Origin of the sequence: Winogradskyella eximia (assembly GCF_003386165.1) — a bacterium.
Taxonomy (GTDB): Bacteria; Bacteroidota; Bacteroidia; order Flavobacteriales; family Flavobacteriaceae; genus Winogradskyella; species Winogradskyella eximia.
Window position 1 is genome coordinate 4,431 of record NZ_QRDV01000011.1, and the last position, 57,671, is coordinate 62,101.

At 30.9% G+C, this 57,671-nt stretch carries 51 protein-coding genes (1 of these 51 only partly in view); 39 read left to right on the plus strand and 12 right to left on the minus strand.

Annotated elements, in window-relative coordinates:
• Positions 1–358: 358 nt before the first annotated feature.
• From secA to DFQ10_RS17790, 7 genes are all read right to left on the minus strand, one after another.
• Complete coding sequence (gene secA, locus DFQ10_RS17760) at positions 359–3,715, minus strand: preprotein translocase subunit SecA (protein ID WP_115818798.1); 3,357 nt, start codon at positions 3,713–3,715, stop codon at positions 359–361.
• A 182-nt stretch (positions 3,716–3,897) separates the two neighbouring features.
• Positions 3,898–4,119: a DUF2795 domain-containing protein gene (locus tag DFQ10_RS17765; protein WP_008272287.1), complete on the minus strand. Its 222-nt coding sequence runs from the start codon at positions 4,117–4,119 to the stop codon at positions 3,898–3,900.
• A 247-nt stretch (positions 4,120–4,366) separates the two neighbouring features.
• Positions 4,367–4,939, minus strand: a complete 573-nt coding sequence (locus DFQ10_RS17770) for a cob(I)yrinic acid a,c-diamide adenosyltransferase (protein WP_115818799.1) — start codon at positions 4,937–4,939, stop codon at positions 4,367–4,369.
• A gap of 131 nt (positions 4,940–5,070) precedes the next feature.
• A complete protein-coding gene (locus DFQ10_RS17775) occupies positions 5,071–5,268 on the minus strand; it encodes a hypothetical protein (protein ID WP_115818800.1) in 198 nt (65 codons plus the stop codon).
• Positions 5,269–5,305: 37 nt separating this feature from the next.
• On the minus strand, positions 5,306–5,995 hold the full coding sequence (locus tag DFQ10_RS17780; protein WP_115818801.1) for an ABC transporter ATP-binding protein: 690 nt from the start codon (positions 5,993–5,995) through the stop codon (positions 5,306–5,308).
• An 89-nt stretch (positions 5,996–6,084) separates the two neighbouring features.
• Positions 6,085–6,855, minus strand: coding sequence for an O-methyltransferase (locus DFQ10_RS17785; protein WP_115818802.1), 771 nt, complete (start codon positions 6,853–6,855; stop codon positions 6,085–6,087).
• Positions 6,856–6,925: 70 nt separating this feature from the next.
• Positions 6,926–8,788, minus strand: coding sequence for an ABC-F family ATP-binding cassette domain-containing protein (locus DFQ10_RS17790; protein WP_115818803.1), 1,863 nt, complete (start codon positions 8,786–8,788; stop codon positions 6,926–6,928).
• A 100-nt stretch (positions 8,789–8,888) separates the two neighbouring features.
• Here DFQ10_RS17790 and DFQ10_RS17795 point away from each other — a divergent pair, with 100 nt between their 5' ends.
• From DFQ10_RS17795 to DFQ10_RS17965, 35 genes are all read left to right on the plus strand, one after another.
• Positions 8,889–9,692 carry a polysaccharide biosynthesis/export family protein gene (locus DFQ10_RS17795; protein WP_115818804.1) on the plus strand — a complete coding sequence of 268 codons (804 nt, stop codon included), beginning with the start codon at positions 8,889–8,891 and terminating at the stop codon, positions 9,690–9,692.
• The gene (locus DFQ10_RS17800; protein ID WP_115818805.1) at positions 9,693–12,167 is read left to right on the plus strand and encodes a polysaccharide biosynthesis tyrosine autokinase; all 2,475 of its coding nucleotides are present in this window, start codon (positions 9,693–9,695) and stop codon (positions 12,165–12,167) included.
• Between the two features lie 20 nt (positions 12,168–12,187).
• Positions 12,188–12,778: a sugar transferase gene (locus tag DFQ10_RS17805; RefSeq protein ID WP_245940770.1), complete on the plus strand. Its 591-nt coding sequence runs from the start codon at positions 12,188–12,190 to the stop codon at positions 12,776–12,778.
• Positions 12,775–14,070 (plus strand): nucleotide sugar dehydrogenase, encoded by a 1,296-nt coding sequence (locus tag DFQ10_RS17810; protein WP_115818806.1) that lies wholly within the window; start codon positions 12,775–12,777, stop codon positions 14,068–14,070. Before DFQ10_RS17805 ends, DFQ10_RS17810 begins: the two co-directional genes overlap by 4 nt.
• Positions 14,070–15,047, plus strand: a complete 978-nt coding sequence (locus DFQ10_RS17815; protein WP_115818807.1) for an SDR family oxidoreductase — start codon at positions 14,070–14,072, stop codon at positions 15,045–15,047. The genes DFQ10_RS17810 and DFQ10_RS17815 overlap by 1 nt, the downstream gene beginning before the upstream one ends.
• Before the next feature lie 94 nt (positions 15,048–15,141).
• Positions 15,142–16,083, plus strand: a complete 942-nt coding sequence (locus DFQ10_RS17820; protein ID WP_115818808.1) for a glycosyltransferase family 2 protein — start codon at positions 15,142–15,144, stop codon at positions 16,081–16,083.
• Complete coding sequence (locus DFQ10_RS17825; protein ID WP_147299247.1) at positions 16,073–16,870, plus strand: acyltransferase; 798 nt, start codon at positions 16,073–16,075, stop codon at positions 16,868–16,870. Before DFQ10_RS17820 ends, DFQ10_RS17825 begins: the two co-directional genes overlap by 11 nt.
• Positions 16,863–18,002, plus strand: coding sequence for a dTDP-4-amino-4,6-dideoxygalactose transaminase (gene rffA, locus DFQ10_RS17830; protein WP_115818810.1), 1,140 nt, complete (start codon positions 16,863–16,865; stop codon positions 18,000–18,002). The genes DFQ10_RS17825 and rffA overlap by 8 nt, the downstream gene beginning before the upstream one ends.
• On the plus strand, positions 17,992–19,611 hold the full coding sequence (locus DFQ10_RS17835) for a hypothetical protein (RefSeq protein WP_115818811.1): 1,620 nt from the start codon (positions 17,992–17,994) through the stop codon (positions 19,609–19,611). The genes rffA and DFQ10_RS17835 overlap by 11 nt, the downstream gene beginning before the upstream one ends.
• 100 nt (positions 19,612–19,711) lie before the next feature.
• On the plus strand, positions 19,712–20,584 hold the full coding sequence (locus DFQ10_RS17840) for an ABC transporter permease (RefSeq protein WP_115818812.1): 873 nt from the start codon (positions 19,712–19,714) through the stop codon (positions 20,582–20,584).
• A complete protein-coding gene (locus DFQ10_RS17845; protein ID WP_115818813.1) occupies positions 20,584–21,873 on the plus strand; it encodes an ABC transporter ATP-binding protein in 1,290 nt (429 codons plus the stop codon). The genes DFQ10_RS17840 and DFQ10_RS17845 overlap by 1 nt, the downstream gene beginning before the upstream one ends.
• A 2-nt stretch (positions 21,874–21,875) precedes the next feature.
• On the plus strand, positions 21,876–22,658 hold the full coding sequence (locus DFQ10_RS17850; protein WP_115818814.1) for a sulfotransferase domain-containing protein: 783 nt from the start codon (positions 21,876–21,878) through the stop codon (positions 22,656–22,658).
• A 73-nt stretch (positions 22,659–22,731) separates the two neighbouring features.
• Positions 22,732–23,955 (plus strand): TDP-N-acetylfucosamine:lipid II N-acetylfucosaminyltransferase, encoded by a 1,224-nt coding sequence (locus tag DFQ10_RS17855; protein ID WP_115818815.1) that lies wholly within the window; start codon positions 22,732–22,734, stop codon positions 23,953–23,955.
• A gap of 191 nt (positions 23,956–24,146) precedes the next feature.
• Entirely contained in the window at positions 24,147–25,220 is a 1,074-nt protein-coding gene (locus DFQ10_RS17860) for a DegT/DnrJ/EryC1/StrS family aminotransferase (protein ID WP_115818816.1), read from the plus strand.
• Positions 25,217–25,867 carry an acetyltransferase gene (locus DFQ10_RS17865; RefSeq protein ID WP_115818817.1) on the plus strand — a complete coding sequence of 217 codons (651 nt, stop codon included), beginning with the start codon at positions 25,217–25,219 and terminating at the stop codon, positions 25,865–25,867. The genes DFQ10_RS17860 and DFQ10_RS17865 overlap by 4 nt, the downstream gene beginning before the upstream one ends.
• A 23-nt stretch (positions 25,868–25,890) precedes the next feature.
• Positions 25,891–26,610 carry a DUF1796 family putative cysteine peptidase gene (locus tag DFQ10_RS17870; RefSeq protein ID WP_181897666.1) on the plus strand — a complete coding sequence of 240 codons (720 nt, stop codon included), beginning with the start codon at positions 25,891–25,893 and terminating at the stop codon, positions 26,608–26,610.
• 178 nt (positions 26,611–26,788) lie between these two features.
• The gene (locus DFQ10_RS17875; protein ID WP_115818819.1) at positions 26,789–27,769 is read left to right on the plus strand and encodes a glycosyltransferase family 2 protein; all 981 of its coding nucleotides are present in this window, start codon (positions 26,789–26,791) and stop codon (positions 27,767–27,769) included.
• Between the two features lie 4 nt (positions 27,770–27,773).
• Positions 27,774–28,856, plus strand: a complete 1,083-nt coding sequence (locus DFQ10_RS17880; RefSeq protein WP_115818820.1) for a glycosyltransferase family 2 protein — start codon at positions 27,774–27,776, stop codon at positions 28,854–28,856.
• Positions 28,857–29,813: a glycosyltransferase family 2 protein gene (locus DFQ10_RS17885; protein ID WP_115818821.1), complete on the plus strand. Its 957-nt coding sequence runs from the start codon at positions 28,857–28,859 to the stop codon at positions 29,811–29,813.
• 149 nt (positions 29,814–29,962) lie between these two features.
• Entirely contained in the window at positions 29,963–30,940 is a 978-nt protein-coding gene (locus DFQ10_RS17890) for a glycosyltransferase family 2 protein (protein WP_115818822.1), read from the plus strand.
• A gap of 152 nt (positions 30,941–31,092) precedes the next feature.
• On the plus strand, positions 31,093–32,004 hold the full coding sequence (locus DFQ10_RS17895) for a glycosyltransferase (protein ID WP_147299248.1): 912 nt from the start codon (positions 31,093–31,095) through the stop codon (positions 32,002–32,004).
• Between the two features lie 163 nt (positions 32,005–32,167).
• Positions 32,168–33,556, plus strand: coding sequence for an asparagine synthase-related protein (locus tag DFQ10_RS17900; protein ID WP_115818824.1), 1,389 nt, complete (start codon positions 32,168–32,170; stop codon positions 33,554–33,556).
• Between the two features lie 135 nt (positions 33,557–33,691).
• Positions 33,692–35,521, plus strand: coding sequence for an asparagine synthase (glutamine-hydrolyzing) (asnB, locus tag DFQ10_RS17905; protein WP_115818825.1), 1,830 nt, complete (start codon positions 33,692–33,694; stop codon positions 35,519–35,521).
• Entirely contained in the window at positions 35,518–36,633 is a 1,116-nt protein-coding gene (locus DFQ10_RS17910; RefSeq protein ID WP_115818826.1) for a glycosyltransferase, read from the plus strand. The genes asnB and DFQ10_RS17910 overlap by 4 nt, the downstream gene beginning before the upstream one ends.
• 9 nt (positions 36,634–36,642) lie before the next feature.
• On the plus strand, positions 36,643–38,079 hold the full coding sequence (locus DFQ10_RS17915) for an MBOAT family O-acyltransferase (protein WP_115818827.1): 1,437 nt from the start codon (positions 36,643–36,645) through the stop codon (positions 38,077–38,079).
• Complete coding sequence (locus DFQ10_RS17920; protein WP_115818828.1) at positions 38,079–39,005, plus strand: hypothetical protein; 927 nt, start codon at positions 38,079–38,081, stop codon at positions 39,003–39,005. Before DFQ10_RS17915 ends, DFQ10_RS17920 begins: the two co-directional genes overlap by 1 nt.
• Before the next feature lie 11 nt (positions 39,006–39,016).
• Positions 39,017–40,201, plus strand: coding sequence for a glycosyltransferase family 4 protein (locus DFQ10_RS17925; protein ID WP_115818829.1), 1,185 nt, complete (start codon positions 39,017–39,019; stop codon positions 40,199–40,201).
• Positions 40,202–40,294: 93 nt separating this feature from the next.
• Positions 40,295–41,359, plus strand: a complete 1,065-nt coding sequence (locus DFQ10_RS17930; RefSeq protein ID WP_115818830.1) for an exostosin domain-containing protein — start codon at positions 40,295–40,297, stop codon at positions 41,357–41,359.
• Positions 41,360–41,368: 9 nt separating this feature from the next.
• Complete coding sequence (locus DFQ10_RS17935) at positions 41,369–42,700, plus strand: glycosyltransferase family 2 protein (protein ID WP_115818831.1); 1,332 nt, start codon at positions 41,369–41,371, stop codon at positions 42,698–42,700.
• The gene (locus DFQ10_RS17940) at positions 42,700–43,764 is read left to right on the plus strand and encodes a glycosyltransferase (protein WP_115818832.1); all 1,065 of its coding nucleotides are present in this window, start codon (positions 42,700–42,702) and stop codon (positions 43,762–43,764) included. Before DFQ10_RS17935 ends, DFQ10_RS17940 begins: the two co-directional genes overlap by 1 nt.
• A 2-nt stretch (positions 43,765–43,766) precedes the next feature.
• On the plus strand, positions 43,767–44,894 hold the full coding sequence (locus DFQ10_RS17945; RefSeq protein ID WP_115818862.1) for a glycosyltransferase: 1,128 nt from the start codon (positions 43,767–43,769) through the stop codon (positions 44,892–44,894).
• 167 nt (positions 44,895–45,061) lie between these two features.
• A complete protein-coding gene (locus DFQ10_RS17950; protein ID WP_220352512.1) occupies positions 45,062–45,826 on the plus strand; it encodes a transglutaminase-like domain-containing protein in 765 nt (254 codons plus the stop codon).
• A 30-nt stretch (positions 45,827–45,856) separates the two neighbouring features.
• A complete protein-coding gene (locus DFQ10_RS17955) occupies positions 45,857–47,206 on the plus strand; it encodes an O-antigen ligase family protein (RefSeq protein WP_245940772.1) in 1,350 nt (449 codons plus the stop codon).
• Positions 47,163–48,170, plus strand: a complete 1,008-nt coding sequence (locus tag DFQ10_RS17960; protein ID WP_115818834.1) for a glycosyltransferase family 4 protein — start codon at positions 47,163–47,165, stop codon at positions 48,168–48,170. The genes DFQ10_RS17955 and DFQ10_RS17960 overlap by 44 nt, the downstream gene beginning before the upstream one ends.
• Positions 48,171–48,226: 56 nt before the next feature.
• Positions 48,227–49,621 (plus strand): exopolysaccharide biosynthesis polyprenyl glycosylphosphotransferase, encoded by a 1,395-nt coding sequence (locus DFQ10_RS17965; protein ID WP_115818835.1) that lies wholly within the window; start codon positions 48,227–48,229, stop codon positions 49,619–49,621.
• A gap of 12 nt (positions 49,622–49,633) precedes the next feature.
• Here the strand turns inward: DFQ10_RS17965 and DFQ10_RS17970 are convergent, their stop codons facing one another.
• Both DFQ10_RS17970 and DFQ10_RS17975 read right to left on the minus strand, forming a co-directional pair.
• Positions 49,634–50,806, minus strand: coding sequence for a lipoprotein N-acyltransferase Lnb domain-containing protein (locus DFQ10_RS17970; RefSeq protein WP_115818836.1), 1,173 nt, complete (start codon positions 50,804–50,806; stop codon positions 49,634–49,636).
• Positions 50,807–50,814: 8 nt separating this feature from the next.
• The gene (locus DFQ10_RS17975; protein WP_115818837.1) at positions 50,815–51,885 is read right to left on the minus strand and encodes a putative type IX sorting system protein PorV2; all 1,071 of its coding nucleotides are present in this window, start codon (positions 51,883–51,885) and stop codon (positions 50,815–50,817) included.
• 146 nt (positions 51,886–52,031) lie between these two features.
• On the opposite strand from DFQ10_RS17975, the gene DFQ10_RS17980 reads away from it, so the two are divergent.
• The 3 genes from DFQ10_RS17980 to DFQ10_RS17990 all read left to right on the plus strand — a co-directional run bounded on the left by DFQ10_RS17980 (position 52,032) and on the right by DFQ10_RS17990 (position 54,133).
• Positions 52,032–52,787, plus strand: coding sequence for a CDP-alcohol phosphatidyltransferase family protein (locus DFQ10_RS17980; RefSeq protein WP_115818838.1), 756 nt, complete (start codon positions 52,032–52,034; stop codon positions 52,785–52,787).
• Positions 52,788–52,840: 53 nt separating this feature from the next.
• Complete coding sequence (locus tag DFQ10_RS17985) at positions 52,841–53,722, plus strand: DUF808 domain-containing protein (protein WP_115818839.1); 882 nt, start codon at positions 52,841–52,843, stop codon at positions 53,720–53,722.
• A 114-nt stretch (positions 53,723–53,836) separates the two neighbouring features.
• On the plus strand, positions 53,837–54,133 hold the full coding sequence (locus tag DFQ10_RS17990) for a hypothetical protein (RefSeq protein WP_115818840.1): 297 nt from the start codon (positions 53,837–53,839) through the stop codon (positions 54,131–54,133).
• Between the two features lie 5 nt (positions 54,134–54,138).
• Here the strand turns inward: DFQ10_RS17990 and lptB are convergent, their stop codons facing one another.
• The 3 genes from lptB to DFQ10_RS18005 all read right to left on the minus strand — a co-directional run bounded on the left by lptB (position 54,139) and on the right by DFQ10_RS18005 (position 56,771).
• Positions 54,139–54,879 (minus strand): LPS export ABC transporter ATP-binding protein, encoded by a 741-nt coding sequence (gene lptB / locus DFQ10_RS17995; RefSeq protein ID WP_115818841.1) that lies wholly within the window; start codon positions 54,877–54,879, stop codon positions 54,139–54,141.
• 105 nt (positions 54,880–54,984) lie between these two features.
• On the minus strand, positions 54,985–55,806 hold the full coding sequence (tatC, locus tag DFQ10_RS18000) for a twin-arginine translocase subunit TatC (protein ID WP_115818842.1): 822 nt from the start codon (positions 55,804–55,806) through the stop codon (positions 54,985–54,987).
• A complete protein-coding gene (locus tag DFQ10_RS18005; RefSeq protein WP_115818843.1) occupies positions 55,806–56,771 on the minus strand; it encodes a KpsF/GutQ family sugar-phosphate isomerase in 966 nt (321 codons plus the stop codon). The genes tatC and DFQ10_RS18005 overlap by 1 nt, the downstream gene beginning before the upstream one ends.
• 88 nt (positions 56,772–56,859) lie before the next feature.
• Between DFQ10_RS18005 and DFQ10_RS18010 the strand changes: the two genes are divergently transcribed.
• Positions 56,860–57,671 carry the beginning of a RecQ family ATP-dependent DNA helicase gene (locus DFQ10_RS18010; protein ID WP_115818844.1) on the plus strand. 1,390 nt of this gene lie beyond the right edge of the window, so only the first 812 of its 2,202 coding nucleotides appear in the window; it begins with the start codon at positions 56,860–56,862; the stop codon falls past the right edge of the window.

Consider the following 57,671-nt stretch of genomic DNA (forward strand, 5'->3'; position numbering starts at 1 on the left):
GAAGCATGAGCAAATAGTATCGAGAACCTTGTTTACTCTTAAATCTTCTCGATACAAAATTTCAGAAAAAAGAAATTTCACTCGAAGTGACGTTGTGGGTTCAATTTATGTTTTGTGGATTATTTTAATATTAAGGTTTACGTCAGTTTGAGTGATTTGTAAAGCATGGGTAAATTGTATCGAGAACCTTGGTTGTTGTTAAAGCTTCTCGATACAAAATTTCAGAAAAAAGAAATTTCACTCGACCTGACGTTGTGGGTTTGGTTTATGTTGAAGTAGATCACAAAAAAAATCCTGATGCGTTAACATCAGGATTTTTAGATTTTATTAATGAGATGACTGCTTTTGCAGACATTTATTACTCAACAAGTACCCATTCGCCTTTAGCAATTAAAGGAATGGCTTGTTTGTATTTTACATCTTTAGTTTCACCACTCATCACATGTTTAATGGTCACTTTATCGTTACGTCCAATTTTTGGTTGGTCTCTCACAATAGTTTCAACAACTTGTTGCTGTTGTTGTGATGCTCCTTGTCCAGCTTGTCTGTTTTGAGAAGAACGTTCATCTAAATTAGGAATCTCATCTTTTTGAGTTTCTAATTTTTCTTGCTTACGTTGTTTTGCTTCTTGAATCGTATTTGCTGTTTCTTGTGGAATTTCCCCTTTAAATAAGAATGAGATAACATCTTTATTCACTTGGTCAATCATCGCTTTAAACAATTCAAAAGACTCAAACTTATAAATTAATAATGGATCTTTCTGCTCGTGAACCGCTAACTGAACAGACTGCTTTAATTCATCCATTTTACGTAAATGTACTTTCCAAGCATCATCTACAATGGCTAATGTAATGTTCTTTTCAAAATCATTAATTAACTGCGTTCCTTTAGTTTCGTAAGCTTTCTCTAAATCGGTAACGACTTGTAAATTCTTTACACCATCTGTAAATGGCACCACAATACGTTTAAAACGATCGCGTTGCGTGTTATACACGTTTTCAATCACCGGAAATGCTAAATCAGCATTACGTTGCATCTTTTCGCGATAGTGCTTAAAGGCTGCTTTGTAAATTGTACCAGCAATATCAGTAGCATTCATTTTTCCGAATTCTGCTTCAGAAAGGGGAGAGGCCATTGAGAAGTAACGGATCAATTCAAACTCAAAGTTTTTAAAATCGTTAGCATCTTTATTGTTATTTGCAATACCTTCAGAGGTATCAAAAATCATATTTGCTAAATCTACTCTAAGACGTTCACCATGTAAGGCGTTACGACGACGTTTGTAAATCACTTCACGTTGTGCGTTCATCACATCATCATATTCTAATAAACGCTTACGCACACCAAAGTTATTCTCTTCCACTTTTTTCTGTGCACGTTCAATAGACTTAGAAATCATGCCGTGTTGTATCACTTCACCTTCTTTTAAGCCCATTCTATCCATCATCTTAGCAATACGCTCAGAACCGAATAGACGCATTAGGTTATCTTCTAAAGACACATAGAACTGTGAACTTCCTGGATCTCCTTGACGACCAGCTCTACCACGTAACTGTCTGTCTACACGACGCGAATCGTGACGCTCAGTACCTACAATGGCTAAACCACCTGCGGCTTTAACTTCTTCGCTTAACTTAATATCGGTACCACGACCAGCCATGTTAGTAGCAATAGTTACTTGGCCAGCATTACCAGCTTGTGCAACAATTTCTGCTTCTTTTTTGTGCTGTTTTGCGTTTAAGACGTTATGGTCTATTTTTCTGATGCTTAACATTTTTCCTAAAAGCTCAGAAATCTCAACGTTAGTGGTACCAATTAATACAGGACGACCTGCATTAGATAGGTTGACCACTTCATCAATAACAGCATTGTATTTTTCACGTTTCGTTTTGTAAACTAAATCGTCTCTATCATCTCTAGCGATTGGTCTGTTGGTTGGAATTTCTACCACATCTAATTTGTAGATTTCCCAAAGTTCGCCAGCTTCTGTAACCGCAGTACCTGTCATACCAGACAGTTTACGGTACATTCTAAAGTAATTTTGAAGGGTTACCGTTGCAAAAGTTTGCGTAGCCGCCTCAATTTTTACATTTTCTTTAGCTTCAATCGCTTGGTGTAAACCGTCTGAATAACGACGACCATCCATAATACGACCCGTTTGCTCATCAACGATCATTACTTTATTATCCATTACCACATACTGATTGTCTTTTTCGAACAAAGCGTATGCTTTAAGTAATTGGTTAAGGGTATGAATACGTTCTGATTTAATACCGAAGTCTCTAAATAATTCTTCTTTAAGATTGGCTTCTTCTTCAGAAGATAATCCCATAGCTTCAATCTTAGCGATTTCAAGTCCTATTTCTGGCATTACGAAGAAATTAGGATCGTCTTCACCAGATAAGAATTCAACACCTTTATCAGATAACTCTACCTGATTATTTTTTTCATCAATAACATAATAGAGTTCCTCATCTACTTTAGGCATTTCTCTATTGTTATCTTGCATGTAGTAGTTTTCCGTTTTTTGAAGCAATTGTTTTACACCTTCTTCAGATAAAAACTTAATTAATGCTTTATTTTTAGGAATACCTCTGTAAGCTCTTAATAATTGGAAACCACCTTCTTTAGTATCACCAGCAGCAATCAACTTTTTAGCTTCTGCTAAAACACCTATTAAGTATTTACGTTGTACTTCTTCAATGGCATTTACTTTAGGTTTTAAAGCATCAAACTCGTGCTCGTCTCCTCTTGGTACAGGACCAGAAATAATTAATGGTGTACGTGCATCATCGACTAATACAGAATCGACCTCATCGACAATAGCGTAGTGATGTGGACGTTGTACTAAATCGTCTGGGGAATGTGCCATGTTATCACGTAAGTAATCGAAACCAAATTCGTTATTTGTTCCGTATGTAATATCTGCGTTGTAGGCTTTACGACGTGCGTCTGAGTTTGGTGTGTGGTAATCAATACAATCAATACTCATACCATGAAACTGAAATATTGGTGCCATCCACGCACTATCACGTTTTGCTAAGTAATCGTTTACCGTTACTAAGTGTACACCTTTACCAGCTAATGCATTTAAATATACAGGAAGCGTTGCTACCAACGTTTTACCTTCACCAGTTTGCATCTCTGCGATTTTTCCTTGGTGCATGGCAATACCACCAATTAACTGAACGTCATAGTGAATCATGTCCCAAGTAATTGGTTTACCAGCAGCATCCCAAGAGTTAGCCCAAATGGCTTGGTCTCCTTCTAAAGTTACATAATCATGCGCACCAGAAATTTCACGGTCAAAAGCGTTTGCTGTTACCGGAATCTGAGTATTGTGTACAAAACGTTTAGCTGTTTCTTTAACCACAGCGAATGCTTCTGGTAAAATATCATTTAAGACACCTTCAGTAACATCGTAGATTTCGTCATCGATTTTATCGACTTCAAGATACATGTCTTCGCGTTCGTCAATATCTTCAGTAACTTGAGCTTTAGCTAAAAGATCTTCTTTTTTAGTTTGAAGTGGTTGCCTGGCTTCAGCAATTTTAGCTTTAAATTCGGCTGTTTTTGCCCTAAGTTCGTCGTGAGATAAAGCCTCTAAAGCTTTTTCGAACGTTTTTATTTTTTCAACGATAGGTTTAATTGAACTTACATCTTGTTTAGATTTATCTCCAACAAAGACTTTAAGTACTTTATCTAAAAATGTCATATTTTAATATTTGTAACGGATTGATTGGTGTCAATCTTTTTTTTGTTAATTTCAGTTAGTTGTTCTAAAACGTGTTTTTTAATTTTAGAGCATATGTTATGTTTCGGTAAAAACTTCCGAAAACTAAAAAAAGTCTCTCAGTTATAATAACGCAAGAGACTTTTTTGTGATAATTTTATATGTTAATATTCATCCTCATTCCAGAGGTAATCTTCATCAGTAGGATAATCTGGCCAAATTTCTTCAATAGAATCGTAAGAATCACCTTCATCTTCTATTGCTTGTAAATTTTCAACTACTTCTAAAGGAGCTCCTGTTCTAATTGCGTAGTCAATAAGCTCATCTTTTGTTGCCGGCCAAGGTGCATCACTTAAATAAGATGCTAATTCTAATGTCCAATACATAATTGCGTGTGTAATTTAATTTTTGCAAAAATAATTTTTTAGTTGAACAATTCAAGAAAAAATCAAATTAATTAGCTCATAGGATAAATATTTTAATTTATTCGTCGCGCTGAACATTTATATTTGCGAATTTTGAATCAATCAAAGTTCACTTATAAATGTTTAATCATTAATAAAAAGAACGTATAATTTTCAACATATTTAGACGGAATATTGCATTATTCACAATCTAAAGGCTTCAAGCTTATTAATTCTTTTCAGGAATCCATTTAATCTCTTCAGCGTGTAAGTCATGTGACAACTTCCGTGCCAATACAAAAAGGTAGTCAGAAAGTCGATTGATATACATTAAAGTTTCAGGTTGAAACGGTTCTAAGTCATTAAGATGAGACGCCAAACGTTCGGCTCTACGGCAAACGGTGCGTGCAATGTGACAGAATGACACGGTTTGATGTCCACCTGGTAACACAAAGTGTGTCATTGGAGGTAAGCTATCTTCCATGAGGTCCATTTCCTTTTCTAATTTCTCAATGTCTTCGCTAGCTATCTTAGGAATGTTTAGTCGTGCTTTTCCATTTTTTAGAGTCGCCTTTTCTGGGTCAGTCGCTAAAATAGCACCAACCGTAAATAAACGATCTTGAATATGCATCAATGTATTTTTATATAACTGATCTATATCTTGATCTCTAATTAACCCAATATGTGAGTTAAGCTCGTCAATAGTACCGTAACTTTCTATTCTTATATGATGTTTAGGAACTCTTGTGCCACCAAAGAGTGCAGTTGTGCCTTTGTCTCCTGTTTTTGTGTATACTTTCATGTAAACAAAGTTAAGAGTTATGAGTTAAAAGTTATAAGTGAAAAGAGAAAAGTTTGAATATGAATTTTGCATAAAACTGCCAATACTAGAATGAAGGGTGCAGAACTAGGTCTAAATGATGGATGAATGCATTACGATTGCTTTTTAAGACGTATGCCATGTCTTAAAATTAAGCCTCCGATGATTAATACAATAGAAGGCATAAGAAGAAAATAATATACGATGTCAATATCTTGTTTAATAGCATAATACGAAATTAGAATGATAAGTATTATTGCAAATAGACTCAGTAAAAGACCTAAAACAATAAAACCAATAGCTTTTCGCATGTCTTAAATATTAAAATAAAATTGAGTTAAAAACTGACTATCGGTTAAAAGTGTCACTTTCAATAACACCATCTCGTAAACGGATAACACGTTTGGCGTGTGCAGCAATATCTTCTTCGTGTGTAACCATAATAACTGTGTTTCCGTTGGCATGAATTTGATCAAAAAGACCCATAATTTCAGTACCTGTTTTAGAATCTAAGTTACCCGTTGGCTCATCTGCCAGAATAATAGAAGGTTTGTTTACCAAAGCACGACCAACAGCCACACGTTGTCTTTGTCCACCAGAAAGTTGATTGGGTTTGTGATCCATTCGGTCAGCCAAGCCTACATCTTTTAAAACTTCTGTAGCACGTTCTTGACGTTCTTTTTTAGATGCGCCAGCGTATACCATAGGTAAGGCTACATTATCTAAAGCTGTTGTTCTTGGTAATAAATTAAAGGTTTGAAAAACGAAACCTATTTCTGTATTTCTAATTTCGGCAAGTTCATCATCAGTCATCTCGCTAACATCATTTCCGTTTAAGTTGTAAGAACCTGCTGTTGGTGTGTCTAAACAACCTAATAAATTCATTAGTGTAGATTTACCTGAGCCTGATGGTCCCATAATAGCAACATATTCACCACGTTTAATATCTAAATCAATACCTTTTAAAACATGAACAACCTCTTGTCCTAATTTAAAATCTCTAATGATGTTTCTAATTTCAATGACGTTGTCACTCATATTTAAATGGTGTTATGGCTTAAATCTTTTGCAAGATAAGGGAATTTAAAAATCGGTTCAATAGATAAGACGTTAAAATTGATGACTTGTTACAATCTAATTTTAAAATGTTCTTTGGCTTGTTCTTTTCTGAAAAAAACAACACCCAAAAGGAAAACATCTACGGTTACAGTGACGGCATTGTGATTTTTAATGTATTCCCAAGCTTCTGTCATGCCTTCAGACCAATAAATATCATCAAAAACAAAAACGGTTTCATTATGAATTTTAGGCAATAACGCCTCAAAATATTGAATGGTCGCTTCTTTGTTGTGATGTCCATCAAAGAAGATGAAATCGAAGTTGTTATTTTGTAAAGTAAGAATGGTGTTGCTGAAATTTCCTATTAGGAATTCAACATTACCAATGTGATGGTTTTTAAGTTGCGATTGGGCAAAATTTGAAGTGTTTGGGCAACCTTCAATAGTTATAATTTTTGATGTTGGGTTTGCTAAGGATAGCGCATAAGTTCCCATACCTAAAGAGGTGCCTAATTCTAATACCGTTTTAAATTTAAAGTAGTCTGAAAGTCTATATAAAAGTTCTGAATCTTTTTTAGAACTGCTAGAGGTTTTTGCCATTTTGCCAACATTTCGCTGGTTAGCATCTAAAACCTTAGAGCCTTCACCTAAATCTGTGATTTGTAACACTGTGTTTGATTGAAGTAACTCTTTTTTGTACTGTTTGAGTTTCTTGTAAGCATCAAATTTTGTTTTGTTGTAAAGACATTTGGTAACAAAATTATAGACAAAAGGGGAGTGGACTCCGTGCTGATTAGATGCTTTTGATAAGAATTTTATGTAGGCCTTTATTTGGTACACAGATTTGTTAATTATAAAAAATAAAATAGTAAGTTTTACAGTTGCACTTTAGGTTTTACAAAATGAAAAATTAGCCTTCTAGTTTCTCTGCCAATTCAAACCAACGCATTTCTTTTTCTTCAATAGTATCAATAATATTTTGTAATTTCTCAGAAAGCTTGCTAATCTCATCTTGTGATAATTCTGGATTAGTAAATTCAGCTTCTAACGCTACTTTATCTAATTCTAGAGCTCTAATTTTAGAGGTTAAATTTTTGTACTCTTTTTGTTCGTTATAATCTAATTTATTGGCTTCGTTTTGTTTTTCAGATTTTGTATTGTCTATTTTTTCTACAACTTCAACTTGTTTGGTTTGACTAGAGTCATAAGCTCTAAAATCTGAATAGTTACCTGGGAAATCTTCAACCTCTCCTTCACCTCTAAATACAAACATGTGATCTACAATTTTATCCATAAAGTAACGGTCGTGAGAAACCACTAGCAATACTCCAGGGAAATCCATTAAGAAATCTTCTAGGACATTTAGGGTTACAATATCTAAATCATTGGTAGGTTCATCTAAAATTAAAACATTTGGATTCTGAATTAATACCGTACATAGATATAAGCGTTTTTGTTCGCCACCACTTAATTTTTCAACAAAATCCCATTGTTTTTTTCTGTCGAATAAAAACTTTTCTAATAATTGCTGTGCACTAATTTGTCTGCCTTTGGCTAATGGAATATAATCGCCAAATTCTTTAATGACGTCAATAACTTTTTGGTTGGGTTTGGCTTTTATGCCACCTTGTGTGTAATAACCAATTTTAACGGTTTCACCAATCACTACTTTGCCGCTATCTGGTTGAAGTGTTTCTGTAAGTAAGTTAAGAAACGTCGATTTACCGGTTCCGTTTTTACCAATAACACCAATACGTTCGCCTTTTTTAAAGGTGTATTCAAAATCTTTTAAAATCACCTTATCTTTAAATGCTTTAGACACTTTGTGAAATTCTATGATTTTACTACCAAGACGTTCCATGTTAATATCTAATTCTATCTTATGGTCATTACGACGTTGGTGAGCTTTAGATTTTATTTCTGAGAAATCATCAATTCTACTTTTAGATTTTGTAGTACGTGCTTTGGGTTGGCGACGCATCCATTCTAATTCTTTTTTAAAGAGCTGTTTGGCTTTACCAACTTCGGTAGCTTGGTTTTCTATACGGGCTTCTTTTTTTTCTAAATAGTAAGAATAATTGCCTTTGTAGGTATGTAATTCGCCATGATCTAATTCCACAATTTCGTTACAAACACGTTCAAGAAAATAACGGTCGTGCGTTACCATAAACAAAGTTTGTTGTGTTTTAGAAAAATAGTCCTCTAACCATTCAATCATTTCTAAATCGAGGTGGTTGGTAGGTTCATCGAGAATTAAAATGTCTGGTTTACTTAATATGACTTGGGCTAATGCTAAACGTTTTTTTTGTCCACCAGAAAGGGTACTCACTTTTAAGCTAAGATCGTCTAGTTTTAGTTTTGATAAGGTTTGCTGGTATTGGGTTTCAAATTCCCAGGCATTAAACCTATCCATACCTTCAAAAGCTTTTTGGTAAGCTTCAGCATCTTCAGGATTTTTTAAAGCATTTTCATAAGCTTCAATGATTTTTAAAACCGGAATGTCTGAAGCGAAAATAGTTTCTTCAAGTGTAAGGTTGGGATCTAAATCTGGTTCTTGATCTAAAAAGGCTAATCTGAGCCCTTTTCTTATAACTATTTGTCCATCATCTGGTGCATCTTTTCCTGCTAAAATATTTAGAATAGATGTTTTTCCACTTCCATTTTTAGCAACAAAAGCAATCTTCTGATCTTTATGAATACTAAATGACAAATCTTTAAAGAGTACAAGCTCTCCAAAAGATTTAGATATATTTTCTACGTTGAGGTAATTCAAACTTTTTTTTACAAAGAACGTAAATAAACCAAAAAGAATACTAATAGTTTTGATATTACTATTGATACATTATATTTGTCTCTAAAGATCCATTATATATATGAAGCATATTAAGCTTTTAATAATTGTTTTGAGTTGCGTTATTGTTTCGTCTTGTATCCCTCATAAAGACACAGTTTATTTACAGGTTAAGGAAGGTGCAGCTAACGATACCATTCCGAATAACATGACGGAAGTTCAGAAACCTTATAGAGTGCAGATTAATGATATTCTTAATATAAGAGTGAAGGCTATTGATCAACAAACGGTAGAAATACTCAACCCAGTTGGCGATACTAGTTTAAATGCAGATAGTGCAGAACGTGCTTATTTTGATGGTTTTACTGTAGATCTTCATGGTAATATTAGAATACCAACACTGGGTCATCTTAACGTTTTAGGTTTTACGACTGAAGAAATTGAAAAAATTATAGAAGAAAAATTACTTGAAGATCAATTTAAGGAAACAGCGAATATATTTGTTACGGTAAAACTAGCAGGTTTAAGGTATACAGCAAATGGTGAAGTGGCAAGACCAGGAAGTCAGGTGTTGTTTTCTGAACGTGTAAATATTTTTGAAGCGATAGCAAATGTTGGTGAGATTTTAATAACAGGAAATAGAAAAGAGGTTAAAATAATAAGACAATATCCTCAAGGTCAAAAAATACATAGTTTGGATTTAACAGATGTTAATGTAATGAAGTCACCATATTATTATATTCAACCTAACGATATAATTTATGTAGAACCTTTGAGGCAGAAATCAATAGGAACAGGAGAAACAGCTGTTTCAAGTATTGCTACCATAGCATCTATACTTTCTTTACTTACCACAGGGATCTTACTTTTTACACGTTTGAATTAAATGGATGATAATTATATAGATATTGACGAGCAAGAATCTAAATCTCTTGGATTTGATTTTAAAGGATTTTTATTTAAAGCATTAAATCTGTGGAAATTCATTTTGCTGTGTGTAGGTTTAGCGTTAATTGTAGCCTATTTAATTAATGTTAGAAAGCAAAATATATACAGTTTAGATTCTTTAATCACTGTAGAATCTGACCAAAATCCATTTTTCACAGCTAATACAAGCATCTCATTTAATTGGGGAGGAGTTTCTGGTAAAGTGGGCAAAGTAATGACCTCGATAAATACACGTTCTCACAATGAACTTGTTGTAGATAGTTTAGAATATTACATTCAGTACCTACAGCAAGGAGAGTATAACAAGATAGATATCTACGGTAGGTCGCCATTTGTTTTTGATATCAATAAGTCTAAACCTCAGGTTTTAAATTTTCCTATTCGTATTATAAAAAAGAATGATAGCGAATATGAGGTTTATACCAATTCGGAAGCAACCACTAAAACAGCTCAGATTTATGAAGATAAATCTAAAACTCAAGTAAATCTGCCACAGGGAGAATTTAGACAAACGTTTAAGTTTGGTGAGTCTATAGAACTGCCCTTTCTTTCAGGGAAATTTACAATAAATCCTAGAGTTAATTTTTCTGAAGGAACTGAGTATTATTTAAGTTTCTTGAATTTTGATAATGTGGTAAGTAGTTACCAACGTAGTATTAAAATAGGACCTTATAATACGGCTGCTTCTTCCGTTTTAAGACTTTCTCTTGTTGGCAATAATAAAATTAGAATAGCTGATTTCTTAAATGCTACAACATCAATATTGAGTAGAACGGAGTTAGAACGAAAAAATCTTTATGCCACTAATACCATTAACTTTATTGATAGTAGTTTAAGGGCTGTAGATCTTAACCTAAAAGATGTGACTGGTAAGATGAACACTTTTAGGAAAAAAAATAAGATCTTTAGTGTAGATGAAGAAATGGCTCAATTATCCGAAAAGCTAAAAGATATTGAATTACAAAAAGAAGAAGCAAATTCTAAGCTCAATTACCTGAATTCATTAGAAAATTATTTAACTACAACTACAGATTATTCGCAGATTGCAGCACCTACTTCCGTTGGGATAGATGAAAGTAATATCTTAAATAGTGTAGCAAAAATCACTAATTTATCTATTGAGCGTCAAAACCTTGAAAACTCAACTAAGGAAGGATCTGTTTTATTAAAAGAAATTGATAGTAGAATTGATGCGGAAAAGAATGTTTTGTTGGCAACAACAAAATCTACCAAAGCGACTATAAATTTTCAGTTAAATACTATTAATAGAAACGCGGCTACTTATGAGGCTAAGTTGAGTGAGTTGCCAGAAGATCAGCAAGAGTTTTTAAAGATTCAACGCCAGTTAGATTTAAGTCAAGAAGCTTTTGATATTTACATGGCAAAACGAGGTGAAGCTGCCATAGTAAAGGCCGCAAATGTTAGTGATATCACTGTAATCGATGAAGCAAAAGATATTGGTAATCCACCAATAGGACCAAAGAAGTCTTTAAATTACATGATGGCTTTAATGGTTGGGTTTTTTAGTCCAATGTTTTTAGTCTTTATTGTATTTCTGCTTGATAATACCATTCATGGATCTGATGAAATTGCAAGAATGTCTAAAATTCCAATTTTAGGACTAATAGGTAAATATCGATACAAAAATAATTTGGTAGCTTTTGAGAAACCTAAGTCTGCAGTAGCAGAGTCTTTTAGAGCTATTAGATCTAGTTTACAGTTTGTTTTTAAAAAGAGTGCTTCTCAAACTAAAGCAAATACATTAATGGTTACGTCTTCTGTAAGTGGAGAAGGTAAAACATTTACATCGATTAATATTGCAACGGTATATGCGCTTTCAGGAAAAAAGACAATTCTATTAGGTCTAGATTTAAGGAAGCCAAAAATCTTTGATGATTTTAATATTACTAATGAGAAAGGTGTTGTTAATTATTTAATTGGTGATAGTAACTTTGAAGAGGTAGTTACGCACACACATATTGAGAATTTAGATATCATTCCTTCAGGTCCAATACCTCCAAATCCATCAGAGTTATTAATGAGTGATAAATTAAAAGAACTTATAATGACACTTAAAGACGAGTACGATATGATTGTATTAGATACTCCTCCTTTAGGTTTAGTTACTGATGCATTGGAATTAGTACAATATGCAGACGCTACTATTTTTATGGTAAGATTAGATTATACTAAGAAAGGGATGCTTCAATTAGTTAATGCTAAACAGCGTACAGGTGAACTTAAAAATGTCAGTTTTGTACTTAATTTTTATAGACATAAGAATAATAGTAATTATGGTTATGGCTACGGTTACGGTTATGGTTACGGCTACGGAGTATATGGAAACACATACCACGAAAAAGATAAGTCATCGTTACTTAAGAAGATTAAGGATTTCTTAAAAAGAATTTAACTACATATAAAGCTTATATTTTGATTACTAAAACTCAGCTTCAAGTAAAACGTGTATTTGATGTGTTTTTAGTATTGCTCATTTTGCCTATTTTTTTGATTCCTATAGTGTTACTAATTATTATAGCAACCATTGACACTAAAAGATATGGTATATATTCTCAATATCGTGTTGGCCAGCATGGTAAACTTTTTAAAATATATAAGATCAGAACTTTAAAGGACACGGAGCATCATCAACGAAATTTAGAACAAAGAGCTACAACGATAGGGAAATATTTAAGACAATCTAAACTAAATGAGTTGCCTCAATTATTTAATGTGCTGATTGGAGACATGAGTTTTGTTGGTCCGAGACCTGATTTGCAGGGTTTTGCAGACGAATTAAAAGGAGAAGATAGAATTGTTTTGAAAGTAAAACCTGGAATTACTGGTCCTGCAACCCTAAAATATAGGGATGAAGAACGTGTATTAGAACGACAAAAAGACCCGATTCAATACAATAGAACGATTATTTGGGTAGATAAGGTAAAAATCAATAAAAATTACGTTCTGAATTATAGTTTTTACTTAGATTTGACACTCATTTTAAAATCTACTTTAAACAAATGACACATTCAGAAGATAAAATTGCAATCATAGGATTAGGTTATGTCGGTTTACCCCTTGCGGTAGAATTTGCAAAGAAATTCTTTGTAGTTGGTTTCGATATTAACAAGCAACGAATCAGTGAATTAAATACTGGCCTTGATAAAACGTTAGAGGTTGAAAACGATAATTTAAAATCCGTTTTAACTACAGACTTAAATGCAAGTACAGGGTTATATATTACAGATAATGTAGAAGCATTAGCAACTACAAATATTTATATTATTACAGTTCCTACACCAACAGATGCTCTAAACAAGCCTGTATTTACTCCTTTAATAAAAGCTAGTGAAACAGTAGGACGAGCAATGTCTAAAAATGATATTGTTATATACGAATCTACAGTATATCCTGGAGCCACAGAAGATATTTGTGTGCCTATTTTAGCAGAAGTTTCTGGATTAACATATAATAAAGACTTTTTTGCTGGTTATTCTCCAGAAAGAATAAATCCAGGTGACAAACAACATACTGTAACAAAAATTTTGAAAGTAACTTCTGGTTCTACACCAGAAATAGCTAAGAAGGTTAACGACTTATATTTAAAAGTTATCACAGCAGGTACGCATTTAGCACCTTCAATAAAAGTGGCTGAAGCTGCAAAAGTTATTGAGAATTCTCAACGAGACATTAATATTGCTTTCGTTAATGAATTATCTAAAATATTTAGATTATTAGATATTGATACTAAAGACGTTTTAGAAGCAGCAGGTACCAAATGGAATTTCTTAAAATTCTCACCAGGTTTAGTTGGTGGTCACTGTATTGGAGTAGATCCTTATTATTTAGCTCAAAAAGCAATAGAGTCTGGATATAATCCAGAAATTATTTTAGCTGGTCGTAAGATGAATGACAGTATGGGAAGCTACGTAGCTACTGAAACTGTAAAAATGATGATTAAAAAGGGAGCAACCATAAAAGGATCAAAAGCTTTAGTTTTAGGAATCACATTTAAAGAAAACTGTCCAGATATTAGAAACTCTAGAGTTATTGATATTATTGAAGAATTAGAAACATACCATGTAAATGTAGATGTTTACGATCCATGGGCTTCAAAAGAAGAAGTAAAGCACGAGTATAAATTAGACTTAATTAGTGATTTTGGAGATTTAAGTTCAGATTATGATGCTGTTATTTTAGCTGTTTCACATAATGAATTCTTAAAATTAGATATCACTAAATTAAAATCACAAACAGGTGTTGTTTTCGATGTAAAATCATTACTTCCTTTAGACGCCGTAGACGCAAGATTATAATGTATTCAAACCCGCATCACACAGTAGACCTATCTGAGTTAAGTTTTTTAATCACAGGTGGTGGAGGCTTCATTGGCTCTAACCTAACAGAATACTTATTAAAGTATAATGCTAAAAAAGTAAGAGTTTTAGATAACTTTTCTAATGGGCATCGCGAAAATTTAACTGAGTTTATGGACAATCCAGCCTTCGAACTTTTAGAAGGTGATATTAGAGATTTAGAAACATGTAAAAAAGCTATGGACGGCATTGATTATGTCTCTCATCAAGCGGCTTTAGGTTCTGTTCCTCGTTCTATTAATGATCCAGCAACAACTAACGAAGTTAATATTTCTGGATTTTTAAACATGATGATTGCATTAAAGGATAGCCCAACGGTAAAACGTATGGTTTATGCAGCGTCTAGTTCAACTTACGGAGATAGTAAAGCTTTACCAAAAGTAGAAGATACTATAGGGAAACCTTTGTCTCCTTACGCGGTCACAAAATATGTCAACGAATTATATGCTGATGTATTTGGTACTACTTATGATACTGATGTTATTGGATTGCGTTATTTCAACGTATTTGGACCAAAACAAAGTCCTACTGGTGCTTATGCAGCTGTAATTCCATTATTTATGCAAGCGCTTAAAGATAACGAGCCTTCAAAAATTAATGGTGATGGTGAGCAAACAAGAGATTTTACCTTTATAGACAATGTGGTTCAAGCCAATGTAAAAGGATTTTTTGCCTCTAAAGAAGCAAAGAATGAAGTCTTTAATGTAGCTTGTGGTGAGCGCATTACTATAAATTATTTATGGGAGTCATTGCGTATAGCTGCCAACTCTGAATTAAAGGCCATTTATGGACCAAATAGACAAGGTGATGTTAGAGATTCTTTAGCGGATATCTCTAAAGCACAAAATCTATTAGGCTATAAACCAAAATATACTGTAAGAGAAGGTTTAAAGATTACTTGGGATTATTTTAATTAAATTTTGAATCAGTTCTAGTTTACTTACTTCGAGTAAAAAATGTATTTTAGCTACATCATTTTATTAATCATAAAAGATGTAGCTAAATTTTTATATGCAAGTAGCAAAAACAAAAATTTCATTTGTTGTACCAGTCTATATGGCTGAATTTATTCTCGAAAAATTAGTTATCGAGATAGATAAAGTAATGTTAGTTATTGGTGAGGCCTACGAGGTTGTTTTGGTTGACGATAGAAGCTCTGATAATAGTTGGGAAGTAATTGAAAAACTATCAACAATTAATTCAAATGTTAAAGGGGTAAGATTAAGTAAAAATTTTGGTCAGCATCCTGCTATTTTGGCTGGATTGTCTCAAGCCGAAGCAGAGTGGATTGTGGTTTTAGATTGCGACTTGCAAGACCAACCAAAAGAAGTAGAAAAATTATATGAGAAAGCTTTAGAAGGTTTTGATATTGTTTTAGCTAAAAGAACCCAACGAAAAGATAATTTTTTAAAGCGATTAAGCTCAAAACTATTTTCAATTATCTATGGTTACCTTACTGATACCAATTATGATAATTCTGTAGCTAATTTTGGAATATATAATTCTAAAGTAATAAAATCGGTTTTGAATATGAACGATTATATAAAATCGTTTCCACTTTTTGTAAGTTGGGTTGGGTTTAAATCTACAGCTATTGAAGTAGAGCATGCGGAAAGAGAATCTGGAAAATCTTCGTATACAATTTCTAAACTTTTAAAATTAGCCTTCAATACTATAATTTCGTTTTCTAATAAACCTTTAAAGCTTGTTGTAAAATTAGGATTAATCATATCTCTAGTTTCTATGCTTTTTGGTCTTTATACAATCTATGCTTATTTTAATGGTAAAATAACGGTGTTGGGCTATAGCTCGCTAATTGTATCAATTTGGTTTTTATCAGGTATAAATATTACAATAGTAGGTGTTGTAGGGATTTATATTGGTAAAATATTTGACCAATCAAAAAACAGAAATCCATTTATTATTGATAAAATTATTAAACATGACGTATAATAATATAAATTCAGAACAAATAGTTGTTGGAAAAAATACAATAATTGAACCCTCTGCAAAAATTACAGGAATAAACGGAAAGGCAAAAAAAATTGTTATTGGCGATAATTGTTATATAGGTGAAAATGTACAGATTATCTGTGATGATTTTTCGCTTGGCGATTATTCTAAAATTCAACATCATACAAATGTTCATGGATATTTGCCTTGTAAAATTGGTCATAATGCATGGATTGGCCAGTACACAATTATAGATTCAATAGGAGGGACAACAATAGGCAATAATTGTGGTATTGGTGCACATTCTCAAATCTGGAGTCATGTAAAATTTGGTGATACTTTAGAGGGTTGTAGATTTCTGTCTGAAAAAGAAATGATAATTGGAAATGACGTTTGGTTTGTTGGTCATTGCATTGTCTCTCCAATTGTAGCACAAGATAAATCTATGGCTTTAGTAGGTTCGGTTGTTACAAAAGACATGAATTTCAATGAAATTTATGCAGGTTCTCCAGCCAAGTCAATTTCGGATAAAATTGGCTTTCAATTTAATGAAACTCCAGTTGACGAAAAGTTTAATAAAATGATGAGTTATATTAAACAATGGGATGGGAAATCAGACAATATTAGAATAATAAGAAGTAGTGAAGAGGTCGATATCAATAATGTGAATATTTCATATTTTAATGTGACAGATAGAACGTACACAAAAACAGGTAATGATGACGAAGTTAGTTTCATGAAATTTTTATTGCCAGATAAAGCTAAATTTGTTCCCTTAAATGACTAAAAAATATACTCCATTTAATAAACCTTATCTCACAGGAAAAGAAACCACTTACATTGAAGAAGCCGTTGCGTCTGGTAAGATTTCTGGGAATGGCATGTTTACGCAAAAATGTCAAACCTTTTTTGAAGATACATTTCAAATAAAAAAAGCATTACTAACTACATCTTGTACAGATGCTTTAGAAATGTGTGCTATTTTATTAAATATTAATGAAGGAGATGAGGTTATTATGCCTTCTTATACGTTTGTATCTACAGCTAATGCATTTGTTTTACGAGGAGCTAAAATTGTCTTTGCAGATTCTAAACCAGATTATCCAAATATTGACGAAACCAAACTTGAAGCTTTAATAACCAACAAAACTAAAGCGATAGTTGTGGTTCATTATGGTGGAGTGGCTTGCGAAATGGATACCATTATGCGTTTGGCAAAGCAGAACAATATTTTTGTGGTAGAAGATGCTGCGCAAGCTATAGATTCTTATTATAAAGGAAAAGCTTTAGGAAGTATTGGTCATTTAGCAACGTTTTCGTTTCATGAAACAAAAAATATAATTTCTGGTGAAGGTGGATTATTAGCTATAAATGATAATCAATTTGTTGATAGAGCTGAAATTATATGGGAAAAAGGCACCAATAGATCTTCTTTTTTTAGAGGAGAAGTAGATAAGTATGGTTGGGTAGATATAGGCTCTTCCTTTTTGCCATCAGAAGTTATTGCAGCTTTTTTATGGGCTCAATTAGAAAATATTGAAAAAATACAATCTCGACGGAAAAATATTTGGAATCAATATTATCAAGGATTATTACCATTAGAAGTAGATGGTAAAATAAAATTACCCAAATTACCAAATGATACTACTAACAATGGACATCTATTTTTTGTGTTATGTAATTCTTTTAAAGAACGTTCAGAATTAATTTCATTCTTAAAAGCAAAAAACATACATGCGGTTTTTCATTATTTAAGTTTGCATAAAAGCGTATTTTATAAATCTAAACATGATAATAGAGTCTTAATTAATAGTGATATGTTTACGGATCGATTACTAAGATTACCTTTGTTTTTTGAGTTAGATGATGAAACTATAAAAGAAATAGTAATTGAAATAAAGGCATTTTATGAAAGTTAAATATGCTTATTTTTTTTATGTTCTTCTGTTTTTTATTTTAGCATTAACCGCTTTAAATTTTAACTATGTAGAAGGTGATGATGCCTCTACTATATTGCATCATACATTAGGTAGAGATTCAAATTTACAACCTGTTTATTCTCCTTACCATAGTATGATCGATACGATGTTGTCTTTAGTACCATCTCAAAATGAAGGAACATTAAGGTATGTAAGTGTAATAGCTTCTTTTTTATCGGGTTTTTTTGTTCTCTTCTTTTTGGCTTATTTATTAAAGGATAAGTTTCTTAAACATGAAGAGCATTTAACTTTTTTCTTATTTGTATTACCGTTTATCATACCAGATATATTGTTTAATAGTTTGCTAATAAATCCGGCTAATATCTCTTTTGCTTTAATTTTACTAGCACATATTCTCTTTAATAAATACCTGAATTCTAAGCGCTATTTATATTTGGTGCTGTCTGTTTTGCTATTTGGTTTTGGCGTTAGTTTTAGGTGGAATAATGGTTTTTATTTGTTTGTCTTATTCGGAATTTATTTATTAGATATAAATAACAATACTAAAGATCTAAGTATTCTTAATCAATTTAAGAAAAGCTTCTTAATCTTTCCGCTATTTATAATCTCTGTTATAGGATTTATTCAAATTTCAGGTTATTCAATTTTTGATATTATTGATGTATATAAATATGGATCAAGTTATTTAGAAGAAAGTGATTATTCTTTATTAGCAATGGCAGCTTCTGCTATACCGTTTATAACTCCAGCATTTTTGGTGCTTTTTATACTTGGAATCATTAATTGTTTTATAGACAAAAGATTTATGCCTTTATTACTTTTGTTAATAGCATTGATACCATATTCCTTATTAGGAATATATCCTTTTTACAAATATCTTATATGTATACTTATTCCTATAGTATTTATACAGTTTTATGGTTTCCTAAGTATAAAGCGAAAGGTTTTTAAAATTATAATCGCTTGTACTATTTTTTTACCTTGGATTTTTGGACTTCAATTACAAAGTAATTCGGCTTGGGGACCAGGATTTGAAATAAAAATAAAAAATTCAAATTCTGGTGATTTACATAGTTTTAATCCAGATAAATCCACAAAAATTGAAGACGTAAAAATTGTTTTTGGATCTGGTATGGCCTTGCCAACACCAGAAGGACCACGTCCATTATACGGTTTTGGTGGGGTTTTTCTTAAGGATTGGTCTCAATTTATAGAAAGTAACAGTAATGAGCGAGAAAAGGCTGTTAAATATGCACTAGAAAATAAGTGTAATATTTTGCAAGATGTAGATCATGCTTATATTTTTACTAAGCTAAGCGAAAAGAATTTACAGATGCAAATACCATATAGCTCAACCGATAAACTATATATGCGTCGTAAATTTACTAGTAAGAAAGATACTGTGTTTGTAGATGTGTTTAATAATAAAACTGAATTATTCAATTTAGAAACAATGGCTAAGTATAGACAAGAGGGTAATTGTATTATTATCTATTCGTCCTATTCTAATATTATTACGAAGCTAAAAGGTGTATATCTGACAAAATTTGAGCAACAGGGTGCGTATTGGGGAATTTTAAAAAAGTAATAGTTTATTCTAATTAAATTATTTCTATTCAAAATGCATTGGAATATTGTTTATTTCCTTTGTTTCATTTCTTATATTAGCGCAATAAAACACTATTCAATTGAAAACTGCTGAAGAGCATTGGTTATACGTTATTTCTTCTAAAAGGAAACTCATTGATTTTAACTTTAAGGAGATTTGGCAATATAGAGATTTACTTTTTTTATTTGTAAAAAGAGATATTGTTACATTATACAAGCAAACCGTATTAGGACCACTTTGGTATTTAATACAACCATTATTTACGGCATTAATATTTACATTAATTTTTAATAATTTGGCAGATATTCCTACAGGTGAAGGTGTGCCTAATTTTCTGTTTAATCTTGCTGGAATAACATCTTGGAATTATTTTAAAGAATGTCTAATTGGTACAAGTGATACCTTCAAAAAAAACGAAAATATTTTTGGTAAGGTTTATTTCCCAAGAGTTATAATGCCAATGTCTGTTGTTGTATCAAATTTGTTAAAATTTGGTATCCAACTTATTGTTTTTGTAGCGTTCTATATCTATTTTATTTATTTTACAAATAAAGCAAGTGCTGCTTTTCCGCAATTGAGTTTAATTATTTTACCACTTTTAATCTTTTTAATGGCATTATTAGGGTTGGGTTTTGGAATGATAATATCTTCAATGACAACAAAATATAGAGATCTTACTTTTTTAATTCAATTTGGTGTACAATTATTAATGTATGGCTCAGCAGTTGTTTATCCTATGTCTTATTTTAAGGATAAACTGCCAAATTATTATTGGTTAATAGAATGGAATCCTATTGCCATAATAATAGAATCATTTAGAACGATGTCTTTTGGATCTGGTACTTTAGAGGTCAATAAACTAATATATACAGTTATAACAAGTTGTCTTATTTTTTTAATAGGATTAGTTATTTTTAATAAAACAGAAAAAAGCTTTATTGATACTATATAATGAGTTCGGATATAATATTAAAAGTAGACAACGTAGGTAAGCAATACCGATTAGGACTTGTAGGTACAGGCACAATTAGCCATGATCTTAATCGTTGGTGGAATAAAACGATAGGAAAAGAAGATCCATATCTAAAAATTGGTGAAACCAATGATAGAAGTGAAAAAGGAAACTCTGATTATGTTTGGGCTATTAAAGATATTAATTTTGAAGTCAAACGAGGCGAAGTATTAGGTATCATTGGAAAAAATGGCGCAGGTAAGTCTACACTATTGAAAATTTTATCTCGAGTTACAGGCCCATCAACTGGTGAAATTAAAACTAGAGGTAGAATAGCATCATTATTAGAAGTTGGAACCGGTTTTCATCCCGAAATGACAGGTAGAGAAAATATTTATTTGAATGGCGCTATTTTAGGAATGACTAAAGCCGAAATAAGTAGTAAAATAGATGAAATTATTGATTTTTCAGGTTGCATAAGATATGTAGATACACCAGTTAAAAGATATAGTTCTGGTATGAAAGTCCGCTTAGCTTTTGCTGTTGCAGCACATTTAGAACCAGATATTTTAGTGATTGATGAAGTCTTAGCCGTAGGAGATGCAGAGTTTCAGAAAAAGGCTATTGGGAAGATGCAAGATATTAGTAAGGGAGAAGGGCGAACAGTCTTATTTGTTAGTCATAATATGGCTGCAGTAAAAAGTTTGTGCACACGAGCTATTGTATTAGAAAATGGTACAACAGTTTTTGAGGGAGATACAGAAGAAGCTGTTGATTTTTATCTAAGTAAAGGGAAAGTTTTAAATGCAATTGCTTTAAGTAGTCGGACAGATAGAACTGGAAATGGAAAAATTAGATTAACTGATATTAATTTTTTAAACAAGCAAAATAAGAGTGTCAATCAAGTTATATCTGGAGAATATGTAAAGGTGAATCTGACATTTGAAAAAAATAATTTAGATATTGATTTTGAACGTTTTTTCATTGGAATTAACTTTAAAGACGACCAAGAACAAATTGTGTTAAGTTATTTGAGTGATGAAATGGGTAGTAATCTGTCTGATTTTTCTAATAAAAATGAAATAACATTAGAAATTCCTAATTTATTTATTAGGTCAGGGATTTACGATTTGAGGGTGCAAACCGGTATTGGGACTAACCGAGAAAGCCATTTAGATACTATTGAAAATGCTGCTACTTTGCAGGTGTTACCTGGTAAATTATGGTCAGATGGCATAATAAACAGGCCTGGGAATTTTGCAATCTTACCTGGTGAATTCAAACTATAATAATGAGATTATTAAAGAGAATAAAAAGAAGAATATTTAAAATAGGGTCTGTTCTTTTTAAAAAAAAGAAAAAACCTAATAAAAATGCAATTTGGGTTTTTGGTATGCAAAAATCTGGAACTACAGCTATTGCAGGCTTACTAAGTCATCGATCAGGACTTTCAGTTACCTTGGATACTGAAATGTTGTGGAATCCTTACTTTAAAGATATCCTAGAAGGAAGACTTGATTTTATTAAACACATTAACGCTAACCCTGATGACTTTTCTAATCAAATAATCAAGGAACCTTCGGCTTCTCAATTAATAAATTTTATAGAAGATTATTTTAATTTGGAAAAATATATCTTTATTTATAGAGATCCTCATGATGTAATTAGATCAATCTTAAATAGATTAGATATTCCTGGTGATAAGATAAATATAGATATTGATAGTGTTGATGTAAATTGGAGATACATATTTGGAGACGGCACAAATTACATTGAGAAGCTAGCAAATCTATGGTTAAAAGTTTATTCTCAGGACGATTATATTTATAATAGTAACGCATTGTTTGTTAATTACGATATTTTTAAAAAAGATAAAATTAAGTTTATAGATAATCTTTGTAGTGAGCTGCAATTACCTAAAAAGAATGATATAAGTGATATTATAAATAAAGATTTTCAGCCAAGAGGTAATTCAAATGTAGATTTGAAATTGTTTTTTGGAGAACATAATTTTCAAGTCATCCTTTCAATTTGTGATGAGAAAAAAAGAAGTTTGGAGCAATGTTTTGTCTAGCTTATAAGATTGTTTACAATATTCTTTTAATGATTTGTTTTTATATTAATAGTATTAAAGTTATTTTATATTGATGCTTAAAAATAAATTCATACATATTTTTAATGACGATAAATTTATTGACCCTACAATAAAATTATTAGAAAGAATCATACCAGAACAATCTGTTTACCTTGTAATCACAAATAAAAATACTGAGTTTAAATACGTAAAGTCTTTGTTAGTTGAGCCTGTTGTTTTAAAAAATAATAGAGATTTATTAGTATTTGCAGATCGTATTAATACCAGTGAAAACAAAGGTGTGTTTTTTCACTCTTTAGATGATTTTAAAATTCAAATTGCGGATAATTTGAATGATGCAATAATCAAAGTATGGTTTATTTGGGGATATGATTTATATAATAGTTGGGGAATTTTAAAAAAAAATAATTACACAAAAGCGACAAAGCAAATCTTACAAAAAGAGTCTTTTAGTTTAAAATTTAAAAACCTTTTTCTATTTAATCAAATAACTTTTTCATTATATCTAAAATCATTAAAAGGACCATTAAGGTTTCCAAGTTTTATACAACAAATTTTAGAAAATAATTTCAATACCAATTATTATCGGGTCATACAGAAAATGAATATTGTTGTTCCTGTTTTACCTAATGAGTATGAAACTATTAAAAAAATGAATGTAAAGGCTGAATATGCTCCTTTTACATATGGGTGTATTGAAGACTTATTAGGAGAAAATCTAAATAAAAATGTGTTGAATCAGCAACATATCTTAGTAGGTAATTCTGCTGATCCTGCTAACAACCATATTGATGTATTAAAGCATCTAGGAAAGATAAACTTAGGTAAAAGAAAAGTGTATGTACCTTTAAGTTATGGTGGTGATATAGACTACATCAACCATATAATTAAGATTGGGGAAAAAGAATTAGGTGAAAATTTTGTGCCACTAAAAGCATTTATGACTATAGAAAAGTATAATGAAATTTTATTGAGTTGTGGCACAGTTATCTTTAATCACATTAGACAACAAGGCGTTGGGAATATAATAATTGCTGGTTATTTAGGGGCTAAGATATATTTAAATAAAAACAGTCCAGCTTATTCTTATTACAAAAGTGTTGGGATGTCTATTTTTGAAAATAAATCATTTTCTAATAAAAGTATAAAAGTAGAATTAACGGCAGACGAAATGTATGAAAATAGAAAGATTTTGATGGAGAAATACGCTTTAGACGCAGTACAAAAAAAGGTAGAAGTACTTACAGATATTGTATTGAAAGCTTCGAATTCTTAAGTTAAAAATTTAATAGGTAATTTTTCAAAAGTTTAAATCGCAATAAATGTTTTAGAGGTTTGTTTTCTACTTAATTTTAAAATATAAATTCCTTTTTTTATTTATTTTGAGATAGTTTTCCAAGGCACTTTGTATATTAGTCCTATAATTACTTTAGTCCGAAAAATAAAACTTAGCGATTCCATACTTTTATGATAAATGTAACTAAAACTTTTTTACCACCTCAAAAAGAGTATGAAGCAGTATTAAGTAGAGCATGGAATACTGGTTGGATGACTAATAGAGGAGTTTTGGTTCGAGAGCTAGAAGCTAAATTACAAACTTATCTAGGTACAACTAATATTATAGCGATGACAAATGGTACTTTGCCATTGCAAATTGCCATAAAAGCTCTTGGTTTAAAAGGGGAAATAGTTACAACTCCTTTTAGTTATGTAGCGACTACTAGTAGTATTGTCTGGGAAGGCTGCACACCCGTTTTTGTAGATATACACTCAGAATACTTAACTATTGATGAAACTAAAATAGAAGCAGCTATAACACCAAGAACTTCAGCGATATTAGCAACCCATGTATTTGGAAACCCTTGCGATATTGAAGCAATAGAATCCATAGCGAAAAAGCACAACTTAAAAGTTATTTATGATGCTGCTCATTGTTTTGGAGTAACTTATAAAGGAGTATCTATTTTTAACTATGGAGATGTTAGTACATGTAGTTTTCATGCCACTAAATTGTTTCATACAGGTGAAGGCGGAGCTTTGTTTTGTAAGCCTAATTATTTTGAAACGATGTATTCTCATCATAATTTTGGACATGATGGACCTGAAAATTTTCATAGCCAAGGTGTAAATGCTAAAATGAGCGAGCCTCAAGCTGCTATGGGTTTGGCTGTATTTCCGTATATGAATACGATACTGGAAGAACGAAAGAAAGTAGTTGATGCATATAATAATGCATTTATAAATAGTGGTTTACAGTTGATGAAAATAAGAGAATATACCTCATGGAATTACAGTTATTATCCTGTGATTTTTAAGGATGAAAATCAGTTGTTGAAAGTTAAACAAGCTTTAGAATCAGTATCTATTTTTCCTAGACGTTATTTTTATCCTTCGTTAAATACATTACCGTATGTTGAAAAGCATACCATGGAGGTTTCAGAGTCAATTTCGTCTAGAGTTTTATGCCTGCCTCTCTATGTTGGGTTGGAACAAAAGTATTTAAAACAAATTGTTGATATTATAAAAGAGTCGTTAATATGATAGTAGTTGGAGCAAAAGGTTTTGCTAAAGAAATTTTACAAGTCCTATCTGTAGATATGGGACTACTAGATGAAAACATTGTTTTTTTTGATAATGTAAGTGAAGATCTTCCATTTAAGGTATATGATAGATTTGAAATTTTAAGATCTTTTGAAGAAGTAAAAACCTATTTATCAAAATCCGAAGATAAATCATTCGTATTAGGATTAGGGCAACCTGCTTATAGAGAAAAATTATACCAACAATTTATAACGTTAGGTGCTAAGCCAGTAACTGTATACTCTAAGAGTTGTGAAATAGGCAGCTTTGATGTTACAATTGGAAAAGGTACTTCTGTTATGTCTGGAGTTATTATTACAAATAGTATTAAAATTGGAAAAGGCTGTTTGTTAAATTTAAATACAACTATTGGACACGATTGCGAACTAGGGGATTATGTTGAAATTTCGCCAAACGTAAATATATCAGGACGTTGTGTTATAGGAAAAGGAAGTAGTATTGGTACAAGTGCTGTAATAATACCAAATATTGAAATAGGTGAAAATGTAATAGTTGGAGCAGGAACTGTTGTAATAAAAAATATACCAGATAATTGCACTGTTGTAGGTGTTCCTGGTAAAATTATTTCAAAAGGCGAGAATAAATAATGATTCAACATTAATATATAACCTTGAAAAAACTATTTAAGAAAAAACTAAAAAGGCTCTACAAAGATTTTAAGCAGGTGACAAGTAGTACCTCTTACATTTCCATAGGTGAAAATTGTTTAACCGATAATATTTTAGATAGACATAGCTTAAAAAGTTTTAGCACACCATATTCTCACGGTCGAAGTAACTTAGATTATGCCATAAAACTGGAAAGTGAAGGTTATAAGAACCTTTTGAGTCTTAAATATCTATATCATGATCATGTTGGAGAAACTAAAGTCGTTAGAAATAAGTATTATTCAGAATCGGAAAATATATATTTAGAACTTCATCAAAATGGTTTCGAGTTTACTCATCATGATGTCATAAATAATGATGCTCACAAAAATAGTTACGAAAGGAAAGCTTTGAGAATGTCGTCTTTAAATAAGCGCAAAAAATTAAAGTTTCTATATCATTATAGGGATAATGCGAATAAGGACTTAAATAAAATTATAAAAAAAGCAAGTGAGTTCTTAGCTTATTATCAAAAGAGAAACATAAAATGTGAGTTCATATTATTTACTCAAGATATTATTTCAAACGAGGCGGATAGAAGTATCATTAAGGTTCACGATGCAAATAATATAAGAGGTTATGTTTTTAAGGCTTTAAATATATGGGGAGGTGACGATCCAGATCTTTTATGGGCAAGAACAGATGATGATTTAATTAGGAAAATGATAAAAGAAATAAAGTAGTTTTACTTATTAAAAATATTAAAGTCAACTTTGATATTCTCTTTTTCTAAAAACGGTTTATTTATAACACCTTATATTTTCTGAGTTTTATGACCTTTGTGATTTGACTTTGTATATTAGTCCTTTAATTAGCATTAATGCTAAAATATCTTCTTGATTTTATTATTTTTAACCCGTAATGAGTGTAGTGAATAGTCAGCCCTTAGTTTCTATTATTATTCCCACATATAATCGTGCCCAATTAATAGGAAAAACACTAGATTCTGTGTTAGCTCAAACCTATGAAAACTGGGAATGTATTGTTGTGGATGATGGGAGTACGGTTGATACTGAAAAATTACTCAACTCATACATTGATAAAGACAGTAGGTTTCAATACTATAAAAGACCAGACACATATTTAATTGGCGGAAATGGTGCTCGTAATTATGGATTATCTATAAGTAAAGGTGAGTATATAAATTGGTTTGATGATGATGATCTCATGGAGAGCAATAAACTTGAAGTACAATTATCACTTTTACACCAAACAACCTTTGATTATAACATTTGCCAAACCATGTTGTACGATATTAATAATGATAAAGAATTAGGTTTGAGGGCAAGCCATATTGTTTCTAATCAGATTTTTCAAGATTACATAGGCTTTAAAATATTTTGGTTAACTCAGGCACCATTGTGGAAACGTTCCTTTTTGGAGAAGTATAATCTAAAATTTAATGAAGACTTAAAACAGTCCCAAGACTATGATTTTCATATGAGAGTATTGGCGATTTCAGAAAATTATAGTTTTACAGAAAAGGCTTTAGTGAAAGTATATTGTCATGCCGGAAATATGTCAAATTCTTTAGTAGAAAACGAACAAAAATTAAGATCTAATCTTTACGTAAAAGATGAAATTTTTAAACGTTTTGGCAACAGAATAGATATAGAGACTAAAAGATTAGTGTATAATCATTTGTTAGAGATATATAGCCAAGTGGTTTACACTAGATCTTTAAAAAAAGCAATGATTGTTTTTCCTTTTTTATTAAACCATATTTCAGAAATAAAGTTATCTTTTTTTAAGCGTATAAGCGTGTTTTTTAAATTATTAACAGGCTCATTTTTATACCTAACTTTAAAAAAAGGATATTCATTTTTAAAGATAAAGATTTAAGACATTGATTACATACATATATCCATTTAGAAATAGAGAAGTTGAACGTGTCAAGAAATCCTTAGATTCTTTGGCTGAGCAAAACGATAAGGAATTAGAAGTCGTTTTTGTGGATTACGGTTCTACTCCAGAAACCGCTAGTGAAGTACAACACTTATTACTTAAATATTCTTTTGTTAAATATATTTACTCGTATAGTAACGGTAAACCATGGAATCGGTCTAAAGCATTAAATATTGGCATTAAACAAGCACAAACAGATTATGTTTTATCTGCAGATATTGATATGATTTTTCATTCCTCTTTTAACGGACTGCTAAAAAGTTTGACTGACCCAATTAAGGTGACTTTTTTTAAAGTAGGATATTTGTCAAAAAATGAAACCTACGATAAAAATGAGTTAGTACCAGAAAGCTATAGTAATCAAAGAGCTAAAGGAATTAGTTTATATCCTAAAGAGGCTTTATTTGCAATTAATGGATTCGATGAATTTTTTAATTGTTGGGGATCTGAAGATGAAGATGTAATTAGCCGTTTGATGTTTTATGGTTTGGAGATGAATTTTTATAATGAAAACACGCTTGTTTATCATCAATATCATAAACCTTTTAAGGAATTAAAGCATAAATTATTAAGCAAAGAATTAAGCTATAATCAAGTAAGATTTCATAATGATAAAAAAAGAAAATTAAATGAAAATGCAAAAACTATAAAAGTCAATCTAGATAAAAATTGGGGTGAAATAATTGATGAAGAACGTTATAATACACTTGTTAATACTCCAGTTTCAAGAACCATAACATCTTATAAAACAGATGTAGACTTCTTTTTGTTTTATGAATTAAAAACTTTAAATAAGGGAACTTGGTGTTTTAAATTCGTTGAGTTTGTTCCTGATAAAAACATTAATTTTAAATCTGTTTTATATCGTTTATGGACGATTAGAAATAGTGATTTAAAAATTAAGGAAGAATACTCTTTAAAAGAAGTAAACGATCTAGTATTGAAATTTTTACTTTATAACGATTTAGATTTTCATCTTCTAGTAGATTCTGCTTCTTTAGAATTACGAATTAATATAGTATAAATGAAGTTATCTATCATTATTCCTATTTATAACGGTGTGTCTTATTTTGAAAAGCTCATTAAAAGTATTAATGCGTTTACTTTTACGGATTTTGAATGTGTATTTATAGATAATAATTCTACAGATAATTCAGTAATAGAATTGGAAAAGGCACTTCAAAACGTCACGTTTGATTTTTTAATTTTATTTGAAGAAAAACAAGGTGCAGGACATGCTAGAAATACAGGAATAAAAAAGGCAAAGGGTGAGTTTTTAGCTTTTTTAGATTGTGATGATATCATTCTTCCTGAGAAATTTGCATATGATTTTTCGATTTTAGAAAATCACGATGTTGATTTTGTGTTTTGTCGTTCAGAGCGGTTTTACGATGATGGACGTAATCTAAAAAATCCAATTACAGGAATTAAGGAAGGCATTAATAATCCGCCAACTTTGGGATTATTGTGGTTGCAGAATTTTTTCTTGCTTCAAGGTCCTGGTTCTTTAATTGCTAAGAAAGCTGTTGTTGAGCAGTTAGGGAGTTTTCATACTGCTTATACAGGCGAAGATGCTTTTTTATTTATAAGAATGGGATTACTGTCTAAAGGCTATTTTTACGATAAGGCCTACTTTCATTATTTTAGACATGAACAATCTACCATATCTAAATCTAATGAAAATGAAAATGGAGCACTAAATAGATATTTTGAATTAAAACAAAACCTTTTTGCAGATGATATTGTAAGAGAAAATCTTGAGGCAATGGAACTATTAGCTGTACAGTTACAAAGCGATTTACTTAAGTTGCAACAATCGGGAGTGGACATAAAACCGTTTATGGAAAATGAAAAATTAAAGAATTTAAAATTGTCAAAATTTTTATTTAATCCATTAAGTCTTTATATAAATAGTAAGCTCTCTCACATAAAATATAATCCGTTTTATCAGATTTATAGAAAATGCCTTATAAGAAGATAAAAAATATTCCTAAATAATATTCAATATTTATTCTTGAATTTTTATTTTGAAAACTATGTTTATGATTTATAAAACAAAAACTTATTTCTTTTTAGAAATTAATCCCAATGGTAGATTGAAATTGTATATTAAATTTTTATCATAAAAAAATGACAGAAGAACCGCTTGTATCCATTATTATTCCCACTTATAACCGTGCCCATTTAATAGGTGAAACGTTAGATTCTGTTTTCTCACAAACCTATTCAAATTGGGAATGTATTGTTGTGGATGATGGTAGCACAGATGAATCAGATAAGATAATGAAAGATTATACTAGTAAGGATAAGCGTTATAAATATCATCATAGACCTAAAGAGCATCTTAGTGGAGGAAATGGTGCCAGAAACTATGGTTTTTTAATGAGTAAAGGTGATTTTATTCAATGGTTTGATAGTGACGACGTAATGGCATTAGATCATATTGAATCCAAAATGCAACCATTTATTACAAACCTAGACACAGATGTTGTTTTTTCGGCATTTGAAAATGTTAATATGAACGGAGAAAGAACCCGAATTGCCAATAAAGAATTTAGTGGTAATATTATTAATGATTTAGTAGATGGTTTGGTGTCTTTTGGACCTTTATCCTTTATGTTGCGTAAAGATAAAATTGAAAAATTTCAATATGACGAAACATTGAAAAAAAATCAGGATTTAGATTTTTTCTTTCGTTTTTTCACATCCAATGAAGCATTAAAGATAGTTCATATTAATAAAATACTTTATACGGTAAGAGCGCATAATGGCTCAATGACCCACGGTTCTGACAAAGATATTTCTAAGATGACTTCTATATATAAAGTTTATTCAATGATTTTAAATTATTTTATAGAACAAAAGCATTTAAAAGGTATAATTAATTATAGACATAGGTGTTTAAATAGTCTTAAAGTTATGGTTAGAAATGGTTTTTATGTTGAAGCATTTAAAAGATTGTTGTCGTTTCCTTATTTATCTATTCCACAAAAATTTTATTTATTTGGGTGTATGATTTCCCAGTTTTTAATAAATAAAGGCGCAACACAATTTGTGAAAATGAAGTTTAATGATAAGCGATATGTAGAAAAGCATATTTTTAAATAAATATATAGGTCTTAATCTCAGCTTTAATAACATAAGCGTATTAATTTGCCGAAATAGGAACTTTAAAATATATATTTAATCACAATTATATTCGTTTATAAATTTTTAACTTTGAATAAAAAATTAAGTGACTGTAAAATGTCAAATAATTTATGATTTACTCTCTCTACAACTATTATCTAACTAGAAAAACACCTACAAAATTCCGTAAGTTAAGTCAATGGTTGCTATGGCAACTATATAAATACTTAAAGTTCTCTTTACCAAAAAGTTATAAGATAATTTCTACACGCGCTTTGGGAGTAGATGTCAATAGTAATGTTATAGTTAGTTTAACTTCTTTTCCTGCAAGAATTAACATTGTTTATTTGGCAATTAAGAGTATGCTTTATCAAACCCAAAGGCCTCAAAAAATAGTTTTATGGTTAGGCAAAGAATTGTTCCCAAATCGCGAAGCAGACTTACCACAAAACTTATTAGAATTAAAACCTTTTGGATTAGAAATTGAATTTTGTGATGATTTAAAGGCTCATACGAAATACTTCTATGCTATGCAAAAATATCAAAATAACCTTGTTGTCACGGTTGATGATGATATTATATACCCTACAAATCTATTAAGCACCTTACTAAAGGTTCATCATAAATTTCCAAGATGTGTTGTGGCCAATCGTGTTCGAAGTATGATCATTGAAAATGATGATTTTTTGCCATATAGAGGTTGGAAAATTAATAAAGAGCATAATATTGAACCTTCAAAAATGAATTTTGCTACAGGTGTTGGTGGTGTTTTATATAAGCCTGAGTTTTTTCTGAATTCCTTGTATGACCTAGAAGGTATTAGAAAAACAAATTGTATAGGTGATGATATTTGGCTGAAAGCAGGCGAGATGGAAAATAAAATACCAGTGGTTTTTACAAATTTTTACTTTAAGGAATTTATTGAGATTCCTAATTCTCAGAAAGAAAATTTACATTCTAAAAATGTTTTTGAAAGTGGTAATGATACCCAAGTGAAAGACGTCTTTGGTTATTTCGGAATCACTATACAATCCTTTGAATAGAAAATAATAATTTTCAAGATTTAACAACATTTAATTTATGAACTATAGTCTTCCCAAGTATGTATTTGTTTAATGATATTACAGGATTTTAATTATTTTAGTAACATTTCAAAGCAATACTAGCAATAGCTTTAAAATTTATTATCTTCGATTCCGCTAGAATATGAAAACAATTTCAATTCCTATTATTCCTGTAAATCAGGTTTTTGCTAAAGTAAACGAAAGTCATGCCTTAAATCATGAGGCTATCTGTGTTTTTATCGCTTTAGGTTTTTTCTTAGAAGCCGATAGTTTTTTTAAAGATGAACAAGTATTGCAACCAGGAAAATCTTATGTTTTAGACAGCGAACGAAATATACAAAGCGAAGTATCTAATTTTAATTGGTACTATAAACCAAGAGATATTTCATTTAGTACTGCTCTAGATGAATTCACAGATTTATTTGAAACAATTGTTAAAGAGCAAACAGCAGAAAATAGAGTGATATTACCTTTATCTGGTGGTTTAGATAGTAGAAGTCAAGCTGTGGCTTTAAAGCATATAAAAGCGGATGTACAAAGTTATTCATATTCTTTTGCTGGTGGTTTTAAAGAGCATAAAATTAGTGAACAAATAGCCAAAGCCTGTGGTTTCGATTTTGATGCATTAATTATTCCACCTAATTATTTATGGGATGTTCTAGAAGATGCAGCAACTATTAATAAGTGCTATTCGGAGTTTACACATCCAAGACAAATGGCGGTATTAGAAAAGTTTAAAATGATGCAAGGAGAATTCTCTTTGGGACATTGGGGAGATGTATTGTTTGATAGAGGAATCGCTTCAAAAGATGCGAACGTATCAGAATTAGACTTAATCTATAAGAAAGTGATTAAGAAAGGAGGCTTAGATTTGGCTAAAGCTTTATGGGTATCTTGGAATTTGGAAGGAGATTTTGAAAGTTATTTAAAAACACGTATTCAAAAACTCTTAGATCAGATAGATATTTCGCATAAAGGGGCAAAAATACGAGCGTTTAAAAGTTTGTTTTGGGCGCCACGTTGGACATCTGTGAGTTTATCATTTTTTCAAGCTGCACATCCAGTACATGTGCCATATTATGATGATCGTATGTGCCAGTTTATTTGTGAAATACCAGAAGAATATTTAGCAGATAGGAAACTTCAAATAGCATACATAAAAAATAGAAACCCAAAAGTAGCTGCTATTCCGTGGCAAGATCAGATGCCGTATAATTTGTATAATTATCATAAAAATAAAGCGCCATATAATTTGCCGTATCGCATAAAGAATAAATTAGAACGTAAGACTGAAGACCTCTTGGGAAAAAAATACATTCAACGTAATTGGGAATTGCAATTTTTAGGGAAAGAAAATGACGAAAAATTGCGTAACTATTTATATAAACCTGAATTTTTGAATTTAGTAGGAAAGGACTTGGTTGATGATTTTTATAATAAATTTAAAACAGATGACGCTGTTTTTTATTCTCATGCCATTAGCATGTTATTGACCTTATCGGTTTGGAATAAAAATTATAAAAAGATATGATTATGCCTTATAAAATACAATTCAGATATATTAACCTAAATACCTTTCCTAAATTTTAGATATTTGTAGAAGTTGAATAGCTTAAACTAAATATAGTTTTGTGTATTCAAATTTAATTTATAAAAGTTAATAATAATGTGTGGATTTTTAACGGAATATAATCTATCAAGTCAAAGACGTTTTCAAAAAGACGCTTTTTTGCGCTTACTCGCATTATCACACAAACGCGGTCCAGATAGTTCTGGTTATGTTTCCATATCGCCTCTCTTGCAAATGGGATTTAATAGATTGGCTATTATGGATACTTCAGTTGCAGGTCAACAGCCTATGCAAAGTGCAAATAAAAAGTTTACCATTGTTTTTAATGGTGAAATATATAACCATTTAGAATTACGAAAAAAATTAAATTATACCAGATATAAAGGTCATAGTGATACTGAAACTATAACGGTTTGTTTAGAAACATGGGGAATAGAAAAAACGGTTAAAGAACTAAACGGCATGTTTGCTCTAGTTATTTATAACCATCAAAACGAAGAATTGAGTTTAGTTCGAGATTTTGCTGGTATTAAACCTTTATTTTATGGTTGGGATGGTCATACGCTGGTAGCAGCAAGCCAATATGATCAAATAACAAATCACCCTGTTTATGCTCAGAAATCTGTAAATCCTCAGGTTTTAAAGTTGTATTTGCAACAACATTTTTTACCAGCAGCTTATGGTTTACATACGGATACGTTTCAAGTATTACCAGGTGAAATAATTACATTTAATAAAGAAGGTAAAAAAAGTCATCAAAGGTATTGGGAATTACCTGTTAATGAAACATCATTTATAACAGATTCACAAGAAGCAGAACACTATATCTCATCTGTTCTAGATAAAGTTGTAGAAGGTCAGTTGCTTTCAGATGTGCCAATTGGTGGTTTTTTATCAGGTGGAGTAGATTCTGCTTTAATAGGCACTAGTATTAAGAAATATCATAAAGAGGCTCAATTGTTTACTATTGGTTCTGATAGTAAAACTCACGATGAATCTGAGCGTGCTAAGCAATTTGCAGAAGCATTAGAATTGCAACAATCCATTTGGAAATTGAATGCTAAAGAGATGTTGCATTATTGGGATGAGGCTATGAATACTTTGCACGAACCAATGGCAGATTTTAGTATTTTACCTACTTATTTAGTTTCTAAGTTAGCTAAAAAGCAAGTAACGGTTACCTTAAGTGGCGATGGTGGTGACGAATTATTTTTTGGGTATGAACGCTTTTGGAGTGTGGGTAAGAATATTAAATACCAACAACACCCAAGCCTTTTGCGTAAAGGAATCTATGGTTTTGATAAATATGCTTCTGGAAATAAGAAATTCAATGCCGTACTGTTAGCTTCACGTCAAGGCGAAGCACAACAAGGACTTAATTCTAGATTTAGAAAAGAATGGTTAGAGGCATTAGCTCCAGATTTAAATAACATTTCTTTACCAGAAGAATATGATGTTTATAGCTATAGTAATTCAAAAGATACAAGAACCTTATTGCAGAATATGCGTCATTCGGAATTTTATGGAATGATGCAAAAAACATTAAGAAAGGTAGATTTAGCAAGCATGGGAAATAGTTTAGAAGTGAGAGTACCATTTTTAGATAAACAAATGATTGAAGCTAGCTTAAAAATAGATCCTTTGTTAAGCTATGGTAAAAATAAAAGTAAACAAGTGCTTAAAAATATACTACATAAACGAATTCCATCAGTTCAGGAAGAAACTGTAAAAAAAGGATTTTCTGTTCCGCTTAGTGCATGGTTTAGAGCCGATTTAAAACCACTGATTACAGAACGCTTATTAGATGCTAATTTATTAGATTTTGGATTTGAACGTGCTGCAATAGAGAAAATGCTCAAATCGCATGGTAATAAAGAACAAGATTTAAAGTGGCCATTATTTACACTATATGCCTTATTGAAATGATAAGAATCTTGTTTACAATTCCTAATTTTGATTCCGCAGGTAGTGGCAAAGCTTTATTGCATGTGGCAAAACGAATGGATACCACACGTTTTGAAATTCATATTGCTTGTTTTCATAGTCGTGGTGAATTTTTTAAAGAGGTTGAGAAATCTGGTATTCCTGTTCATGTTTTTAATTATACACCACCTATAAAACCTTATATAAAGGGATTGAAAGCTTGCTATGAAATCAGCAAGGAATTCAAAAAAATTAACCCAGATATTATTCATAGCTTTCATTATGCTGCAGATTATACAGAGGCTTTAGCCGCAAAAATGGCAGGTGTAAAATGGGTGTATACGAAAAAGAATATGAATTGGGGAGGAGCTTCTAAAAATGGATGGTATTTAAGAACTTTTTTAGCTTCAGCCATAGCAGTTCAAAATACGGATATGATATCTGATTTTTTTAGGAATTCAAAAAAAACCACGCTGATTCCAAGAGGAGTAGATGTAGATTCTTTTAAACCTATAGAAAAAAATGAAAGTTTAGCTCAAAGATGGCAACTCCAAGCCAAAGATAGAGTTATTATGTGTGTAGCTAATTTGGTGCCTATAAAAGGTATTGAAATTTTATTACAAGCCTTTAAAGGTGTTTCAAGTCAATTTCCAGATTGGAAATTAATGATTGTTGGAGATAATGACAGTCCATATGGAAAAGAGATGTTAGCTTTAACCACTGAATTGGGACTAAATGAAAAGGTGTTATTTTGTGGTAAACAAAATCATATTCAGAACTATTTAAGCTTAGCTGAAGTTGTGGTTTTACCAACATTAAATAAAGGTAGAAAGGAAGGCTCTCCAGTTTCATTATTAGAAGCTATGGCTAGTGGTAAAAATGTATTGGGTTCTAATATTTCTGGAATTAAGGATCAATTACAACCATTTCCAGATCATTTGGTAACTGCTGGTGACATTGAGGCTTGGAAATCTGCATTATTAGCATGTTGTTCTAATTCAAAAGACATACACGAAAAATTAGGAAATGACTTTAGGGAATATGTGATAGAAAATTATCATATTGATATAGAGGTGAGAAGGTGTCAGGATTTATATCTTAAACTGGTCAATTAATTATAATGTATGCTTTTTAACTCAATAGACTTTGCTGTTTTTCTTCCTATAGTTTTTATACTTTATTGGTTTGTATTAGGTAGGCATTTAAAATATCAAAATGTACTCATTGTTGTAGCTAGTTATGTCTTTTATGGCTGGTGGGATTGGCGCTTTTTGTCATTAATACTTTTTAGTACACTTGTCGATTACGCAGTAGGAATTGCATTATCTAAAAGTGAAGACACTACCAAACGGAAATTATTACTTTGGTTAAGCATCATTGTAAACCTGGGTTTTCTTGGTTTTTTTAAATATTATAATTTCTTTTTAGATAATTTTATTGAAGCCTTTTCATTTTTTGGTCGAGACATTCAACCCAACACTTTAAATATTATTTTACCTGTAGGTATTAGTTTTTATACTTTTCAGACTTTAAGCTATACTATAGATGTCTATAAGCGACAGTTAGAACCTACTAAGAATTTTATATCCTTTGCTGCGTTTGTCAGTTTCTTTCCGCAATTAGTTGCAGGTCCAATTGAGCGAGCATCAAATTTGTTGCCACAGTTCTATGTTAAAAGACATTTTGATTACAACAAAGCTGTAGATGGTTTGCGACAGATATTATGGGGTTTGTTTAAAAAAGTAGTAATTGCAGACAATTGTGCCTACTTTGCTAATGTGATTTTTGATGGCTATGAAACTTATTCAGCGAGTACATTAGTATTAGGCGCAGTGTTTTTTGCCTTTCAAATTTATGGTGATTTTTCTGGTTATTCAGACATTGCCATTGGTGTTTCTAAATTATTTGGTTTCAATTTAAAACAGAATTTTGCAACACCATACTTTTCTAGGGATATGGCTGAGTTTTGGCGTCGTTGGCATATATCACTTTCCACTTGGTTTAGAGATTATTTATATATTCCGTTAGGTGGCTCTAAAGGAAGTAAAGGCAACCAAATTAGAAATGTATTTATTATTTTTATAGTTAGCGGTTTCTGGCATGGTGCTAATTGGACTTTTATTTTTTGGGGAGTATTAAACGCAGTGTATTTTTTACCCTTATTATTGAGAAATAAAAATAGGGTTCATACTAATGTAGTTGCTCAAAATAGTATGTTGCCAACTGTAAAAGAGTTATTGCAAATGCTACTTACGTTTGGTCTTACAGTTTTGGCATGGGTGTTTTTTAGAGCAGAAAATTTGCCAATGGCCTTTGATTATATTGCTAGAATAGCCGATTTATCCTTATTTACGATGCCACAAGTAAGACCAACTGATTTATTTATTTTTATTATATTATTTTTAGGAATAGAATGGGCAGGACGACGAAATTTGTATGCTATTGAAAGTTTATGGTTTAAATATCCTAAACCAATACGTTTATTTATTTATTATTCTATTGCTATGCTTATTTTTTTATTTGGAGGTAAAACTCAAGAGTTTATTTATTTTCAGTTTTAATGAAACGATTTTTATTACATACATCATTTTTTTTAGCTATCCTGTTAGCTAGTGTTTTTGTTGTTTTTGCTTCGGCAGATGGTACAACAGATGCTTATTATAAAAAAGTATCTTCTCCTAAGCAATCTTCAATGATTGTTGGTTCATCTCGTGCTAGTCAAGGTATCCAACCACATATTATTGATTCTGTATTAAGAACAACAGGATTATTTAATTATGGGTTTACAATTAATATTTCGCCTTATGGAGAGACTTATTACAATAGCATTTCTAACAAATTAAATGCAGCTTCAAAAAATGGGTTATTTATTGTTGCTGTAACACCGTGGTCTTTATCAGAATATAAATTGGGAAATAAAAAAGAAGGGAAGTATCTTGAAGACGATGACATATTAGCAAAAACATCTTTTGTGAATATGAATCCTAATATTGAATATCTTATAGAGTCATTAAATTCTAAAAATGAATCTATTATAAGAAATAAATTTAGAAAAGGAATGTATCAAACTTTCTTTGTGAACAACAATGGTTGGTTAGAAGTCACTATAGAGTCTGATATGATTACAAATAAGGCTCGAACACAGAACAAAATCGTTAGTTACAAAAAAAGAAAAACTAATTATAGCGGATTTTCGGAATACAGATGTGGCTATTTAAAGAAAACAATAGAATTATTTAAAGAACATGGGCAAGTATATCTCGTTAGAATACCTGTTGTTGATGCGATGTTGGAAATTGAAAATGAATTGGTGCCAAATTTTGATGATATAATGAATGATACTTCTAAAGAGTACGGGATTCCATATATTAATATGATGCCTTTTAATGATCAATATAATTATACAGACGGAAATCATTTAACGGTATCTTCGGGTAAAAAGTTTTCCTTAGATTTAGCAATTCAAATAAATAAATTAAAGAAATAGCCAACTGGTAAATGATAATAGGCCTTATACTATCGAATACTCCAAATTATTCAGAAACTTTTTTTATTAATAAAATAAAAGGACTGCAAGCTAGTGGAGTTGAGGTTGTATTATTTGTAGGTAAAGAAAGAGAGGGTTTTTCTCTTTGTAAGGTTTGTAAAATGCCTACCGTCTATAAAAATATTTTTTTATTCGGATTTCAGTATGTATTTGTATTATTATCCTTACTACCACATGTTAAAAACGTATGGCGTTTTTTAAAGCTTGAAAAAGCAAGTGGCAGTTCAAGTTTAAAACTTCTAAAGCTTTTATTTATAAATAGCCATATTTTAAAAGCAAAATTAGATTGGTTGCATTTTGGTTTTGCAACACAAACAATAGGAAGTGAACTGGTTGCCAAAGCTATCGAAGCAAAAATGGCAGTGAGTTTTAGAGGGTTTGATATTAATGAATATCCTAAAAAGCATAAAAACTGTTATGTAAAACTTTGGAAAAATATAGATAAGGTACATTCTATTTCTCAATATTTAGTTGATGAAGCTTATAAATTGGGATTAGATAAAAGTGTTCCTGTAGTTATAGTTAGTCCTGCTGTGGATATGAGTTTTATCAATGCTATAAAAGATAAGACTAAATCAAAGTTCCAAAAGGGGATGGTAATCTGCACTGTAGCAAGACTTAATTGGATTAAAGATTTATCTACAGCTATTAAAACGATAAGTTTACTTAAAATGAAGTATCCTCAAATTAGTTATCTTATCATTGGAGGTGGAAGCCAAAAAGAGAAAGAACAATATTTAAATTTAGTAGAAGAATTAGGATTGCAAGACCATGTGGTTTTTTACGATAAGCTATCACATGTAGAAACCATTCAAAAAATGAATGAATGCGATATTTATTTGCAAACAAGTATTAATGAAGGGTTTTGTAATGCAGTCTTAGAAGCCCAAGCATTAGGAAAGTTATGTGTGGCTACAAACGTTGGAGGTCTCAAAGAGAATATAGTAGACACTAAAACAGGATGGTTAGTAGAACCTCAAAATCCTATTGTGATTTCCGAAAAAATTATAGAGATTATAAATTTAAGTGAGCTTCAATTAGACAAAATAAAGGAACAAGCTGTAAAAAGAGTAGAAACAAAGTTTAATACAGAAATACAGATGAAATCCTTTGTGGAATTTTATAAAAACTCATAATATTGTATGGATTTAGCGGTATTCAAAATAATGCTGATTTTATTTAGAACTAATTATCTCGAAGTAGTAATTTAAACTTCCGTATTATTAATTATGAAACTGTTTTACCCAAGTCAATTATACGATAAAAATTATAGAAGAGATTTATTTCCTCTGCTCAAACCTTTTTATAAAGAGTCAGATTTTACAGATAAACAACGTATAGAATTATATGGTGTCTCCGAGAACGATTATACGTTTGTAGATAAAATTGAAGATGCAGAATTTGTGATATTAACAATGTCTTGGTTGTATTACAAATTAACAAATAAGACAGAACAAGCCATTAAATTTATAGAAGAAGCCAACCAATTAAACAAGCAGGTTATAATTTCAATTCCTAGTGATTTTGGTATAGAATTCCCTAAACATTTAAACGTCATTGTAATTAGAGAACAAGGTTATAGGTCTAAACTAAGTAACAACCATCAATGTATTCCGGTATTAATACCAGATCCATTAAAAAAGCACTATCAAACCACTCAAGTTTTTAAAAGACCATATGCTGAAAAACCAACAGTAGGATTTTGCGGCCAGGCAGATAGTAGACTGACAGAGGCTTTTAACGAACGATTTAAGATTTTTGCTCGTAATATGCTCTTTTATTTCAAAATAAGATTTAAAACACCTCATCAACTTATAGCAACAAAACATCTAAGGTCTAAACTCGTTGAACTATTGCAAGATAGCCCAAAGATTAATGCTAATTTTATTATAAGAAAAGCACATAGAGCTGGTGTAGAATTTTTAAAAACAAAAGACACACATAAATCTACTTTAGAGTTTTTTGATAATATAAAGGATTCAGATTATGTATTGTGCGCTAGAGGTGTTGGGAATTTTTCAGTCCGATTGTATGAAACTTTGGCTATGGGAAGAATTCCTGTGTTTGTAAATACTGACTGTATGTTGCCTCACGATACTTATTTTAACTGGAAAGACCATATGGTTTGGGTAGAATATAAAGATAGACATCGCATAGCAGATATAGTTGCAGAGTTTCATGCCAATCTTAATGAGGAATCATTAAATGACTTTTTTATAGGCAATAGAAAACTTTGGGAAAACAAATTAAAATTAGATTCATATTTTAAAACGTTATTTAATCATTTAAACTAAAATAATATAGTGCCTTTTAGGTTTTTAAAATACATACAGCCAACCAATTATTTTTCACTTCCTGTTGATAAGCATCATACAGTGTTTCCTATTGTTGAGACTATAAATGAATCCATAAAGTCTTTTTTAAATACAGATGAGAAATTTAAAAGTGAAAGAGCCAAAGCTTATGACTTATCATGGCAAGCTGTGCAATTAGGTTATATTGGCAATGCAAAAACGTACACTTCTTTTGAGCCATTACCATTAGAAGACGAATACCGATTTATAAAAAAATATTACAACTCTATTTGGGTGTTTTATATATTGATTTTAAGATTAATAAGTTTTAAAAATCCCATTAAAAATATTTCAGCATTTCTAAAGAGTAGAACAACAAAACGATCTAATTATCTTAATCATCCTATTGCTTATAGGGAATGGGATAATTTTGAATCTCAATTATTACGTGATAAACCTCTGGTGAGTATTATCATACCCACTTTAAATAGATATCAATATTTAAAAGATGTCTTAAAAGATTTAGAACAACAAGATTATAAAAATATTGAGGTTATTGTTATAGATCAATCATTACCTTTTAACGAAGCTTTTTTTAACGAGTTTAATCTAAAGTTAACTGTAAAATATCAAGAAGAGCGTGCACTATGGTTGGCGAGAAATACAGCCATAAAATTGAGTAAAGGAGAGTTGTTATTGTTATTTGATGACGATAGCAGAGTAGAACCTAACTGGATTACAGACCACCTTAAATGTTTAGATTTTTTTAATGCAGATATTTCATCTGGTGTTTCAATTTCCGTAGTTGGTGATAAAGTGCCTCAGCACTATTCGTTTTTTAGAAGAGCAGATCAATTAGATACAGGTAACGTTTTACTAAAAAAATCTATATTCAGGGAAATAGGTTTGTTTGATAGGCAGTTTGAAAAGCAACGCATGGGTGATGGAGAATTTGGATTAAGATCACATATCAATGGCTTTTTAAATATTTCTAATCCATATGCAAAACGATTACATCTTAAAGTAGGTTCGGGAGGTTTACGAGAAATGGGCAGTTGGGATAGTTTTAGAACTAAAAAATGGTTAGACCCAAGACCAATTCCAAGTGTTTTGTATTTATATCGAAAATATTATGGTAATTATAAATCTAAGTTGGAGTTATTAAAAACAGTACCTGCTTCAATTATGCCATACCGATTTAAAGGCAATAAGTTTTATATGGTAATTGGTGCTTTTCTATCCGTTTTTATTTTACCAATTATTTTGATTCAAGTTATAAAATCATGGAAATTAGCATCTAAGAAATTAAAGGAGGGTTCATTAATAGAATCTTTAAATTAATGAAAGTATTACAAGTTATAGATCATTTAAATGTAGGAGGTGCTGAACGTGTTTTGGTAGACCTTACAAATATTTTAAATGAAAATCAATACAATGTAACTGTCTTATGTTTATTAAAAAAAGCAAAATTAGATGAACAATTAAACAAGAATATTAATGTTATTTATTTACATCGAAAAAATAAATTCAACCCATTATACTTAATCAAACTATACATTATTTTAAGAAAGTATGACGTTATTCATATTCATTTAAGACAGGTTTTAAGATACGTGTCTTTGCTGTTTTATACAACGAGATTAAACAAGAAAAAAGTGATTATTTTTCAAGATCATTTTGGAAAAATAGATACTGAAAAAACTATTTCACCAAGTATTAAAGAAGCCATGAAGCGCTGTACAGCTTATATTGGAGTGAGCGATCAACTTACCAATTGGGCTAAGAGTAATACTATTAATTCTAATATTTTCAAATTATCTAACATTGTTAGGCAGAATAAGGTTGGTATAAATTCTAATTTATCTTCAACTCAAATACATATAGTGTCAGTAGGGAATTTTAGACCACAAAAAAATTACGAATTCTTGTGCCAACTTATAGCTCAGAGCTCAGATGAGTATAATTATACCATTTATGGACAACTCGTAGATCTCAACTATTACCACAAGATTAAAGACCTTATAAGTGATTTAAAAATTGAAGATAAGGTAACCATCATTACAGATTGCGATAATATTGTATCAGAATTACCAAAATACCATTTAGGTTTGCATTGTGCTACTTCAGAAACAGGACCTTTAGTCGCTATAGAATATTTAAGCATGCAAATTCCATTTGTAGCATATAATACAGGAGAAGTTGCTATGGATGTTGGAAAAACTTTTCCTAGTTTTATTCAAAAGGATTTTAATGTTGAAAACTGGAATACTAACATTAATACGATTTTAGAGCATAGAGCAGATTTTGTAAAGGAGCTAAAATCATTCTTTACAAAAAAGTATTCTGAAGATGCTTACTTAGAAAATTGCATATCTATATATCAAAAACTAATAGCCAAACAATAAAATTGAAGTTAACTATAATATCACATACAGAGCATTATAAATTACCAGATGGTACAATTGTTGGTTGGGGACCAACGCTTACTGAGATTAATTATTTGGCAGAAATTTTTGATGAAATATACCATATTGCTATGCTTCACGATTGTGAAGCGCCTAAAAGTTCTCTTCCATATACCAGTGACAGAATAACATTTGTGCCTTTAAAACCTTCGGGTGGACACGGTGTTTTGGAAAAATTAAAGGTATTGTTTTCTGCTCCTAGTGTTATTAGAACAGTTAATAAAACACTGGCAAAATCAGATTGCTTTCAGCTTAGAGCTCCTACTGGTATCGGAGTATTTTTAATTCCGTATTTAACTCTGTTTTCAAAAAAGAAAGGTTGGTTTAAGTATGCCGGAAATTGGAAACAAGACCCAGCACCTTTAGGTTACGCAGCGCAACGTTATATGCTTAAAAAGCAAAAACGAGTGGTAACTATTAATGGTTCTTGGGATGATCAGCAAGTACATTGTTTAAGTTTTGAAAATCCATGCCTTATTGATACAGATATTATAGAAGGTGTAAATGTTGTTTCAAAAAAAGAAAAGACTGAGCTTATTAATTTTTGTTATGTAGGACGGTTAGAAAAGCAAAAAGGAGTAGAGCGCATTATAAATGCATTTAACCAATTGCCAGAAAATTTGCTTGCTAAGGTGGGAAAAATTCATTTGGTAGGTAATGGCAGTGATGTTGATTATTTTAAAAAATTGAGTTTAAAGAAAAACATAGATTTTGTGTTTCATGGGTTTTTGTCAACGAAAGATGTTTTTAATATCTATAAAGCATCTCATTTTTTCTTAATGCCAACAACAGCTTCAGAAGGCTTTCCAAAAGTTATTGCAGAAGCTATGAATTTTGGCTGTCTTCCAATGGTGTCCTCAATTTCTTCTATTAGTCAGTATGTAAAAGATGGACATAATGGCTTTTTGTTAGATCCTGTAACAGAAGAAAATGTTATTTCGGTCATCCAAAAAGGAATAAATTTAACTAATGAAGATTATAAAACTATGATGAGTAATAATGCTGAATTGGTTAAAAAATTCACGTATCATTATTATGTAAATAGAATCAAAAAAATCATCACAAATTAGTAAATCTGAGGCACCAAGTACACTATTTCAGAATGTTACATTTTTATAATTATTTAGAATTAAGATGTAATCTGTATTTTTTATATATATTTAGCACACATTAATTAATCACCTATAACTCATTGAGATTGAGAAAAATTTCCTGGATATTAAAAAGACATTCCCTCTTGTATTCTACAAGATTTAGATTGCTTTCGCGGAATTCTTCAAAATCAGAAGTGGCTTCAGAGACTTATAATTCTTATAATAAACCTAAAGATATTCCGGAGTATTATTTTGAGGTAAATAAAGAAATATTTAAAGACGTTAATATTACTACGGATTTAGAAAAAGCCATGCATCTTGCAAGTTGGTTAAGAAAAAGTATTAAAGGTGGTCCAGGTTTAAGTTTGGCTTCAGATGTAGCTTTAAAAACCATGCTAGAAGGGAAAGGTGGTGTTTGCAGTGATATTTCTCAAGTGTATAATAATTTTTGTGTTATAAATGACCTTCTCGTTAGAGAATGGGGAATTACAACAATTCCTTTCGATAAAAAATATGGTGGTCATGCTACAAATGAAATCTTTTCCAAAGAGCTTAACAAATGGGTTTTAATTGATGTTTCAAAATGTATATTGTTTCATAGAAGTAACAGTGATAAGCCATTATCGGTTTTAGAAGTATTTCAATCGAAAGAACATTTAGCTTATGATCCATTTTTAAAAGAAATAAAAGACGATAAACAAATTAAGATTTATTATTTCGGAGCATCGGCAACTCCTTTCTTAATTAGTAAATATAAAAATAAGGTTTATGATAAGTTCTTAACTAAAAACTCATCTAAATTACCAGTTTTTATAGTTCATTTTCTGGTTTATTTAACGGGTAATAGCTATCATTATAAATTTCCTTTAAATGATTACCGAAATATGTTTAAATCTGTCATATCTTAGACACTTCCAACAAATAAGTGATAACTTATATTGAAATCTACTCAGAATTATATTGTTTTAACCTTAGTCCATGCATTATTAGGCTTTGTTATATTTTCATTTAAACCTTTTTCAAAGTTTTATTTTGGCATTGCGCTGGTTTATTTTATAGGAAGCATAATTGTTGCTCATAACGATAAAAAAACATTAGTAGTTTTAAAAGCCTGTGCTTATTTTGTTGGTGCCGAGGTACTTTTTAGAATGACAAGAGGTGGTATAGCTTATGAATCTTCTAAATATTTAGTGATCCTTTTTATGTTGATGGGAATGTTTTTTAAAGGAGTTTCGGGTAGAGGTTACCCTTATTTTATGTATTTAATTTTATTAATACCTTCTATTTTTGTGGCTTCTTTGGATTTGCGATTTGATGCTAATTTTAGAACAGATTTAGCTTTTGTATTAAGTGGTCCTGTATGTTTAGGGTTAGCATCTCTTTTTTTATTTGATAGAAAAGTAAGTTATAAGGAGGTTTTTGAGATGTTATTTTTTATGACATTACCTATAGTTACAACAACATTTTATTTGTTATTCTTTAATCCTAGTATAAAAGATACTATAGCAAATACGTCTTCAAATTTTGCGGCTTCTGGTGGCTTTGGTCCCAACCAAGTCTCTACAGTTTTAGGACTTGGTATTTTTGGATTTACTGTTAGACTACTGTTAAAATCTCCTACTTTAGGTCTTAAAATTTTTAATTCTATTTTTCTAATTCTAATTGCATATAGAGCTGTTATTACATTTAGTAGAGGTGGCGTTTTTGCCGCAATTATAACAATAACTGCATTTTTAGTGATATTGTATTCTAAAGCACTTCCTAAGTTAAAAACTAAATTATTAGGCTCTTTAGGCCTGTTATTGATAAGTTTCGTCTTAGCATGGGTAATAAGCTCTTCATCTACTATGGGTTTAATAGATAAACGTTATGCAAATGAGGATGCGCTAGGAAGAGAAAAGCAGGATCTTTCAACAGGTAGATTAGATTTAATATTAAATGAATTAGATGGGTTTATAGAAAACCCTTTCGTTGGAATAGGCGCAAGTATTACAAAATACCGTAGAGAAGGAAGATCTATTGTAACTCATAATGAGGTTAGTAGGTTGCTTTCAGAACATGGTATTATTGGTATAGTTATTCTTTTAATTTTAATATTTACACCGTTATCTTATAGGTCAAAAAACAAAAAAAATATATTTTTCTATGCCTTTTTAGCCTTTTGGTTTGCAACCATTAACCATAGTGCCATGCGATTGGCAGCTCCAGCATTTTTTTATTCCTTGTCTTTAATTAATATAAAAAATGAAAAACCTCCTATACATAGGAAACGCGCTATCCAACAGTAGTAGTACAGTAACTACTATCGAAACGTTAAGTGAGCATCTAAAGGAAGCCTTCTCGGTAAAAGTCGCCTCAGATAAGTCTAATAAGGTTTTACGTTTATTAGATATGATAAGACTGGTAATTGTTAATAGAGGTACTACTGATTTTGTGCTAATAGATACTTACAGTACAATTAATTTTTACTATGCACTTATTATTAGTCAGTTGTGTAGATTTTATAGGATTAAATATGTTACAATTCTTCATGGTGGAAATTTAGAAAGCCGATTAAAGCATAGTTCTAAATTAAGTAACCTTCTGTTTAAAAATGCATATAAATTAGTAGCTCCTTCAAATTTTTTGAAATCAGTTTTTAAAAGTTATGGCTATAAGGATGTTGTATTTATTCCTAATAGTATTGAAATAGATAATTATCAGTTTCTTAATCGGAATGTTGATACTATTAATTTATTGTGGGTAAGATCTTTTTCAACTATTTATAATCCAGAACTAGCCGTTTTGGTTTTAGAAAAACTATTAGAAAAACAGTATAATGCACAGCTAACTATGATAGGTCCTGATGTAGACGGATCCTTAAAACGAGTTAAGGAATTAGCAAAATCTAAGCAGTTAAATGTAAATTTTACAGGAAAGTTATCTAAACCAGCTTGGTTAGAACTTTCTAAAAATTCTAATATTTTTATTAATACTACGGATTTAGATAATACACCAGTAAGTGTAATAGAAGCAATGGCTTTGGGCTTACCAATAGTGTCTACTAATGTTGGTGGTTTACCCTTTTTAATTACAGATAACGTTAATGGTTTACTTGTAGAACCTAAAAATGCAGATGCGATGGTTGATGCTATTATTCTATTGAAATCAAAAGAAGATATGAGAAAGAAAATAGTGGTTAATGCACGCTCTATGGTAGAAGATTTCACATGGAAAGCTGTAAAACCAAAATGGGAAGCGCTTTTGTCCTAAAAAAATGTTAATAATCACTAGTACTTATTATCTTTGTTGCTGAGTTTTCTCTTACAATGGCAAAAAAACATGGTATTCATTTCGAAGTTTCTGAACGCAAGATTCTACTGAGAATTTTGGATTTGGTTATGGTATACTTAGGTGTATATTGCTTGAGTCTTTATTTTGACTTTGAATATATTGTTGTAAGTACAGAGAATAGTGTAGCGTTAATTCTATTAGGTGTTTATGTCTCTATTTTTGCTACCATCTTTGAGTTATACGATTTACAAAAGGCAAGTAGACTAGATACCACCTTTAAAAATATTGTAATAACGGCCTCAACGGTAGTCATATTTTATTTGTTAACACCTGTTTTGTCACCATTCTTGCCGATAGAGCGTATGCAAATTGTTTATCTCTATTTAACTATTGTTGTATCTATACTTTTATGGCGACTCGTTTATATAAATTTAATTGAATCTCCTCGTTTCTATAAGCGCGTTTTGTTAGTTGGAGAAGTCTCTAATATTGAGAGTATAGTTAATGCTTTAGATGCTTCTGATCCTAATTATAAAATCATTGGTTTTATTAATAGTGAAATCTCTAATTCAGAATCAGTAAAATTTAAAGGTTTAAAAGAATTTGCATCAACTGATTTTTTGCAAATTATTGACAGAGAAAAAATATCTGAAATTCTAGTCGCAAGTTTCAATACGGAAGCTATCACTGCAGAAGTGTATCACGATTTAATGTTGCTGTTGGAACGTGGTTTTAAAATAAGGGATTATACACAAGTTTATGAAGAACTGCTATCAAAAGTGCCTATTCAGTTTGTAGGTAAGGATTTTTATAAGTATTTCCCTTTTAGTCGTAGTAATGAGAATAAGTTATATATCTTTTTTCATCGTGCCTTCGATGTTACATTCTCTATATTAGGTTTAATGGTTGGTGTTTTATTATTACCAATTATTTTGTTAGGAAATTTAATAGGCAACAAAGGTCCTTTATTTTATTTTCAAGAACGTGTTGGTAAAAACAGCAAATGTTTTAATATTATTAAATTAAGAACAATGGTTGTTAATGCCGAAAAAGATGGTGTTAAATGGGCTAAGAAAAATGATAATAGAATTACGAGATTTGGTATGTTTTTACGCCGATCTCGTTTAGATGAAATTCCACAATTTATTAATGTTTTAAAAGGTGACATGAGTATTATAGGACCAAGACCAGAGCGTCCTTTTTTTGTAAATGAATTATCTCGAATCATACCTTTCTATCAAACACGTCATATCATAAAACCAGGACTAACAGGTTGGGCTCAAGTAAGTACAAGATATGGTGCTTCTATAGACGAAAGTCTTACTAAACTTCAATATGATTTGTATTATATTAAACACAGAAGTATATTTTTAGACTTTAGTATTACCCTAAAAACACTTAGTACAATTCTGTACTACAGAGGTCAATAAATTGTTTTGATCTTAATTAGCTTTATTAAAGTACTTTGCTAAAAATAGATATCTTATTAATACCGAAATGAGTAAGGGTATTAAGCCAATGGCAAATACTTGCACACCACTTATCCAATGAAAAGTCATTAGGACTAACATAATTATTAAAAACTTAAGGTAACGCTTAACCCAGTTTTTAACTTGTGGTTTTAATATTTGAGCAATTACAAGAATATTAAACGGAAATGCCCATAACAAGTTATAATTTTGAGCTGTTGCAGTGTGATCTGTAGCAAACCATAAGAATAGAATCAAAATGCCAACAACACTTGTGATTCCAAATATTACCGCATCTAACCATTTGCTTCTTGTGTTGTTTTTATAATCTTTATAGGTTAAAAACAAAATGCCAAGACCTAATAATCCCATTATTACTAATGGACTGAATAATAGGTTATAAGAAAAATTTGTTTCTTTTTTCTCATAAAGCGTAGAAGAACGCTTAACTAAACGCTCTGTGCCATTTAGCGTTGCGTTCTCAAAAAAAGTATGAATGTATTTTGGTAAAAACTGCTGCTCATTTACAGTTGCTTCTCTGTCAATAACAGAGCCTAGTGCTATATCTATCCCAAAACTACCCCAAGTATTTAAACCCACATGCTCATGTATCAGAGTTCTAAAGGTTTTAACTTCAAAATTTTCAGGTAAAACAAAATCAATCTTACGGTCTGTAGCTTTTAGTGTTACATCTCTAATTTTTGTAGCACAATTATCATAGAAAAAATCGTATAAATAACGTCTATTTTCTGGTTTGTAATTGTTTTCTAAAAAGTTGAAGAGTTTCTGTTTTTCTTGTGCCGTAAAATTTAAAACTTGTTCGTTTATAGTTCTATTATAGTAAGTATAATGATAGTTGAAATCAGAAAAATTATCTCTGCTTATGAGATAGTTTAATTTTCCTTGAGCAAATTTTAAATAAAAATTTGGTGCATTAAAATCGTAAGCTCCATAACCGTAAACGACGTCTATACCTAAGCTAGTATCTTTTACTCTGAATCCATTATGGCCAAAAGCATCATTTAAAGATTCACCTGGTCCAATGGTTAAAACAGATATTTCAGCTTTAGGTGATAGTTGAATTTGTTGGGCAAATCCAAAAAATAGACTGAAAGCAAAAGCAATAAAGGTAAGTTTCAACTTCATAACAAAGATTATCTAAAGACGCTAAAATCTATTTTTAAAGAGAATACATTCGAGTATAACGCAGCACTTTGGTCTCCGATATCAGTAAAAGCATAATCAATTTGAATCCCTTTATATTTAAAACCGACACCAAAATTAGGTTGAAAAGACAATTGCTCTGAATCATCTGGCTGAATTTCATTTTGAAAGTTACCAACACCAGCTCTTAAAAAAACTAAATCGGTATAACCAAATTCAAAGCCCAAAGCAGGATCAATACTGGCAAAAGACGTAGAAATTATATCATTATTTTCAGCGAAACGCATATTTAAATTAGCTGCGGCTAATAAAGAATAATCATAACGAATTATCCATTTTTTAGACATACCTATTTGTAACTTTGGGATGGTTATTTCGGTTGTTTCTGGTAATTCTTGGTTTTGCCCTTCAACGGCACTTCTTATTTCTTCATATTTATCTTCGTCTATAGACCATGCGTTGTAAGTCGTTGTAATATCTCGAGCCATTAAACCAAATTTCCAATCGTTTTTACTTTCAAATTGAATTCCAGCATCAAGTCCAAAACCCCAAGATGACGCAAAATCTCCGATTATACGTCGTATAATTTTGGCATTAATGCCATAATTTAAACCATCTAAAGGTAATTTTCGAGCATAAGAAAAGGTTAAGCCGTAATCTGCAGTAGAGAAAGTGCTTATTCTATCGTAATTAATATTGCCTTGATCATCTATTAGCTGTGTGGTATCTAAAATATCATCAACACCAAACCTAATTAATGAAATACCTAAAGCACTTTTATCGTCTAAAGGCATGCCATACGCTAAGTAATTGTAATTGGCAATATTTGCAAAATAACTAGAATGCATTAAAGCGAGTTGGTTATCTTCAAGGTGTACTAAGCCAGCAGGATTCCAATATCCAGAATTTACATCGGAAGTTTGAGACACAACAGCATTACTCATACCTAATGCGGCTGCATCTACACCAATATTCATAAATTCGTTAGAATATTTTCGAGTAGATTGCGCAGAAGTAATAAGCGTACTAAGTGTTAAGAGAATTACATAGTAATTTTTCAACAGCAATATTTTTTTTACAAAGATGCACATTATTTTTCTATCTATTTAACTGTATAATAATGTACTTATTGTTTTCTTTTGTTGCAATTTGAAAAAATAATAATAATAGACACAAATACTTTTATATTTTTACAAAAACTAAGGTTATGAGTTTAAAACGACACATTCCAAATATAGTAACACTTCTGAATTTGTTTTCGGGTTGTATTGCTTTAGTATTTGCAGTTAATGGCAATTATGTTGCAGCAGCATTTTTTGTGTTTTTAGGGATATTTTTTGATTTTTTCGATGGGCTTTTGGCCCGGAAACTAAATGTACAAAGTCCGTTAGGTATTCAGTTAGACTCATTGGCTGATTTGGTGACTAGTGGAGTAGTACCTGGTGTTATAATGTTTAAGCTTATTTCTGAAGCCACAGATGCTGCAGATTTTAGTTATGCAGATAGTTGGACGACTGGTTTAGATTTACAAATATTAAACATACCGGTATTACCTTTAATAGGTTTATTTATTGCGTTAGCATCAGCTTATCGTTTAGCGAAATTTAATTTAGATGAAGATCAACAAAGCTACTTTAAAGGTCTTCCTGTTCCTGCAAATACCTTAGTCATATTATCGTTACCATTAATATTAGAATATCAGAACAATGATTTAATAAATGCTATAATAATTAATAAATGGTTCTTAATTGGTTTAACATTATTAAGTTGCTATTTATTAAATTCTAATATAAAATTGTTTGCTTTAAAGTTTAAAAATTGGGGATTTCAAGATAATGCAGTACGTTATATCTTTTTAATTTTAAGTGTGGTGCTTTTAATTGTGTTACATTTTGCTGCGATTCCACTCATAATAGGTTTATACATTATCCTTTCTTTATTGACGAGATCTAAAATTCATTAATTCGATATTTTTTCGTTTTTTAATATTCAATTTATATAATACAACTACAATTTATGGCTTCAGGATTTTTTGCTCTACTTGATGATATAGCAGTTTTAATGGATGATGTTGCTGCAATGACAAAGATTACTACTAAAAAAACGGCAGGTATTTTAGGAGATGATTTAGCTGTTAATGCCGAAAAAGCATCGGGTTTTTTATCATCTCGCGAAATCCCTGTGTTATGGGCAATTACCAAAGGTTCCTTTTTAAATAAGTTGATTATTCTGCCTTTAGCGTTTTTGATGAGCGCTTTTTTACCATGGTCGGTGATTGTAGTATTGGTTCTTGGTGGCTTATACCTAGCATATGAAGGTGCCGAAAAAATATATGAAGTTTTTGTGCCTCATAAAAAAACAGAAACAGTTGATCTTAAAAAAGATTATACAGAAGAAGAACTATTAGACTTAGAAAAAACAAAGATTAAATCTGCGATTGTTACAGATTTTATTCTATCAGTAGAAATTGTAATTATTGCTTTGGGCTCAGTGGTTAATGAGCCACTAACAACTCAAATCATTGTGGTTTCTATAGTAGCTTTAATTGCTACAGTTGGTGTTTATGGTATTGTAGCGATGATTGTTAGAATGGATGATCTGGGTTTAAAATTAATTAGTAAGAGCAATGGCAGTAAAGGTGTTTTGTTTGCAATCGGAACATTTTTAGTTTGGGCATTACCAAAACTCATAAAAAGTTTATCTGTTATAGGTACTATTGCCTTAATATTGGTTGCTGGTGGAATTTTTGTTCATAATATTGAATATTTCCATCATTTCTTAGAACAAATTCCTGCAATTATAAGAGACTTTATAGTAGGATTAGCAGTTGGTGCTGTTTGTTTAATTGTAGTTAAAGCATTTAAAATGATTTTTTTTAGAAAAAGTTTGAATCATTAAAAATTATAAGCGTTAATTTGTAAAATAACTTGTAGAATTTAGAATTGGTTAATAGCAGAGCCTCAGTTATCTAATATTAATTATTAGATAGCATTAAATCAAAGCGAGTAAAAAATGAAAAAATTTAAACTTAAAGAGTTACTAAAAGTATTTTTATTTCTAATGGTAATTCAGTTTATTATTGGTGTAGCAGAAATTTTGTTATCCCAAGCACAAAGCGAATTGTCTTCAATAACATCTATATTAGTTAGAATCTGTAGTTATCCTATGAGTTTAATTGATAGTGATTTACCATTCTTTGTCTCAGAAAACTTATTTATGATTGGCTTGTATTGGATGATAAATTTAATGATTCAATCAGTAATTCTGTATTTAATTTTGGTTGTAATTAATAAGATTAGAGAGAAGTAAGCAGATTAAAACTCTAATTTCTTCTTACGAAGTTCAAAATTCTGACCTAAATAAACCTTACGTACCATCTCATCACTAGCTAGTTCTTCTGGTTTACCAGCTTTAAGTATATTACCTTCAAACATTAAATAAGTTCTGTCTGTAATTGCTAAGGTTTCTTGTACGTTATGGTCGGTAATTAATATGCCAATATTCTTTTTGGTTAATTTAGCGATAATACGCTGAATATCTTCTACAGCAACAGGATCGACTCCTGCAAAAGGTTCATCTAAGAGAATAAAGCTAGGGTCAGTTGCTAAGGCACGAGCAATTTCTGTTCGTCTTCGCTCACCTCCAGACAGTAAATCACCTCTACTAGTTCTTATATGACCTAATCCAAATTCCTCTATTAATGATTCCATTTTATGGTGTTGCTCTTTCTTACTTAATTTAGTAAGTTGTAAAACACTTAAAATATTATCTTCAATACTTAATTTTCTAAATACAGAGGCTTCTTGAGCTAAATAGCCAATACCATTTTGAGCACGTTTATACATTGGGTATTTTGTAATGTTGGTGTCATCTAAAAAGATGTTTCCTCCATTAGGTTTAATAATACCAACAATCATGTAAAAAGAAGTTGTTTTACCCGCTCCATTAGGGCCTAATAATCCAACAATTTCACCTTGATTAACTTCTAGTGAAACATCTTTTACTACTTTTCGTCCGTTGTAGGACTTCATTAAATGTTCTGCTCGTAACTTCATATATGGTCTAAGAACGCTAAAATTAATAAAATCATATCTATTCAGTTGGCTTTCGTAATCATTTATTAAAAGTTTAACCTTGTAAATGTTTACTCCAATAATGGTTTAAGCACGTTTTTCTTTTCTTTTCTGATTTCTAACCACAGCTGCAGAAATGTAAATACTTACTTGATATAATATTAATATAGGTATAGCTACAATAACTTGGCTTGCAATATCTGGAGGTGTAATAACTGCAGATAATACTAAGACTATTACTAAAGCGAATTTTCTATACTTCTTTAAAATTTGAGGTGTTACCAATCCTACTTTAGTTAAAAAGTAGATAATTATTGGTAGTTCAAAAACAAAACCAGATGCTAAAGCAGAAGAACGCACTAATGCTATAACTGAGCTAATATCAAACTCATTAGAAATTTCGTCGCTAATCTGATAATTAGCTAAGAAATTTATAGATAATGGAGTGACAATATAATACCCAAAAAGGACACCTAAAAAGAATAATAAAGAAGCGACTACAATAAAACCTCTAGAGTTTTTACGCTCACTAGGTTTTAATCCTGGACTAATAAAACTCCACAATTGATAAAGTACATAGGGAAAAGAGACTATAAAGCCAGCATAGATAGACGTCCAAATATGTGCCGAAAACTGACCAGCAAAAGTTCTACTCTGAATGATAAAAGGAAATTCTGTCGCACAAAACGTAGTGTCTGTCATTCCAAAAAATCGAGATACTTTACAAAGTCCTTCATAAGTTGGGAAGTTCATGTGAGTTGGCCCAAAAATGATATCAAAAATAAATTTCTTAAAAATGAAAGCTAAAATCGCTGCGATTGCAATACTAATTGTAGCTCTAACTAAATGCCATCTTAATTCTTCGAGATGATCTAAAAAAGACATCTCATCAATATGTTTTTTCGCCATTATATAATGCCTTCTTTTATTAAATCATGGAGATGAACAACTCCTGCATACTCTCCGTTGTGTTCTACTAATAATTGAGAAATACCAAATTGCTCCATCAGCTCTTTTGCATCAACAGCCATAGCATCTTCGGCAATGCGTCTAGGGTTGTTGCTCATAATATCTTTGGCTTTTAAATTGGTAATAGTATCACTTTTGCTCAACATACGCCTTAAATCACCATCTGTTATAATTCCAACAATTTTGTCGTTTTCTACAACAGCAGTTACACCAAGCATCTTTTCAGTAATTTCTACAATAACTTCTTTTAAAGACGTTTCTAAACCAACTTGTGGTTTTTGGTTTTGCGAAGATAAATCGTTTACTCTTAAGTATAGACGTTTACCAAGTGCACCACCAGGATGATATTTAGCAAAATCTTTACTCGAAAACCCACGTAATTCTAATAAGCAAACTGCTAAAGCATCTCCCATTACCAACTGAGCAGTTGTACTCGTTGTTGGTGCTAAATTATTTGGACAAGCTTCTTGAGCTACGTATGCATTCAAAATATAATCTGCTTGCAAACCTAAAAACGACTCTTTATTGCCAGTAATTGCAATCATTTTGTTGTTGGCGTTCTTAATAAGTGGTACTAAAACTTTAATTTCTGGTGTGTTTCCGCTCTTAGAAATGCAGATCACAACATCATCTTCTAGCATTAATCCAAGATCTCCATGAATAGCATCTGCTGCATGCATAAAAACCGCAGGAGTACCTGTAGAATTAAGGGTTGCAACGATTTTGTTAGCTATAATAGCGCTCTTGCCAATACCTGTTATAATTACACGACCTTTGGATTTATAAATCAACTCCACAGCGTCTGCAAAATCTTCAGTTAGTAAATCTGATAAATTATTTATAGCTTTACTTTCTAATTGTATCGTAGTTTTCGCTGTTTTTAAGATAGATTGCTTTGTGTTCAAAACTTATTATTTATTGAGTTTCTTAGATATAAAGAATTTGTTATCTTTAAAGTTGTTGCAAATGTATATAAAATACCAATAGGGATTAATGAGTATTGCAGAAATTGACTTACACTCCGCATTAAAAAAGCATTTTGGATTTTCACAATTCAAGGGGCTTCAAGAAGAAGTAATAAAGAACGTCGTAGCTGGTAATAACACTTTTGTTATTATGCCAACTGGTGGTGGTAAATCTTTATGTTATCAGCTACCAGCTTTAATTGCTGAAGGTACTGCTATTGTAGTATCTCCACTTATTGCTCTGATGAAAAATCAGGTTGATGCCATAAGAGCAGTATCTGAGCATGAAGGTGTTGCCCATGTTTTAAATTCATCTTTAAATAAAACAGAGGTTGCTCGTGTTAAAGATGATATCACTAGTGGGATTACAAAATTATTATATGTAGCACCAGAATCGTTAACGAAAGAAGAGTATGTAGACTTTCTAAGAACAGTTAAAATTTCATTCATGGCTGTTGATGAAGCCCATTGTATCAGTGAATGGGGACACGATTTTAGACCAGAATACAGAAATTTAAAAACGATAATTAAACGTATTGGAGATGATATTCCTATTGTTGGTCTTACAGCAACGGCAACTCCAAAAGTGCAAGAAGATATTTTAAAAAGTTTAGGAATGCCTAATGCGGTTACTTTTAAAGACTCATTTAACAGGCCTAATCTTTATTATGAAGTACGACCAAAAACCAAAACTGTTGATGCAGATATTATTCGTTTTGTAAAACAGAACGAAGGAAAATCTGGAATTATATATTGTTTAAGTAGAAAGCGAGTTGAAGAATTAGCGCAAGTACTTCAAGTTAATGGTGTAAAGGCCGTTCCTTATCATGCTGGTCTCGA

Excerpts from the sequence above, each read along its gene's own strand:
- secA (WP_115818798.1), bottom strand. The coding sequence starts at position 3,715 with ATGACATTTTTAGATAAAGTACTTAAAGTCTTTGTTGGAGATAAATCT.
- DFQ10_RS17765 (WP_008272287.1), bottom strand. The coding sequence starts at position 4,119 with ATGTATTGGACATTAGAATTAGCATCTTATTTAAGTGATGCACCTTGG.
- DFQ10_RS17770 (WP_115818799.1), bottom strand. The coding sequence starts at position 4,939 with ATGAAAGTATACACAAAAACAGGAGACAAAGGCACAACTGCACTCTTT.
- DFQ10_RS17775 (WP_115818800.1), bottom strand. The coding sequence starts at position 5,268 with ATGCGAAAAGCTATTGGTTTTATTGTTTTAGGTCTTTTACTGAGTCTA.
- DFQ10_RS17780 (WP_115818801.1), bottom strand. The coding sequence starts at position 5,995 with ATGAGTGACAACGTCATTGAAATTAGAAACATCATTAGAGATTTTAAA.
- DFQ10_RS17795 (WP_115818804.1), top strand. The coding sequence starts at position 8,889 with ATGAAGCATATTAAGCTTTTAATAATTGTTTTGAGTTGCGTTATTGTT.
- DFQ10_RS17800 (WP_115818805.1), top strand. The coding sequence starts at position 9,693 with ATGGATGATAATTATATAGATATTGACGAGCAAGAATCTAAATCTCTT.
- DFQ10_RS17810 (WP_115818806.1), top strand. The coding sequence starts at position 12,775 with ATGACACATTCAGAAGATAAAATTGCAATCATAGGATTAGGTTATGTC.
- DFQ10_RS17815 (WP_115818807.1), top strand. The coding sequence starts at position 14,070 with ATGTATTCAAACCCGCATCACACAGTAGACCTATCTGAGTTAAGTTTT.
- DFQ10_RS17820 (WP_115818808.1), top strand. The coding sequence starts at position 15,142 with ATGCAAGTAGCAAAAACAAAAATTTCATTTGTTGTACCAGTCTATATG.
- DFQ10_RS17825 (WP_147299247.1), top strand. The coding sequence starts at position 16,073 with ATGACGTATAATAATATAAATTCAGAACAAATAGTTGTTGGAAAAAAT.
- rffA (WP_115818810.1), top strand. The coding sequence starts at position 16,863 with ATGACTAAAAAATATACTCCATTTAATAAACCTTATCTCACAGGAAAA.
- DFQ10_RS17835 (WP_115818811.1), top strand. The coding sequence starts at position 17,992 with ATGAAAGTTAAATATGCTTATTTTTTTTATGTTCTTCTGTTTTTTATT.
- DFQ10_RS17845 (WP_115818813.1), top strand. The coding sequence starts at position 20,584 with ATGAGTTCGGATATAATATTAAAAGTAGACAACGTAGGTAAGCAATAC.
- DFQ10_RS17850 (WP_115818814.1), top strand. The coding sequence starts at position 21,876 with ATGAGATTATTAAAGAGAATAAAAAGAAGAATATTTAAAATAGGGTCT.
- DFQ10_RS17855 (WP_115818815.1), top strand. The coding sequence starts at position 22,732 with ATGCTTAAAAATAAATTCATACATATTTTTAATGACGATAAATTTATT.
- DFQ10_RS17860 (WP_115818816.1), top strand. The coding sequence starts at position 24,147 with ATGATAAATGTAACTAAAACTTTTTTACCACCTCAAAAAGAGTATGAA.
- DFQ10_RS17865 (WP_115818817.1), top strand. The coding sequence starts at position 25,217 with ATGATAGTAGTTGGAGCAAAAGGTTTTGCTAAAGAAATTTTACAAGTC.
- DFQ10_RS17875 (WP_115818819.1), top strand. The coding sequence starts at position 26,789 with ATGAGTGTAGTGAATAGTCAGCCCTTAGTTTCTATTATTATTCCCACA.
- DFQ10_RS17885 (WP_115818821.1), top strand. The coding sequence starts at position 28,857 with ATGAAGTTATCTATCATTATTCCTATTTATAACGGTGTGTCTTATTTT.
- DFQ10_RS17890 (WP_115818822.1), top strand. The coding sequence starts at position 29,963 with ATGACAGAAGAACCGCTTGTATCCATTATTATTCCCACTTATAACCGT.
- DFQ10_RS17895 (WP_147299248.1), top strand. The coding sequence starts at position 31,093 with ATGATTTACTCTCTCTACAACTATTATCTAACTAGAAAAACACCTACA.
- DFQ10_RS17900 (WP_115818824.1), top strand. The coding sequence starts at position 32,168 with ATGAAAACAATTTCAATTCCTATTATTCCTGTAAATCAGGTTTTTGCT.
- asnB (WP_115818825.1), top strand. The coding sequence starts at position 33,692 with ATGTGTGGATTTTTAACGGAATATAATCTATCAAGTCAAAGACGTTTT.
- DFQ10_RS17910 (WP_115818826.1), top strand. The coding sequence starts at position 35,518 with ATGATAAGAATCTTGTTTACAATTCCTAATTTTGATTCCGCAGGTAGT.
- DFQ10_RS17915 (WP_115818827.1), top strand. The coding sequence starts at position 36,643 with ATGCTTTTTAACTCAATAGACTTTGCTGTTTTTCTTCCTATAGTTTTT.
- DFQ10_RS17920 (WP_115818828.1), top strand. The coding sequence starts at position 38,079 with ATGAAACGATTTTTATTACATACATCATTTTTTTTAGCTATCCTGTTA.
- DFQ10_RS17925 (WP_115818829.1), top strand. The coding sequence starts at position 39,017 with ATGATAATAGGCCTTATACTATCGAATACTCCAAATTATTCAGAAACT.
- DFQ10_RS17930 (WP_115818830.1), top strand. The coding sequence starts at position 40,295 with ATGAAACTGTTTTACCCAAGTCAATTATACGATAAAAATTATAGAAGA.
- DFQ10_RS17940 (WP_115818832.1), top strand. The coding sequence starts at position 42,700 with ATGAAAGTATTACAAGTTATAGATCATTTAAATGTAGGAGGTGCTGAA.
- DFQ10_RS17960 (WP_115818834.1), top strand. The coding sequence starts at position 47,163 with ATGAAAAACCTCCTATACATAGGAAACGCGCTATCCAACAGTAGTAGT.
- DFQ10_RS17965 (WP_115818835.1), top strand. The coding sequence starts at position 48,227 with ATGGCAAAAAAACATGGTATTCATTTCGAAGTTTCTGAACGCAAGATT.
- DFQ10_RS17970 (WP_115818836.1), bottom strand. The coding sequence starts at position 50,806 with ATGAAGTTGAAACTTACCTTTATTGCTTTTGCTTTCAGTCTATTTTTT.
- DFQ10_RS17980 (WP_115818838.1), top strand. The coding sequence starts at position 52,032 with ATGAGTTTAAAACGACACATTCCAAATATAGTAACACTTCTGAATTTG.
- DFQ10_RS17985 (WP_115818839.1), top strand. The coding sequence starts at position 52,841 with ATGGCTTCAGGATTTTTTGCTCTACTTGATGATATAGCAGTTTTAATG.
- DFQ10_RS17990 (WP_115818840.1), top strand. The coding sequence starts at position 53,837 with ATGAAAAAATTTAAACTTAAAGAGTTACTAAAAGTATTTTTATTTCTA.
- lptB (WP_115818841.1), bottom strand. The coding sequence starts at position 54,879 with ATGAAGTTACGAGCAGAACATTTAATGAAGTCCTACAACGGACGAAAA.
- tatC (WP_115818842.1), bottom strand. The coding sequence starts at position 55,806 with ATGGCGAAAAAACATATTGATGAGATGTCTTTTTTAGATCATCTCGAA.